We start from the raw sequence: 57,671 nt of genomic DNA on the forward strand, positions 1-57,671 counted from the left end.
GTCCCCGGGATTCACCGTTGTCACGGGTGAGACCGGTGCCGGCAAGACCATGGTCGTCACGGGGCTCGGCCTGCTCTTCGGGGGGCGCGCCGACCCGCAGCGGGTCCGCCCCGGGGCCGAGCGCGCGGTGGTCGAGGGCCGCCTCACCGTCCCCCGCGAGGGCAAGGTCGCCGAGCGGGTCGCCGAAGCAGGCGGCGAACTGGACGAGGACGTCCTCATCCTCACCCGCAGCGTCTCCGCCGAGGGCAGGTCCAAGGCGACGCTGGGCGGCCGGTCCGCGCCGGTGAGCGTCCTCGCCTACCTCGCCGACGACCTGGTCGCCGTCCACGGGCAGTCCGACCAGCAGCGGCTGCTGCGCCCGGAGCGGCAGCGGGCCGCGCTCGACCGCTACGCGGGGGAGGCGCTGACCAAGGCGTTCAACACCTACAGCGCGGCCTACCGGCGGCACCGCGAGGTCGCCGCCGAGCTGGCCGAGATCACCACCCGGGCGCGCGAACGCGCTCAGGAGGCCGACATGCTGCGGTTCGGCATGGAGGAGATCAACGCGGCCGAGCCGCTTGCGGGGGAGGACACCGACCTCCTCGCAGAGGAGACCAAGCTCGCGCACGCCGATTCCCTGCGCGTCGCCGCCACCACCGCCCACGAGGCGCTGACCGGCGACCCCGCGGCCGACATGCAGGCCGACGTGGTCGGCCTGCTCGCCGCCGCGCGCGGGGCGCTCACCGGCGTCCGCGAGCACGACCCCGCGCTCGCCGTGGTGGCCGACCGGCTCGACGAGGTGTCCTACTCCCTCGCCGACGCGGCGGCCGAACTCGCCTCCTACGGCGAGTCGGTCGAGGCCGACCCCGCCCGGCTGGCCGTGGTCCAGGAACGGCGGGCGCTCCTCACCCAGCTCGCCCGCAAGTACGGCGAATCCGTCGACGACGTGCTCGCCTGGGCCGAGGACGCCGCAAAGCGCCTCATCGAACTCGACGGCGACGACGAGCGGATCGACGCGCTGACCGACGAGGAGGAGCAGCTCCGGGCGGCCCTCACCGAGTCGGCCGACGCCCTCACCGCCATCCGCAACGACGCGGCCGAGACCTTCGGCACCGCCGTCACCGAGGAGCTGACCGCGCTGGCGATGCCGCACGCGCGGGTCAGCGTCCGGGTGACCACCGGCGAGGACTTCGGCCCGCACGGGCGCGACGACATCGAGCTGCTGCTCGCCGCGCACCCCAGCGCCCCGCCGCTGGCCCTGAACAAGGGGGCGTCGGGCGGTGAGCTGTCGCGGGTGATGCTCGCCATCGAGGTCGTCTTCGCGGGGGCCGACCCCGTGCCGACCTTCGTTTTCGACGAGGTCGACGCGGGGGTGGGCGGCAAGGCCGCCGTGGAGATCGGCCGCCGCCTGGCGCGGCTGGCGCGGCGCGCCCAGGTCGTGGTGGTCACGCACCTGCCGCAGGTCGCCGCGTTCGCCGACGCGCACCTGCTCGTGGAGAAGTCCAGCGACGGCATCGTCACCGAGAGCGGGGTGATCCGCCTGGACCAGGACGGCAGGGTCCGTGAGCTGTCGCGGATGCTCGCCGGGCTGGAGGACTCCGAACTGGGCCGGGCCCACGCGGAGGAACTCCTCACCATCGCCTCCGCCGAACACGCCCACGAGGGCTGACAGCGCGGGCCCGCCCGCCGACCCCCGGGCGGTCGGGTCGTTGCCGCCTCCTGCGGTCGCCCCGGCACCTCCGGCGACGGCTCACACGGGGCATGCGCCACCTCTGCCGATTCGAGGCGGGGGCGCCACTGCTCTCGGCCGCGCTTTCCGTCGAGGACGATGACGATCCGTCGCGGCGGGCGATCCGGGCGGATTCCCTCTGAGGGGGGAGGGTGGTCCATCCGCAGCGTGATTCGCTGCGGGGATCCGGAACGCGAGAGTCGGTGGCATGGACACCGACACGCGACAACCGAACACCGCCGGCACGGGCGCGCGCCCCGACGCCCCGGCGCCCGCCTGGGCGCGCCTCGCGGCACCGCTCGCGGCGTGCTGGGCTGCGATCTACGGCGCGGTGCGCCTGTACTGGGCGGCGACCGGCCTGCCGGATTTTCCGCCGATCGGCTCCGACCTGGTGTTCTTCGAGGGCGCGGGCGGCGTGGTGCTGTGCGGGTGCGCCGTGCTCATCGCCGGCGTTCTCAGCGCGCCGCGGCTGCCCCGCCGGGCGACCAGGGTGCTCATCCTCGCCGGTGTACCGATCGCGGCGACGCTGGTCGCGATGTGCGCGCTGCTGATGCTCGACATCGCGGGGCTCCTGTTCGGGCTGGGTGTCTCCACGGCCCTCCTCCCGATGGGCAGCCGGTTGGGCTGCCTCGCCGTCGCGCTGCTGCTCACAGCGGCCCTGGTCGCGGCGCACCGTCGGATCCGTCCTGTGTGCGCGTACTGCGGCCGGGCGCCGCACGCGGCGGAACCCGAACCCGGTGCCGTCCCCCGGTGGGCGTTCGCCGCCGCCTACCTCGCCGCCGCGAGTTTCGCGCTGCGCATCGCGGCGGAGGTCGCGGCGGTGTCCGGCGGGGCGCAGGGCCCTCTCACGGCGGGTGCGGGCGGCGACCTCGCGACCCTGGCGGCAGGGTCCGCGTTCCTCGCCGGGGCGGTGATGGCGGGGACGGTGCTGCCCCTCGCGCAGGTGCACCGCTGGGGCCGGGTGTGGCCGCGGTGGGTGCTCCCGCTGGCGGGGCGCGCGGTGCCGCGGTGGCTGGTCCTCGGACCGGGACTGGTGATCGGGATCGGGCTGGTCAGCTACTTCGGCTACGCGCAGGTCGAGATGGTGGCGGCCGCGATCACGGGAACCGGTGGGTTCGCGTCCTTCGGCGGCTACGGCACCGCGTTCTTCTGGACCGCGGTCCCCGCGTACCTGATGTGGGGCGCAGGGCTGAGCGTCGCGGCGGCGTCCTACGGGATCCGCACCCGCCCGCGGTGCGGCCACTGCGGGCGCGGTAAGCGCGGTATGCCCGAATCGACCGGTGATCACTCAGAGTGAACACGCCGATATGTTCGGTGATGCGCCGATCGCGCACGGTGCGCTGGCAGGATGCGCGGTATGAAGGTCGCAACCGCGCTACGAGCACGAATGCCCAGGCTGCGCCGCTCGAAAGAGGGCGGACCGCCCGGCGTGACCGCGCACGTCCGCGTCGACCGGCGCGGCCGGATCCACCCGCACCGGCTGCGGTCCGGCGACATCGCGGTCATCGACCGCCTGGACATCGACCTGCCGACCGCCGAGGTACTGCTGGACCGCGGCGTCGCCGCGGTCGTGAACGCCTCGGCGAGCATCAGCGGGCGCCACCCCACCCTCGGGGCGCAGCGCATCGTCGCGGCCGGAATCCCCCTCGTGGACGAGGTGGGGCCCGAAGTGTTCGCCCTGGTACGGGACGGTGAACGGCTGCGACTGCACGGCGGGGCCCTGTACCGCGACGAGGGGATCGTCTCCACCGGTGTCCAGCAGGACGCCGGCCGGGTCGCCGCGGCCCTCGCCGCGGCGCGCGACCGGCTGCCCGCGCAGCTGGCGGCATACGCCGCCGAAAGCGCCGACTACCTGCGCCGGGAGCACGGGCTGCTGCTGGACGGCGTCGGCCTGCCCGCCGTCGAGACCGCGATGGAGGGCCGGCCGGTCCTCGTCGTCGTACGCGGGCCCCGCCACCGCGACGACCTCGCCGCGCTGCGCGCCTACCTGCGCGACCAGCGCCCCGTCCTCGTGGGCGTCGACGGCGGCGCCGACACGCTCCGCGACGCCGGTTACCGCCCCGACCTCGTCGTCGGCGACCTCGGCCAGGTCTCCGACGACGCGCTCACCGACGGCGCGGAGCTGGTCGTGCGCGCCGACCGCGACAGCAGGCCGCGCGGCCTCCTGAGGGCCCGCGCACTCGGGCGCGACGCCGTGGTCTTCGCCACCAGCGGGAGCGGGGCGGACGCCGCGCTGCTGCTCGCCGACGCCGCGGGCGCGTCGCTCGTCGTCGTCGCCGGTGCGCACACGCGCCTGGAGGACCTGTTCGACAAGGGCCGCACCGCTGCGGCGGGCAGCCACCTGACCCGGCTCGGGCTCGGCACGACCGTGGTCGACGCGCGGTCCGTCGCCCTGCTGTACCGGCGCCGCATCTCCCCGTGGACCCTGCTCGCGCCGGTCGCGGCGGCCCTGGCCGTGATCGCGGTCGCCCTCGCTGTGACGCCGCAGGGCGGGGTGCCCATGGACCTGCTCGCGGAGCGGCTGGCCGCCGCCCGGTCGTGGCTGAGCGGATGAGGCGCATGGTCGACTTCCGCTATCACCTGGTGTCCATCGTCGCCGTGTTCCTCGCCCTGGCGGTGGGGGTGGCGCTGGGCGCCACGGTCCTCGGGACCCCGCTGCTGCACACGCTGCGCGCGGAGGACACCCCGGTACCGGCGGAGCCGGCGGCGGCCGACCGGGACGGCGACCTCGCCCGGCGCCTGCACAAGGGCGGTGAAGGGGTCGTCGACGCCTACGCGGCGGAGATGCTCGCCGGCCGGCTCGACGGCGCCAAGGTCGTCGTCGTGGAGGCGCCCAACGCGGACCCGGCCCAGCGCAAGGACGCGACAGCACGGATCGAGCAGGCCGGGGGGACGGTCGCCGGGCGGCTGCTGCTCGCCGGGAAGTTCACCGACCCCGAGGAGGCGTCGTTCGTCGGCGGGCTCGCCGACCGCGTCGCCCCCGAGGACTCGCGTGCCGAGGGCGGCCCGTACGAGAAGGCGGGGACCCAGCTCGCGAAGGCGCTCCTGGTTCCGGCGCCCGACAGCGCCGAAGCCGAGGAGGAGTCGGCCGCGCCCGGGAGCAAGGGCGCGGAGTCCGAGGGTTCCGCGCGTGCGTCGGGCGACGGGGGAGCGGCCGAAGGGCCGCGCGCGGACGAGGGAGACGAGGGAGCGGAGACCGGATCGTCCGCGCAGGAGCCCGATGGCGGCGACGGGGCCGCGGAACCGAGCGCGGAAGCGGGTGCGGAGTCCGGGGCGTCCCCGGGGGCGCCGGCGCCGCTCCCGGAGGTGGCGCCGCGGCCCGGCGCCCCGGCCGGCGGGTCCGGCGCCGCCGCCGTCCTCGCCGCCTACTCCGACGCCGGGCTGGTGACGGGCCGCGCGCCGGAGGGCAAGGCCGACGTCGCCCTCGTCATCGGACCGGCCGATCCGCTCCCGACAGCTGACGGCAACGCCTCGGTCCTGGCGCTGACCCGGGCCATGAGCACGCGGTCGGGCGGCGCGGTGCTGGCGGGTGACACCGCCTCGGCCGGGCCGGGCGGCCTGGTCGCGCAGGCGCGCGCGGGGGAGACCGGGTTCTCCACCGTGGACACCCTGGGCACCGTCTCGGGCGGGGTGGTGGGCGTCCTCGCGCTCGCCGACGCGCTGGAGCGGCGCAGCGGCCACTACGGGGTGGCCGACGGCGCCACCCGCCCGCTGCCGGACCCGGTGCCGGGTCCGCGCGACACCGAGGGGGACGAGGTGCGCCCCGAGCCCGACTGAACCGCCGCGGCCGGGGCAGTGGGGCGGGGGTCCGGTCCGGTCGGCGGAAGGGGGTGACGCGTCCCGAGTGAGTGGTTCCCCACACTCTGGTGAGGCAATACATCACTTCCAGCAATCCACATCAACGCGCATGGATGGCATGATGGACGGGGATCGCGCATGTGCCGCTTCACGCTGCGATGTGCGGACCCTGTAAAAACGTGAGGGGAGTATCCCTTTTCGCGGCGGTGCCGTCATCACGGTGCGCACACAGTGCGGACCCGGTGCCGCCGGCCTATCCGGTCCGGATGGGCGGGAGAGACCTCCGGTTCGTAATCCATGCCCCACTCGCCTGTGCTGGGTTTGGCAAGACCGGAGGAGAGTTCGTACATGGATGTTCCCCTGTGGGTGTGGCTCGCGACCATCGGAGCGATGATCGCCATCCTCGCGATCGACCTCGCGATCGTCGACCACCCGTGGAGTAAGAAGAGCGGCCCGAAAGAATTCGGGGTCAAGCAGGCCGGCTGGTGGGCGGCCTTCTATATCGGCATCGCCATCATCTTCGGATTCGGTGTCTGGTACTTCGGCGGGAGCACGGCGGCGGGCGAGTACTTCGCCGGGTTCGTCACCGAGAAGAGCCTCAGCGTCGACAACCTCTTCATCTTCTACCTGATCATCGGCAGTTTCGCGGTGCCGAAGAAGTACCAGCACGAGGTGCTGCTGGTCGGCATCGTCATCGCCCTGGTCATGCGCGGCATCTTCATCGCCATCGGCGCCCAGGCCATCAACGCCTGGAGCGAGGTCTTCTACCTGTTCGGCGCGTTCCTCATCTACACCGCGGTGAAGATCGTCTACGACCACGTCAAGCAGGACGACGGCGACCAGGACTTCACCGACTCCTTCGCGGTGCGCATGGTGAAGAAGGTGTGGCCGGTCACCGACGACTATCACGGCGCCCACCTGACGGTCGTGCAGAACGGCAAGCGCTACGTCACCCCGATGCTCATGGTCATCGTCGCCATCGGTGTCACCGACCTGGTGTTCGCCGTCGACTCCATCCCCGCGATCTTCGGCCTGACCCAGGACGCCTACATCGTCTTCACCGCCAACGCGTTCGCACTGCTGGGCCTGCGCCAGCTGTACTTCCTCCTCGCCGGCCTCATGGACAAACTCGCCTACATCAGCTGGGGCCTCGCGGTCATCATGGTGTTCATCGGCATCAAGATGCTCCTGCACGCCCTCCACGAGAACGGTGTGCACGTCCCCGAGGTGAGCATCGGGATGTCGTTGACCGTCATCATCGGCGTCATGGTCGTGACCATCGTCGCGAGCCTGCTGAAGGCGCGCTACGACGGCAAGAAGGCGGAGTCGGTCGACGCCGGGAAGTAGCCGCCCTCGAACGACTGTTCGGGTATAGTCGCATGCGCCCGCCGGGGGTACCGGCGGGCGCACTCCCCGTCGGGCCATGCACCTGAGCATGGAAGATTCCCGGCGCCGGAGTGGTTGGTGGTGAAGGAAGGTCGGACGCCGAGCGCGCCGCACACGTCTCTGAGCAGTCGGACGACGACGGCCCTTCCCCTGTGCGCCGAACCCGAAGGGGCTGGTTTTCACAAATGGCCGATCAACTGGTCATCCGGGGTGCCCGCGAGCACAACCTGAAGGACGTCTCACTCGATCTTCCGCGCGACGCGATGATCGTGTTCACCGGACTGTCCGGCTCGGGCAAGTCGTCGCTGGCGTTCGACACGATCTTCGCCGAGGGGCAGCGGCGCTACGTCGAGTCGCTGTCGGCGTACGCCCGCCAGTTCCTCGGCCAGATGGACAAGCCCGACGTCGACTTCATCGAGGGCCTGTCGCCGGCGGTCTCCATCGACCAGAAGTCCACGAGCAAGAACCCCCGATCCACCGTCGGCACCATCACCGAGGTGTACGACTATCTGCGGCTGCTGTGGGCGCGCATCGGGGTGCCGCACTGCCCCGAGTGCGGCAGGGAGATCGCGCGGCAGACCCCGCAGCAGATCGTCGACCGCGTCATGGAGTTCGCCGAGGGCACCCGGTTCCAGGTCCTCGCGCCCATCGTCCGCGGGCGCAAGGGCGAGTACGCGGAGCTGTTCAAGGACCTCCAGTCCAAGGGCTTCACCCGCGCCAGGGTCGACGGCGCCGCGGTCCGCCTCGACGACGTCCCGAAGCTCAAGAAGTACGAGAAGCACGACATCGCCGTGGTGGTCGACCGGCTCAGCGTCAAGGAGTCCTCGAAGAAGCGGCTGACCGACTCCGTCGAGACCGCCCTCGGCCTCGCCGCCGGCACCATCCTGCTCGACTTCGTCGACCTCCCCGAGGACGACCCCGAGCGCGAGAAGATCTACTCCGAGCACCTGTACTGCCCTTACGACGACCTGTCGTTCGAGGAGCTCGAACCCCGCTCGTTCTCCTTCAACTCGCCCTACGGCGCCTGCCCCGAGTGCGCGGGCCTGGGCACCCGCATGGAGGTCGACCCGGAGCTGCTGGTCCCCGACCCCGAGAAGTCCCTCGCCGACGGCGCCATCTCCCCCTGGTCGGGCGGGCACGCCAGCGAGTACTTCGGCCGCCTCATGCAGGCCGTTGGCGACGCCATCGGGTTCACCCTCGACACCCCGTGGGAGAAGCTGCCCAAGCAGGCGCGCACCGCGCTGCTTGAGGGCCACGACACCCAGGTCCACGTGCAGTACCGCAACCGGTACGGGCGCACCCGCTCCTACTACACCGACTTCGAGGGCGTCATCCCGTGGGTGAAGCGCCGCCACTCCGAGAGCGAGAGCGACACCAGCCGCGAGCGCCTCGAAGGGTTCATGCGCACGGTGCCGTGCGCGGCGTGCCACGGTCGGCGCCTCAAGCCGGTGATCCTCGCGGTCACCGTCGGCGGGCACTCCATCGCCGACGTTGCGGCGCTGCCGCTGAACGAGGCGGCGGTGTTCCTGCGCACGGTCGAGCTCAGCGACCGCGACCGCACCATCGCCGCGCAGGTCCTCAAGGAGATCTCGGCGCGGCTGGGCTTCCTGCTCGACGTCGGCCTCGACTACCTCAACCTGGAGCGGCCGACCGGATCGCTCTCCGGCGGCGAGGCGCAGCGCATCCGCCTCGCCACCCAGATCGGGTCGGGGCTGGTGGGCGTGCTGTACGTCCTCGACGAGCCGTCCATCGGGCTGCACCAGCGCGACAACTTCCGGCTGCTGGAGACCTTGGAGCGGCTGCGCACCATCGGCAACACCCTCATCGTGGTCGAGCACGACGAGGACACCATCCGGGCGGCCGACTGGGTCGTCGACATCGGCCCGGGCGCCGGCGAGCACGGCGGCGACGTCGTCGTGTCCGGCACCGTCGAGGACCTGCTGGCCAGCCCTGACTCCGCCACCGGCGCCTACCTCACGGGCCGCCGCGAGATCCCGCTGCCTGCGGTCCGCCGGCCCGCGACCAAGGGCCGCGAGCTGGTGGTGAAGGGCGCCACGGAGAACAACCTGCGCGGCATCGACGTCCCGTTCCCGCTGGGCGTGTTCACCGCCGTCACCGGGGTGTCGGGGTCGGGCAAGTCCACCCTCGTCAACGAGATCCTGTACAAGGCGCTCGCGAAGGAGTTGCACGGGGCGCGCACGGTGCCGGGCCGGCACGTGCGGGTCAACGGAATGGGCCAGGCCGACAAGGTCGTGCACGTCGACCAGAGCCCGATCGGCCGCACACCGCGCTCCAACCCCGCCACCTACACGGGCGTGTTCGACCACATCCGCAAGCTGTTCGCCGCGACCGCCGAGGCGAAGATGCGCGGTTACCAGCCCGGCCGGTTCTCCTTCAACATCAAGGGCGGACGCTGCGAGGCGTGTGCGGGCGACGGCACCCTCCGGATCGAGATGCAATTCCTGCCCGACGTCTACGTCCCCTGCGAGGTCTGCCACGGCGCCCGCTACAACCGGGAGACCCTCGACGTCCATTACAAGGGCAAGACCATCGCCGAGGTCCTGAACATGCCCATCGAGGAGGCGCTGGAGTTCTTCGAGCCGGTCACCGCCATCCGCCGGCACATGCAGACCCTCAACGACGTCGGCCTGGGCTACGTCCGCCTCGGCCAGCCCGCGACCACCCTGTCGGGCGGCGAGGCGCAGCGGGTGAAGCTCGCCTCGGAGTTGCAGCGGCGCTCCACCGGGCGCACCGTGTACGTCCTCGACGAGCCCACCACCGGCCTGCACTTCGAGGACATCCGCAAGCTGCTGGGGGTGCTGGGCCGCCTGGTCGACAGCGGCAACACCGTGATCGTCATCGAGCACAACCTCGACGTCATCAAGACCGCCGACCACGTCATCGACATGGGCCCCGAGGGCGGTGCGCGCGGCGGGACCGTCCTCGCCGCCGGCACCCCCGAAGAGATCGCCACCGCCGAGGGCAGCTACACCGGCGAGTTCCTCGCGAAGATCCTGTGAACACCCGGGGCCGGGTGCCAAGTGCGCCCGGTCTCGGTAGGGTCGGGGGCGATGAGCCATCCCCCGTTCCCGCCCCAGCAGCCAGCACCGCCGTCGAGAGAGCCCATGGACGACCGCAGTCAGCGCCCCGCCCCGCCGTTGGCACCGTGGGGGCCGCGTGCCGCCGCCCGCCTCGTCGACGTCGCGGTCGTCACCATCCCGGCGCTGATCGTGGCGCTGGTGTTCAGCCTGATCTGGATGGGCGCCCAGCTCACCCTGAACCTGGCATCGAACAGTTCCGGCGCGACGCAGGACAAGTTCGCCGTCATCTTCAGCGTCGCCCTGTACCTGTGCCTCACGGCGTACGACGTCGTCACGCTGACCAAGCTGCGCAAGACGTTCGGCAAACATCTGCTGAAGATCAGGGTCGCCTCGCTGGACAACCGCTCCTTCGAGCAGCCGATCCCGTTCAGCACCGTCCTGGTCAGAGCGGCAGTCTTCCACCTTTGGGTACTGTTCTTCTGGACGAACATCGTCCTTGTCGCCGGCCTTGCGATCGCCTCCCTCATCGCCTATGTTCTCTGGCCACTTTGGGACACGCCGTACCGGCAAGGGCTCCACGACAAGCTCGCGCGTACCGTAGTCGTGCGCACGGGCTAACCTGGGCGCATCGGCACACGGCCCGGATCCCGAATTTGGTGCCCCCGCCGGGTCAGTGGAATGCTGAGCAGCCTTCAATCCAGACGATCGAACACACCCCGAGGTGCAAGCCCACATGAGTTACCCACCGCCGCCTGAACAGCCGCCGCACGGCGGGGGTCCTTACCAGCCCCAGCAGCCCGGCTACGGCTCGGGCCCGCAGCAGCCCCCCTACGGCGGCCAACCGGGCTACGGCCCGCAGCAGCCGCCGCCCCCGCAGCCCCAGCAACCGGGGTACGGTTCCGGCCCGCAGCAGCCCTACCCCGGCGGCCAGCCGGGCTACGGCCCGCAGCAGCCGCCGCCCCCGCAGCCCCAGCAGCCGTACGGCGGCCAGCCCGGCTACGCCCCGCAGCAGCAGCCCTATGGCGGCCAGCCGGGCTACGGCCCGGGCGGGTACGGCCAGCCGCAGCGTCCCGCCGCAGGGTGGGGCGGGCGGTTCGGTGCCCGCGTCATCGACGGCTTCATCGTCGGCATCCCCGGCGGCATCGTCATCGCCATCCTGTCCGCGGCCATGATGCCCACCGACATCATGTCGCCGAGCTACGCCGAGGACGTCGCCGCGGCCAGCGCCATGTCCATGGGCATCGGCTACCTGATCCTCGCCGTCATCGGCATCGTCTACGAAGGGCTCATGCTCTCCAGCAAGGGCCAGACCCTGGGCAAGATGGCCGTGAGCGCGGTCGTCACCCCGCTGGGCGGCGCCGGGTACGGCGCCGGCCTGCCGGGCGGTACCGCCTACACCCGCGCCGCCGCCTGGTGGGGCGCCTACGCCCTCATGGGTGTGCTCGCGTTCATCGGCGGTGCGGGCCTGGCCGGCATCGCCGGCATCTACGTCCTCCTCAACGGCCTCTGGCCGCTGTGGGACAGCCAGAACCAGTCGCTGAACGACAAGATCGCCAAGACCCTGGTCGTGTCGTCCCGCTAGTTCCACCGGTACAGCACACGCGAGGGCGGTCCCCGGTTCACGGGGGCCGCCCTCGCTCTGTGTCCTGCGCATCCGCGGATCACCGGCCCCGCCGAGGGGCCGCCCGCACCCAGTACTACAGTCTGTCGTAGTACGTAGGGCGGGCCGAGCGGAACGGGGAAGCGAGCACGATGCGGGAGCCGACGGGAACCGGGGTCACCCGGCGCAGGGTGCTGGGAGCGGCGGGGGCCGCGGGCGCCGCGGCAGTGGGGGCCGCCGCGTGCGCGACCCCCGAGGAGGACCGGCCCACGCCGCACGACAAGCTGCACGGCACGGTGGTGGCGCAGACCGGCGACGTGCCCGAGGGCGGCGGCACGGTCATCGTCAAGAGCAAGCTGGTCCTCACCCAGCCCGCGAAGGGCGACTACAAGGCGTTCAGCGCGGTGTGCGCGCACGCCGGGTGCACGATCCAGGAGGTCAAGGAGAACATCCACTGCCTGTGCCACGGCAGCGAGTTCGACCTGGCGACCGGCGACGTGCTGGAGGGCCCCGCGAACAAGCCGCTGGAGCCCTTGGACGTCACCGTGGAGGGCACCGACATCACCCTGGTCTGAACGGGTGCGCCGGTGCCGTCTCAGCCTTCGTCGGAGGGGGTCTCGCCCCGGTCGGTGTGGTGCGCGCCGCCCGACTCCTTCCGCGCGCCGACCGGCAGCGGCGGCGTGCCGCGGCGGAACGCGGACTCGGGCCAGATGCCGGCGTAGCCCGCTGAGGAGTCGTCGGGCACGGTGAACTCGGTGCGGTTGCGCGGCAGCGCCTCGGGGAACTGCTCGGCGAGGTAGCCGATCATGTGCTCGCGGAGATCGCAGCAGAGGTCCCAGCGGGCGTCGGAGTCGGCGACGGTCACGACCGCGCGGAGTTCGATGAGCCCGCTTTCGAGGACCTCGGTCGCCTGGAGCGACCACCGGCGGCCGTCCCACAGGGGGTGGTTGGTGACGTAGGCGCCGACCTCTTCGCGGATCTTGTCGATGGGGACCTCCCAGTCGACCCGCAGCATCACCGCGCCGGTGATCGAGGTGCCCTGCTTGGTCCAGTTCTCGAACGCGTTGTTGGTGAAGTGGGAGACCGGGACGACGAAGCGCCGCTCGTCCCACAGCCGCAGCGTGACGTTGGTGAGGGTGAGCTCCTCGACGCGGCCCCACTCCTCGTTGAACACCACGATGTCGTTGATGCGCAGGGTGTCGCTGAACGCGAGTTGCAGGCCGGCGAACAGGTTGCCCAGCGTGGACTGCGCGGCGACACCGGCGATGATGCCGATGAGGCCGGCGGAGGTGAGGATCCCGGCGCCCAGCGGGGCGAAGGCGTCGAAGGTGAACAGGATCGCCGCGGCCGAGAGGATCACGATGATGGACGAGATGACCCTGCGCAGCAGCTTCACCTGGGTCTGCAAGCGGCGCGAACGGCGGTCGGCGTCGGCGCTCTGGAGCGCGAGCCGGTCGAGGACGGTGTCGGTGACCGCGAACGCGGCCGCCAGCGCGAGCCAGGTGATCGACGCGATGAGCGCGATCGTCATCGTGTGCTGGAAGGTCGACCAGCCGATGGGGGCGTCGCCGGTGAACCCCTTGGAGTCGGGGATGGCGATGTTCACCCCGACCACGGCCGCGGCGAAGTACGCGGCGTAGGTGCAGCGGTTGACCAGAGGACCGGCCATGCGCCACACCTTCGACAACTGGTGGGTGAGCAGCCAGTGCATCACCGTGACCAGGAGCACGGAGATCGCGACGGCGACGCCGAGCGCGATCCAATGTTCCAACTTCACGGCTGTGAGCCCCCTCAAAGGTAGAGAAACCGCCCGGTATCGGACCCAACCTAGAGCATCCAGATACCAAACCGTGACATAACCGAGGTGACTTAGCGCATCGCCGAACGGGGCGTCCATGCTCCACGGTAGAACGCCGCGCGGCGTAGTGAACAGTACCCGGTCGGCCACTGCTCCCGTGGCGTCGCGCAGGATGTCCGAACCGGCGCCAGAATGGTGGGTATGACAGCGCAACCCAAGCTGCGGCCCAAGCCCGGGTCGATCCCGACCGACCCCGGTGTGTACCGCTTCCGCGACTCCCACGGGCGCGTCATCTACGTCGGCAAGGCCAAGAACCTGCGCGCCCGGCTCTCGTCCTACTTCCAGGACTTCGCGGGGCTGCACCCCCGCACCCAGTCGATGGTCGCCACGGCCGCCGACGTCGACTGGACCGTGGTGGGCACCGAGGTCGAGGCGCTCCAACTGGAGTACTCCTGGATCAAGCAGTACGACCCCCGGTTCAACGTCAAGTACCGCGACGACAAGAGCTACCCCTACCTCGCCATCACCTTCAACGAGGAGTTCCCCCGGGTCCAGGTCATGCGCGGCGCCAAGCGCAAGGGCGTGCGCTACTTCGGCCCGTACTCCCACGTGTGGGCCATCCGCGAGACCGTCGACCTGCTCCTGCGCGTGTTCCCGGTGCGCACCTGCTCCGCTGGGGTGTTCAAGCGCGCCAAGTCCAGCGGGCGGCCGTGCCTGCTCGGCTACATCGACAAGTGCGCGGCGCCGTGCGTCGGCAAGGTCACCCCCGCTGAGCACCGGGCGCTCGCCGAGGACTTCAGCTCCTTCATGGCCGGCGACACCAACCGCTATGTGCGCGGCATCGAGCAGCAGATGCGCGCCGCGGCGGGCGAGCAGGACTACGAGCGCGCGGCCCGGCTGCGCGACGACATCCAGGCGCTGCGCACCGCACTGGAGAAGCAGTCCGTGGTGCTGGGCGAGTCCACCGACTGCGACGTCATCGCCTTCGCCGAGGACCCTCTCGAAGCGGCGGTCCAGGTGTTCTACGTGCGCGGCGGGCGCATCCGGGGCCAGCGCGGCTGGGTCGTCGACAAGGTCGAGGACGTCGGCACCGGCCGCCTCGTCGAGCAGTTCATCGCCCAGACCTACGGCGCCATCGGCCCCGGCGACGCGGCCGACGCCGCCGACGGAGCGGCGGCGGCCATCCCCCGGGAGGTGCTCGTCTCGGAGCTGCCCGCCGACCCCGGCGCCGTCGACGCCTGGCTGGCCGAGCACCGCGGCGGCCCGGTGTCGCTGCGGGTGCCCAAGCGCGGCGACAAGAAGTCGCTGCTGGAGACCGTGGCGAAGAACGCGGCCCAGGCGCTGGCGCGGCACAAGACCCAGCGGGCCGGCGACCTCACGACCCGCAGCAAGGCCCTCGGCGAGGTCCAGGAGGCGCTGGGGCTGGCCGAGGCGCCGCTGCGCATCGAGTGCTACGACGTCGCCAACCTCCAGGGCACCCACGTCGTGGCGTCCATGGTGGTGTTCGAGGACGGCATGGCGCGCAAGTCGGAGTACCGCCGCTTCAGCATCAGGGGCAGCGGCGCGGGCGGCGCGGAGCAGAACGACGTCGCCGCGATGCACGAGGTCATCAAGCGGCGGTTCACCCGCTACCTTGAGGAGAGCGAGAAGTCGGGCGAAGCCATCGGCGGCCCCGCCGGCGAGTCCGACGGCGAGGCGGGCCCCGAACCGGCGAAGTTCGCCTACCCGCCCAACCTCGTGGTGGTCGACGGCGGCCGCCCGCAGGTCGACGCGGCGCAGCGGGCGCTCGACGAACTGGGCGTCACCGACATCGCCGTGTGCGGTCTCGCGAAACGACTGGAGGAGGTATGGCTGCCGGGCGACGACGACCCGGTCATCCTCGCCCGCGCGGGCGAGGGGCTGTACCTGCTCCAGCGGGTGCGCGACGAAGCGCACCGCTTCGCCAACACCTACCACCGGCAGATGCGGGCGAAGGCGCTCACCGGCAGCGCGCTCGACGACGTGCCCGGTCTCGGACCGGCCCGGCGCAACGCGCTGCTCAAGCACTTCGGCTCCGTGCGCAGGCTGGCGGCCGCGACCGTGGCCGAGATCGGGGAGGTCCCCGGTATCGGTGCGCGCACGGCGGCGACCATCCAGTCGATGCTGAACGGCGACCGCGATACTGGGAGCCAGGGCCCTGACCAGGGCGGGGCCCAACAATCCAATGGGGGATGAGCACGTGCCGAACACCCTGAGCGGAGCACTTCCGCCGGAGATCGTCATCGTCACGGGGATGTCCGGCGCCGGCCGCAGCACGGCGGCGCGGGCGCTGGAGGACCTCGACTGGTTCGTGGTCGACAACCTCCCGCCCGGCCTGCTGCCCACCATGATCGACCTCGCCGGCCGCACCAAGGGCGCCGTGCCGAAGGTCGCCGCGGTGGTCGACGTCCGCAGCATGGCGTTCACCGAGGACCTGCTGTCCACGGTCGAGGCGCTGCGCACCCGCGGCATCGCCGCCCGCGTGGTGTTCCTCGAGGCCGGCGACGAAACGCTAGTGCGCCGCTTCGAGGGCGTCCGCCGCCCGCACCCGTTGCAGGGCGACGGCCGCCTCACCGACGGCATCGCCCGCGAACGCGAGACCCTGCGCACCGTGCGCGACGAGGCCGACCTCGTCATCGACACCTCGCAGCTCAACGTCCACCAGCTCAAGGCGAAGGTCATCGGGTTCTTCGGCGAGGGCGAGAAGACCCACCTGCGGGCGAACGTCGTGTCGTTCGGGTTCAAGCACGGCCTGCCCGTCGACGCCGACCTCGTGGTCGACTGCCGGTTCCTGCCCAACCCGCACTGGGTGCCGGAGCTGCGCCCCATGAACGGCCGCGACGCAGCGGTGCGCGACTACGTCCTCGCGCAGAAGGGCGCCAAGGAGCTGCTCGACGCCTACACCGAGGTGCTGCGCCTGCTCATCGACGGCTACCAGCGCGAAGGCAAGCACTATCTGACGCTGGCCGTGGGCTGCACCGGCGGGAAGCACCGCAGCGTCGCCATGTCGGAGCAGTTCGGCGAGCGGCTGCGCGACGAAGGGCTCGACGTGCACGTCGTGCACCGCGATGTGGGACGGGAGTAGCCGCTTGCCGGAGCATCCGGACGACGGCGGCGACGCCGGCTCCCCGCCGCGCGTGGTCGCCCTGGGCGGCGGGCACGGGCTGCACGCCTCCCTGTCGGCGCTGCGCCGGGTCACCACCGACCTCACCGCCGTGGTCACGGTCGCCGACGACGGCGGCTCCAGCGGGCGGCTGCGCCGGGAACTGGGCGTGCTGCCTCCGGGCGACCTCCGCATGGCGCTGGCGGCCCTGTGCGGCGACGACGAGTGGGGGCACACCTGGAGCGAGGTGGTGCAGCACCGGTTCCGCTCAGAGGGCGACCTGCACGGCCACGCGGTCGGCAACCTCCTCATCGTCGCCCTGTGGGAGCTGCTGGGCGACTCCGTCGCCGGCCTCGACTGGGTGGGCCAGCTGCTCGGCGCGCACGGCCGGGTGCTGCCGATGTCGTCGATCCCCTTGGACATCGTCGCCGAGGTCGAGGGCGCCGACCCCGCCCGGCCGACCGATGTCACCACGGTGCGCGGCCAGGTGGCGTGCGCGAGCACGAACGGCCGGGTCCGCTCGGTGTCGCTTGTCCCGGCGTCCCCGCCGGCGTCGCCGCCGGCCGTCAAGGCGGTGCGCGAGGCCGACTGGGTGGTGTTCGGGCCGGGGTCGTGGTTCACCAGCGTGCTCCCGCACCTGATGGTGCCCGAGCTCGCCGGGGCGCTCGTCGCCACCCGGGCGAAGCGGCTGGTCGCGCTGAACCTGTCGCCGCAGCGCGGCGAGACCGACGGCTTCGCCCCGCACACCTACCTGGAGGTGCTCGCCGCGCACGCGCCCGCGCTGCGCATCGACGTGGTGCTCGCCGACGCCGCCATGGTCGACGAGCCGCAGGCGCTGCGCGACGCCGCGGCGAAGCTCGGCGGCCGGCTGGTGCTGGCGGAGATCGCGGCCGGCGACGGCAGCCCGCGGCACGATCCGCACCGGCTCGCCGCGGCGTTCGACGGCGTCTTCGGGGCGTCGCGGCCCGGGGCCGCCGCGCACCCGCCGCCGCCGGGCCGCCGCGCGGCCCGGCACGAATAAGCGTTTGTCGCGAAATGCGACTCGCCGTTTCCACCTGGGGTTTTGGACACGCGTCCCAGAGTCTGGCATTGCCGCGCGCGCCGAGTAGTCTGCGTCCTGACAAGCATCCGTGCCCACGCGGCACCGCGCGAACACCTGCGTTCCAGGGGGAGGACCACATCCATGGCGATGACCGGCGTGGTGAAGGACGAGTTGAGCCGGCTGACCGTTCTCAAGCCATGCTGCCGCAAGGCTGAGGTGTCCACGATCCTGCGGTTCACGGGTGGCCTGCACCTGGTGAGCGGCCGGATCGTCATCGAGGCCGAGCTCGACACCGGTGCGGCGGCGCGGCGGCTGCGCAAGGACATCTCGGAGGTGTTCGGGCACGAGTCCGAGGTCGTGGTCCTGGCGCCCAGCGGCCTGCGCAAGGGCAACCGCTACGTGGTGCGGATCATCAAGGACGGCGAGAGCCTGGCCCGCCAGACCGGGCTGATCGACAACAACGGCCGCCCGGTGCGCGGCCTGCCGCGGCACGTGGTCGCCGGCGGCGCCTGCGACGCCGAGTCGGCGTGGCGCGGCGCGTTCATCGCGCACGGCTCCCTGACCGAGCCGGGGCGCTCCATGTCGCTGGAGGTCACCTGCCCCGGCCCCGAGGCCGCCCTGGCGCTGGTGGGGGCGGCGCGCCGCCTCAAGGTGCACGCCAAGGCGCGCGAGGTGCGCGGTGTCGACCGTGTCGTGGTCCGCGACGGCGACTCCATCGGCGCGCTGCTCACCCTCCTGGGGGCGCACCAGAGCGTGCTCGCCTGGGAGGAGCGCCGCATGCGCCGCGAGGTCCGCGCCACGGCGAACCGGCTGGCCAACTTCGACGACGCCAACCTGCGCCGCAGCGCCCGCGCCGCGGTGGCGGCCGGCGCCCGGGTCGAGCGGGCACTGGAGATCCTCGGCGAGGAGGCGCCCGAGCACCTGGTCGCCGCCGGGCAGCTCCGGCTCGCGCACAAGCAGGCGTCGCTGGAGGAGCTGGGGCAGCTGTCCGACCCGCCGCTCACCAAGGACGCCATCGCCGGGCGGATCCGGCGGCTGCTCGCCATGGCCGACAAGCGCGCCTCGGACCTGCACATGCCCGGCACCGACGCCAACCTCACGCCCGACATGCTCGTGCCCTGAACCGCGGCCGCGCCGCGCGGCGCGCCCGGTACCGCCGCGCGGCCGGAGCCGCCGGCACCGCGTAATGAATTGTGAAGCGGAAAACCCCCCGACCACGCTTTCACGATCTGCGGAAACACCTAGAAATCCGGTCGAAACATACGCTCTAATGGTCTATACCTCTGGTGCGCGGGGGGCGCGTGCGGCCCGTCGGCCGCTCCGGCCGACCCCGACTCCCTGCGGCCCACGCAGACACAGGGCGATAGGCTGAAGCCATCCCAGCGCACTGATACCGCGATCCGGCGCGTGCCGCGTCGGACCTCAGCGTCAACGACGCAATCGACACGTGAGGAGAATGGTTCGAGTGACCATCCGTGTAGGCGTGAACGGCTTCGGCCGGATCGGTCGCAACTTCTACCGGGCCGTCCAGGCGTCCGGCAGGAACGACATCGAGATCGTCGCGGTGAACGACCTCACCGATAACACCACGCTCGCGCACCTGCTCAAGTACGACACCGTGCTCGGCACCCTCGACGCCGAGGTCACCGCCGACGGCGACGGCATCACGGTCGGCGGCACCACCATCAAGACGCTCGCCGAGCGCAACCCCGCCGCCCTCCCGTGGCGCGACCTCGGGGTCGACGTCGTCATCGAGTCGACCGGCCACTTCACCAAGGCCGAGGACGCCCGCAAGCACATCGAGGCCGGCGCGAAGAAGGTCATCATCTCCGCCCCCGCGAAGGGCGAGGACCTCACCATCGTGCTGGGCGTGAACGACGACAAGTACGACCCCGCGTCGCACCACATCGTGTCCAACGCGTCGTGCACCACCAACTGCGTCGCACCGATGGCCAAGACGCTGCTCGACAACTTCGGCATCGTCAAGGGCCTCATGACCACGGTGCACGCCTACACCAACGACCAGGTCATCCTGGACTTCCCGCACTCGGACCTGCGCCGGGCCCGCGCGGCGGCGCAGAACATCATCCCCACCACCACCGGTGCGGCCAAGGCCACGGCGCTGGTGCTGCCGGAGCTCCAGGGCAAGCTCGACGGCATCGCCATGCGCGTCCCGGTCCCCGACGGCTCGGTGACCGACCTCGTGGTGGAGCTGGAGCGCGAGGTCACCAAGGACGAGGTCAACGCCGCGTTCAAGGCCGCAGCCGAGGGGCCGCTCAAGGGCCTGCTGAAGTACACCGAGGACCCCATCGTGTCGTCCGACATCGTGGGCACCACGCCGTCGTGCACCTTCGACGCCAGCCTGACCATGGCGTTCGGCAACACGGTCAAGATCATCGGCTGGTACGACAACGAGTTCGGCTACTCGAACCGCATCGTCGACCTGACCTCGCTGGTCGGCTCCAACCTGTAGGCGCTGAGGCGGTACCCGCGTTTGCGACCGGCGGTGGCGCCCCCAGCGGGGGCGCCACCGCGGTGTTTGCGGCACCGGCCCGCGCACCCGCTCCACCCGACATCGCTGCTGTGAGAGGACCCCCATGCGGACGATCGACGATCTCGACGTCGCCGGCAGGCGCGTGTTCGTCCGGGCCGACCTGAACGTGCCCCTCGACGGTGAGCGCATCACCGACGACGGCCGCATCCGGGCCGCCCTGCCCACCATCACCGCGCTGCGCGAACGCGGCGCCCGCGTCGTCGTCGGCGCCCACCTCGGCCGCCCCAAGGGCCGGGTCGCCCCGGAGTTCTCGCTGGGGCCGGTCGCCGCCCGGCTGGGCGAACTCCTGGGCGCCGACGTGCGCTTCGCCGCCGACACCGCGGGGGAGTCCGCGCGGGCCACCGCGGCGGCGCTCGCCGACGGCGAGGTCGCCGTACTGGAGAACCTCCGGTTCGAGCCCGGCGAGACCAGCAAGGACGACGCGGAGCGCGGCGAGTTCGCCGACCGCCTCGCCGCCCTCGCCGACCTCTACGTCGGCGACGGCTTCGGGGCGGTGCACCGCAAGCACGCCAGCGTGGTCGACCTGCCGCAGCGGCTGCCGCATGCGGTCGGCGGCCTGGTGCTCGCCGAGGTCGAGGTGCTGCACCGCCTCACCGGCGACCCGCGGCGCCCCTACGTCGTCGTGCTGGGCGGCGCGAAGGTCTCCGACAAGCTCGCCGTCATCGACAACCTGCTGGGCACCGCCGACCGCCTGATCATCGGCGGCGGCATGGTCTTCACCTTCCTCAAGGCCAAGGGCTACGAGGTGGGCCGCAGCATGCTGGAGGAGGACCAGGTCCCGGTCGTCGCCGAGTACATCGACCGCGCCGAGCGCGAAGGCGTCGAACTGGTGCTGCCCGTCGACATCGTCGCCGCCGACGCGTTCGCCGCCGACTCCCCGCACGCCGCGGTCGCCGCCGACGCGATCCCCGCCGACCGGCTGGGCCTCGACATCGGCCCGGAGTCCGGCGCGCTGTTCGCCGCGAAGCTCGCCGACGCCAAGACCGTCTTCTGGAACGGCCCCATGGGCGTCTTCGAGATGGCGGCGTTCGCCGGCGGCACCCGCGCGCTCGCGCAGGGGCTGATCGACTCCGACGCGTTCACCGTCGTGGGCGGCGGCGACTCCGCTGCGGCCGTGCGCGCGCTCGGCTTCGACGAGGCGGCGTTCGGCCACATCTCCACCGGCGGCGGCGCCAGCCTGGAGTACCTGGAGGGCAAGACCCTGCCCGGCATCCAGGCCCTGGCGGACTGACCCCGGCCCGCGGCACGCAGGCGCGGGCACCCCCGACCGCAATCCGACCCCGACCCGAGGACGTATCGACGACCATGGCCGACCGCAAACCGCTGATCGCGGGCAACTGGAAGCTGAACAACAACCACCTGGAGGCGATCAGCCTCGTCCAGAAGATCGCGTTCTCCCTCAAGGACGCCGACTTCGAGCGGGCCGAGGTGGTCGTGATCCCGTCGTTCACCAACCTGCGCAGCGTGCAGACCCTGATCGACGGCGACAAGCTGCGCATCGGCTACGGTGCGCAGGACATCTCGGCGCACGACAAGGGCGCCTACACCGGTGAGGTCTCCGGCGCCCAGCTCGCCAAGCTCGGCTGCACCTACGCGCTGGCGGGGCACTCCGAGCGCCGCGAGTACCACAACGAGGACGACGCCCTCGTCAATGCGAAGGTCCGCGCCGCGTTCGCCAGCGGCGTCACCCCGCTGCTGTGCCTGGGGGAGGGCCTGGAGGTCCGCAAGAGCGGCGGGCAGGTCGCCCACTCCGTGGCGCAGCTCGACGCGGCGCTGAAGGACGTCACCGAGGAGCAGGCCGGCCGGATCGTCGTCGCCTACGAACCGGTGTGGGCCATCGGCACAGGCGAGGTCGCCACCCCCGAGGACGCCCAGGAGGTGTGCGGTGCGCTGCGCGCCCGGATCGCCGAGCTGTACTCGCCCGAGACCGCCGAGCGCACCCGCATCCTCTACGGCGGCTCGGTGAAGGCCGACAACGTCGCGGGGATCATGGCCAAGGACGACATCGACGGCGCCCTGGTGGGCGGCGCGAGCCTGAAGGCCGACGAGTTCGCCAAGCTCGCCAGGCTGGGCGAGGACTAGTATCGCCGCGCGGCGCACGGTGGACGCCGGGCCCGGCGTCCACCGGTGTCGAGAGCACCAGGGGTGCGCCGCTACACTCTGCTGAGGTTCCGTACCGGAACCGGGTCCATCCCGTCGTCCGGCACGGTAAAATCCAGTAGAGTCCCCGGTCCCTTATCCGCGGGCGCCTTCGCTTCAGCCGAGCGGTACGGTCGCGGTCCCGGGGCCTTTCCCATCCTCAATTCCCCCTCACAGGGGTCGAGTTACAGGTGAGCACGTGATCCTCGGTCTGTCTATTGCGCTGATGGTCCTCAGCCTGCTGATCGTCATGCTGGTCCTGATGCACAAGGGCAAGGGCGGCGGTCTGTCCGACATGTTCGGCGGCGGCGTCAGCTCTTCGCTGGGCGGCTCATCGGTGGTGGAGCGCAACCTCGACCGGTTGACCATCATCACCGCCGTCCTGTGGTTCGTCCTCATCGTCGCCCTCGGCTTGCTGATCAACCGCGGCGGCATCTGAACGCAGCACCTGAGAAGCCCGCGCCTGCGCGGCCCGGACGCCGTCGCGTGTCCGCGCCCACCCCCGGCACCGCGCGGGGCACTCTTCTCGATTGACCGCAGAACAAGCCAGGTCGTCCCTGTTCGTTCGGGGGTATGTCCGCCAAGGAGATTTTCGTGGGTAGTGGCAGCGCCATCCGAGGCAGCCGTGTCGGTGCGGGTCCGATGGGCGAGGCAGAGCGCGGTGAGTCCGCTCCGCGCGTGCGCGTCGCGTTCTACTGCGCCAACAAGCACCAGGTCATGCCGAGCTTCGCGCATGAGGCCCTGGTCCCCGAAGAGTGGGACTGCCCCCGCTGCGGGTTCCCCGCCGGGCAGGACCCCGACGCCCCTCCGGCGCCGCCGCGCACGGAGCCGTACAAGACCCACCTGGCCTACGTGAAGGAGCGGCGCACGGTCGCCGACGGCCAGGCCATCCTGGACGAGGCCCTCGAGAAGCTGCGCGCCAACCGCGCCGCCGTCGAGGCCGCCATCAAGGCCAACGCGAACTAGGGAGTGTTTAGAAAGTGCTTTCGGGTCAGCGAGCGGCCGTCCAGGCGCCGCGTCGCAAGCCGATTCACGAAGTTCAGCCTGGTTGGCTGTTCGAGTGACATCGGTGCCGCGAGGCGGTGTCTGGTGGCCGCGAGCCCGAAATGACTTTTTAAACACGACCTAGCCGCGAACCAGTACGCCCGAGGCGCCCGCCGACCCGTCGGCGGGCGCCTCGCCGTGTCCGGCGGCGGGCCCGGCGGGGGCGCGCGGCCCCGCCGCACACGGATTAACGACGCCTGTTCAACAGGGGATACGCTCTCCGCGTGGCACCGGTAATGCGACCCCTACAGAATCAGCTCCGCCCCCTCACCGAGCTCGCCAGGAAGCTCGGATCCGGGGCGTTCCTCACGTGTGTGGACTCCACGGAGCCGCCCTTGACCGAGGGCGCCGCACCGGCCGCGGACGGCGGGGCGGGGCCCGACCCCGCCGAGGCGACCATCACGGGCATCACGCACGACTCCCGCGCCGTGCGCCCCGGCGACCTCTATGCCGCGCTGCCCGGCGCGCGCGTGCACGGCGCCGAGTTCGCCGCGCAGGCCGCCGACGCCGGGGCCGTCGCGATCCTCACCGACCCCGACGGCTACGACCGCGCCGCGGGCACCCGGCTGCCGGTGCTCACGGTGCCCGATCCGCGCTCGCGGCTCGGCGAGATCGCCGCGTGGGTCTACGGCGACCCCTCCGACGGCCTGCTGCTCATCGGCACCACCGGGACCGCCGGCAAGACCACCGTCAGCTACCTGGTCGAGGCGGGGCTGCGCGCCGCCGGCCTCACCACCGGCCTCATCGGGACCGTGGAGATGCGGGTCGCAGGCGAGCGCGTCGACGCCGCGCTCACCACGCCCGAGTCCACCGACCTGCACGGCCTGTTCGCCGTCATGCGCGAGCGGGGGGTGGGCGGCGCCGCGATGGAGGTGTCGAGCCACGCGCTCGCCATGGGCCGGGTCGCCGGGACCCGCTACGACGTCGCGGTGTTCACCAACCTCTCCCAGGACCACCTCGACTTCCACGCCGACCTGCGCGAGTACTTCGACACCAAGGCGATGCTGTTCACGCCCGAGTACTCCCGCATGGCCGTCGTCAACGCCGACGACCGCTTCGGCCGCGCCCTCATCGACATGGTGCAGGCGCGCGGCGAGGTGCCGGTGACCACGTTCTCCGCCGAGGGCGACCACGAGGCCGACTGGCGGGCCGACGACGTCCGGCTGGGCCCCGAGGGCAGCGCGTTCCGGGTGGTGGGCCCCGGCGGGGTCGAGGGCGAGGCGACCGTGCGGCTGCCCGGGCCGTTCAACGTCTCCAACGCGCTGGCGGCGATCGTCGGCCTCATCGAGGCCGGGATCCCCATGCACGAGGCGATCGCCGGAGTCGCCGAGTGCCCGGGCGTGCCCGGGCGCATGGAGCGCGTCGACGAAGGCCAGAACTTCACGGCGATCGTCGACTACTCCCACAAGCCGGGCGCCATCGAGGCGGTGCTGACCTCCGTCCGCGAGATCGCCACCGGGCAGGTGACCATGGTCGTGGGCTGCGGCGGCGACCGCGACCGCGCCAAGCGCCCGCTCATGGGCGAGGCCGCCGTGCGCCTGGCCGACACCGTCGTGTTCACCGACGACAACCCGCGCACCGAGGACCCCGTCACCATCCTCGCGGCGATGCTCGACGGGGTCGCCAAGGTCCCCGCCGACCAGCGCGCCCGGGTGACCGTCGAACCCGACCGCGCCGCGGCGATCGAACTCGCCGTCGACCGCGCACAGCCCGGCGACGTGCTCGTCGTCGCCGGAAAAGGCCACGAGACCGGCCAGTACGTCGGCGGCGAGGAACTACCGTTCGACGACCGCCGGGTTCTCGGCGACGCGCTGCGATGGCGGCTCGAACAGGGCTGACCCCCCGACCCGCCCGGCCCCGCGGCGCCGGTGCGGCGGCTCCGACCGGGTCGCCCGCACGCGGGCGCGGGGCCATGGCGGCCGCCCACACGCCCGGGGTACGGCGGCTGACGACTTGAGTCGGCCAAACATGTTCTAAGGTAGGTCCGGCAATTGCAGCCCGGCGCCGTGGTGTGAAGCCGCCGCCTCATGGTTCGCCTACAGCGCCGTCCCCCGCGAGGTCGGCTGTTCGCCCGCCGTGTGGTCGCCCCGTAGGTGCGGTGGGCCGGGCCCGACTTGAGGAGTGGATTTGATCGCGCTGTCGCTCGATCGGATCGCTGAGATCACCGAATCCCGCCTGAGCGGTCCGGCGCGCCCTGCCGATACCGTCACCGGCCCGGTCGTCGTCGACTCGCGCCAAGAGCTCTCCGGCGGGCTGTTCGTCGCGCTGAACGGCGAGCGCGCCGACGGCCACGACTTCGCCGCGGCGGCCGTCGAGGCGGGGGCGGTCGCCGTGCTCGGATCCCGCCCCGTCGACGGCGTCCCGGTGCTGGTCGTCGACGGCGGCGACCCCGCGGTGCTCGACGCGCTGGGCCGGCTCGCGGCGCACGTGCTCGGCGAGCTGCCCTCGGCCGACGTCATCGGCGTCACCGGGTCCGCCGGCAAGACGACCACCAAGGACCTGCTCGCGCAGGCGCTGCGGCGGCTCGGCCCCACGATCGCCCCGCCGGGCTCGTTCAACAACGAGATCGGCCATCCGCTGACCGTCCTGCGCGCCGACCCCGCGACCCGCTTCCTCGCGCTGGAGGTCTCGGCGCGCGGCATCGGCCACATCGCGCACCTGTGCCGCATCGCCCCGCCGCGCATCGGCGTGGTCCTCAACGTCGGCAGCGCCCACCTGGGCGAGTTCGGCAGCAAAGAGGCGATCGCCACGGCAAAGGGCGAACTGGTCGAGGCGCTGCCGCCGGCAGGGGAGGGCGGGGTGGCGGTCCTCAACGCCGACGACCCCGCTGTGCGCGCCATGGCCGCGCGCACCGCCGCGCGCGTCGTGACCTTCAGCGACGGCAGCGAGGACGCCGACGTCTACGCGCGCGAGGTCGACCTCGACGCCACCGGGCGGGTGCGGTTCCGGCTGCATGTGGGCGGCGCGAGCGCCCGGGTGCGGCTCGCCCTGGTCGGCGGGCACCAGCTCCACAACGCGCTCGCCGTCGCCGCGGTCGCCGCCGAACTCGGCATGGGCATCGACGACATCGCCGACCTGCTCGGCAGCGCCGGTGCGGTGAGCCGATGGCGCATGGAGGTCGGCGAGCGCGCCGACGGTGTCACCGTCGTCAACGACGCCTACAACGCCAACCCCGAGTCCATGGCGGCGGCACTGCGCACCCTGGTCGCCATGGCGGCCGGCCGGCGCCGCGTCGCCGTCCTCGGCGAGATGGCCGAACTGGGCGAGGGCCACCAGGAGGCCCACGAGGCGGTCGGCCGGCTCGTCGCCGAGAGCGGCACCGAACTCCTGGTCGTCGTCGGGGCCGAAGCCGGGCCCATCGGCGACGGCGCGCGGAACTCGCCGCACTGGACCGCAGAACGGGAGATCGTCGCCGTGCCCGACGCCGCGCACGCGGCCGAGGCGCTGCGCGACCGGCTGCTCCCCGGAGACGTCGTCATCGTGAAGGGATCGCGCGTGGTCGCGCTGGAGCAGGTCGCCGAGCAGCTCATGGCAGTGGAGGCCGTCCGATGACCGGGATCCTCGTCGCCGCGGCACTGGGCCTGATCGTGTCCATGGTGACCATGCCGATGGTCATCAAGCTGCTGTTCCGCTTCAAGTTCGGCCAGGAGGTCCGCGACGACGGCCCCGAGGGCCACAAGACCAAGCAGGGCACGCCCACCATGGGCGGCGTCGTCATCATCGTCGGCGCCGTCATCGGCTACTTCGGCGCGCACCTCGTGCTGCTGACCCGGCCCACGGTGTCCGGGCTGCTGGTCATGGGCCTGTTCGTGGGCATGGGCTTCGTCGGCTTCCTGGACGACTTCATCAAGATCTACCGCCGCCGCAGCCTCGGCCTGCGCAGCGGCGCCAAGGCCCTCGGCCAGGGCATCATCGGCATCGGGTTCGCCGTCGGCGTCACGATGTTCCCCAACGGCTACACCTACACCCCCGGGTCCACGCACCTGTCGTTCCTGCGGGACTTCGGGCCGGCGCTGATGCTGCCCGTGTTCGTGGTGTGGGCGCTGTTCTTGATCATCGGCTTCTCCAACGCCGTCAACCTCGCCGACGGCCTCGACGGCCTCGCGACCGGCGCCACCATCCTGTCGCTGGTCGCCTACGTCATCATCGGCAACTGGCAGCTGCGGCAGAGCTGCGTGAACGCGCTGGAGCCCAACTGCTACACCGTGCGCGACCCCCTCGACCTCGCGGTGGTCGCCGCGGCGGCGCTGGGCGGCTGCATCGGCTTCCTCTGGTACAACGCGCCGCCCGCCAAGATCTTCATGGGCGACACCGGGTCGCTGGCGCTGGGCGGCCTCATCGTCGGCCTCGCCATCACCACCCGCACCCAGTTGCTGCTCCTCGTCATCGGCGGGCTGTTCGTCCTCATCACCATGTCGGTGATGTTGCAGGTCGGCTCGTTCCGGCTCACGGGCAAACGGATCTTCCGCATGGCGCCGCTGCAACACCACTTCGAACTCAAGGGCTGGGCCGAGTCCACGATCGTCATCCGGTTCTGGATCATCCAGGGCCTGCTGGTCGGGGTCGGTATCGGGCTGTTCTACCTGGAATGGATGCCTCGCTGACCGATGGCGGATACACCGGTGAAATCTGAGCTGTTCGCGACCACCCTGGTGGGCCGCCCGGTGTGCGTCACCGGGCTGGGCGTGTCCGGGCCGCCCATGGCGCGGGCCCTGCACGGGCTCGGCGCCGCGGTGACCCTCGTCGACGGCCGCGACGACGCAGCGGCCGCGGCGGCGGCCGAGGCCCTGCGCGCCGAGGGCATCGCCGTGGAGCTGGGCGCCGACGCGCCGCCCGCGGGCACCGACCTCGTCGTCACCTCGCCCGGGTGGCGCCCCGACTCCCCGCTGCTGGTCGCCGCGCAGCAGGCCGGGGTGGAGGTCATCGGCGACGTCGAACTCGCCTGGCGGCTCAAGCCCGCCGACCAGGTGTGGCTCGCCGTCACCGGGACCAACGGCAAGACCACCACGGTGCGGATGCTGGAGGCGATGCTGCGCGCCGACGGCCGCGACGCCCTCGCCGTCGGCAACGTCGGCACCCCCGCCATCGACGCGGTCCGCCCGGCGCCGGGTGCCGCGGCGCCCGCGGTGCTCGCCGTGGAACTGTCGAGCTTCCAACTGCACTGGTCGTCCTCGCTGCGCCCGCACGCCGCCACCGTCCTCAACGTCGCCCCCGACCACCTCGACTGGCACGGCGGCCTGGACCCCTACGCCGAGGCGAAGGGGCGGGTGTTCGCGCGCGGCACCATCCGGGTGGTCAACACCGCGGACGAATGGTCGCGGCGCCTCGCCGACGGCGGCGACCCCGCGGCCCCGATGGTCGGCTGCACCCTCACCGCGCCGCGCCCCGGCGAACTGGGCGTGGTCGAGGGACTCCTCGTCGACCGCGCGTTCGTCGCCGACCCCGCGAACACGGCCGAGGAGCTGGCGGCCCTCGCCGACGTCCGCCCCGCCGCGCCGCACAACGTCGCCAACGCCCTCGCCGCCGCGGCGCTCGCCCGATCGGTGGGCGTGGCACCGGAGGCGGTGCGCGCCGGTCTCGCGGCGTTCGCTCCCGAGCCGCACCGCATCGCCCACGTCGCGACGGTGGGCGGCGTCGGCTACGTCGACGACTCCAAGGCGACGAACCCGCACGCCGCGGCGGCGTCGCTGTCGGCCTTCGACTCGGTGGTGTGGGTCGCCGGCGGGCTGCTCAAGGGCGCCGACGTCACCGACCTCGTGCGCACGGCGGCGCCGCGCCTGCGCGGCGCCGTGCTCCTCGGCCGCGACCGCGACCAGTTGCGCGCGGCGCTCGCCGAGCACGCCCCCGGCGTGCCGGTCGCCGACATCGAGGACACCGGCCCCGACGCGATGGCCGCTGTGGTCGCCGCAGCGGCGCGCCTCGCCGTGCCCGGCGACACCGTCCTACTCGCCCCGGCGGCGGCGTCCATGGACATGTTCACCAACTACAACGTCCGCGGCGACGCGTTCACCGAGGCGGTGCGCTGGCTCGACCGGTAGCGGGCGCCCCGCGGGTCCGCCAGAAAAAACCCCAACACGCGCGATATGTCCGCCGCCTGCGGGCGTCCAGCCAGCAAACTTGTGCGACGCCAGAGAAAACAGCGGTACGGGCGGAGGTGACCCATGGCGGCGGCGACGGCCCCGCCGGAGGCCGGTGCGGAACCAGGGCGCACGAGACGCGCCCGAGGACCGGCCCCGGACACCCCGGTGCGCGCATGAGGGACCTGAACCACCTGCTCAACCGGCCGCTGACCTCGTACTACCTGCTCGTGGGGAGCAGTTCGCTGCTCATCGCGCTGGGCCTGCTGATGGTCCTGTCGTCGTCCATGGTCGACTCCTACGCCGACACCGGTTCGGCGTTCACCCTGTTCCTCAGGCAGGTCGTCAGCGCGGCCGTGGGGCTGCCGATCATGGTCCTCGCCGCGCACCTGCCGGTCCGGGTCTTCCGGATGGTGGGCTACCCGATGATGCTCGCGTCCATCGCGCTGCTCGTCCTCACCGTCTTCCGCGGCACCGAACTGCTCGGCGCGACCCGCTGGCTGGAGATCGGCGGGCTCACCTTCCAGCCGTCCGAACCCGCGAAGCTCGCGTTCGCGCTGTGGGGTGCGAGCGTGCTCGCCCGCAAGGACGAACTGAAGGAGCTGGTCGAATGGCGCCAGCTGCTGTTCCCGCTGCTGCCCGGCTGCGCGATCCTCGTGCTGCTCGTCCTGCTCGGCACCGACCTCGGCACCACCATGGTGCTGATGACGATCTTCCTCGCGCTGCTGTGGGTGGTGGGCGCCCCCAGCAAACTGTTCATCGCGATGTTCGGCCTGGTGCTCAGCCTCGCGGGCATCATGATCGCCGTGGAGCCGTTCCGGCTGGTGCGGATCGTGTCCTTCATGGACCCCGAGGCCGACCCCTCCGACGCCGGCTACCAGCTCAAGCACGGCCTGTACGCGCTCGGCACCGGCCGCCTCTTCGGGGTCGGCATCGGCGGCAGCAGGGAGAAGTGGGGCTACCTGCCGCACGGTGAGAGCGACTTCATCTTCGCCATCCTCGGCGAGGAACTGGGCCTGCTCGGGTCGCTGCTGGTCGTGGGGCTGTTCGGGCTGCTGGGGTACGCCGGGCTGCGCATCGCCTCGCGCGCGAAGGACCCCTTCACCCGCCTCGCCGCGGTGTCGGTGACCGCGTGGATCGTGGTGCAGGCGCTGGTCAACATCGGGACCGTCATCGGGATGCTGCCCATCACCGGGATCCCGCTGCCGCTGGTGTCCGCGGGCGGGTCCTCCCTGATCCCGACCATGGCCGGCCTCGGCATCCTCCTCGCGCTGGCCCGCGCCGAACCGGACGCCCGCAAGGTATTGGACGCGCGCGGTCCCGGCCGCATCCAGAGGGCTCTAAGCTGGCTTGGCCTGGACCATGCCGAACCGCAGCGGAAAAGCGGTCCGGCCGAGCGGCCCAAAGGCGAAGCGCGTCCCACTGAGGCACAATCGAGGAGGAATCGGCGGCGATGAGGGTAGTCCTCGCCGGAGGCGGCACTGCCGGGCACATCGAGCCCGCTCTGGCCCTGGCCGACGCGCTGCGGCGCGTCGAACCCGACACCCGGATCCTGTGTCTGGGCACCGAGCGGGGACTGGAGACCCGGCTCGTCCCCCTCAGGGGGTACGAACTGGGCGAGATCCCCGCGGTTCCGCTCCCACGCAAACTCACACCGAAGCTGCTGAGCGTCCCCGGCAAGCTCGCCAACGCGATCAGCACGGCAGGCGACCACATCGAACGCATCGAGGCCGACGTCATGGTGGGCTTCGGCGGCTACGTCGCCACACCGGGCTACCTCGCCGCGCGCCGCCGCCGGGTGCCCATCGTGGTCCACGAGGCGAACCCGCTGCCCGGCCTCGCGAACCGGCTCGGCGCGCGCATGACCCCACATGTGTTCACCGGCCACCCGCACACCGAGATCCGCAACGGCCGGTTCATCGGCATCCCGCTGCGCGCGCAGATCTCCGGGCTCGACCGCCTCGCCCTCGGCGACAAGGCCCGCGCCCACTTCGGGCTCCGCCCCGACCTCCCCACCCTGCTGATCTTCGGCGGGTCCCAGGGGGCGCAGGCCGTCAACGAGGCGGCGTTCAACGCCGCGCCCGACTTCACCCGCGCCGGTGTGCAGGTGCTGCACGTCGTCGGCCCGAAGAACGCCGCGGAGCCCGAGGACCGCACCCGCGACGACATCCCCTACGTCGCCGTGCCCTACGTCGACCGCATGGACCTCGCCTACGCGGCCGCCGACGTCGCCATGTGCCGCGCCGGCGCCATGACGTGCGCGGAGCTCACCGCGGTGGGGCTGCCGGCCGCGTTCGTCCCGCTGCCCATCGGCAACGGCGAGCAGCGCCTCAACGCCGAGCCCGTCGTCGAGGCGGGCGGCGGGCTGCTGGTCGACAACTCCGCGCTGACCGCCCAGTGGATCCGCGAGCAGCTCATCCCGCTGCTCACCGACACCGACCGGGTGGTCGCCATGTCCGAGGCCGCCGCGACCATGGGCCGCCGCGACGCCGACTCCGCGCTCGCCCGCGAGGTGCTCGCCATCGCCCGCGGCGAACGCGGCGGCGACGCCCCCCTCGACCACGAGGAGGGCTGACCGGCATGAGCCTGGTGCAGAAGGCCGACATCGTCCCGGTCGACAAGCTGGGCAGCGTGCACTTCATCGGCATGGGCGGCGCCGGCATGTCCGGTATCGCCCGGGTACTGCTGCAACGCGGCGTCGAGGTCTCCGGCAGCGATGCCAAGGACTCCGACCTGCTGCGCGAACTCGAAGAACTCGGCGCGCGGGTGCACGTGGGCCACGCCGCCGCGAACGTCGGCGCGGCCGAGACCGTCGTCGTGTCCTCCGCCGTCCGCGACTCCAACCCCGAGCTCGCCGAGGCCCGCGCGCGCGGCCTCCGCGTCCTCCCGCGCGCCGCCGCACTGGGCGCGCTGCTCCAGGACCGCCGCGGGGTCGCCGTCGCGGGCACGCACGGCAAGACCACCACCACGTCCATGCTCGCCGTGGTCCTCCAAGCCCTGGGCGCCGAGCCGGGCTACGTCATCGGCGGCAAGCTCGTCACCACCGGTGTGGGCGCCGACGCCGGCGCCGGCGACGTCATCGTGGTCGAGGCCGACGAGAGCGACGGCTCGTTTTTGATGCTGGAGCCGCAGGTCGCCGTGGTCACCAACGTCGAGGCCGACCACCTCGACAACTACGGCGGGCTCGCCGAGATCCACGCCAACTTCGCCTCCTTCGTCGACCGCGTCGGCAGCACCCTGGTCGTGGGGATCGACGATCCCGGCGCCCGCGAGGTCGCGGCGACCGCCCGGTCGCGCGGCAAGGAGGTGCGCACCTACGGCGAGGCGGCCGAGGCCGACTACCGCGTTACCGACCTGCGCGCCGAAGGCTTCGCGAGCACCTTCACCCTGCACACCGCGGGGCGCGACCCCATCAGGGCCGCCATCGCGGTGCCGGGCCTGCACAACGCGCTCAACGCGGCCGCGGCCGTCGCGGTCGCCGACGTGCTGGGCCACGACCCCGAGGTCGCCGTCGAAGGGCTGGCGGAGTTCACCGGCGCGGCGCGGCGCTTCGAGCTCAAAGGCGAGGCGGCGGGGGTGCGGGTCTACGACAGCTATGCGCACCACCCCACCGAGCTCGCCGCCGACCTGCGGGCGTCCCGCGCCGCACTCGACAGCGCGGTACCCGACGGCGGCGCGCCGGGCCGGGTCGTGGCGCTGTTCCAACCGCACTTGTACAGTCGCACCCGCATCTTCGCCGCCGAGTTCGCCGAGGCGCTGACCCTCGCCGACGACGTCGTGGTGCTGGGCGTGTACGCCGCGCGCGAAGACCCCGAGCCCGGGGTCGGCGCGGAGCTCATCACGGACCGGATCGGGCACGGCAACGTCCGCCACCTCCCCGACCGCGCCGAGGCGGTGGCCCGCGTCGCCGCCGTCGCACGCCCCGGCGACATCGTGCTCACCATGGGCGCGGGCGACGTCACTGAACTCGGACCGAAGATCGTCGAGGCGTTGGAAGCCAGCACGGATTAGCCCGGCGGCGCTCTCGGTACCGGGCGGAAGGGGACGCGAGCCTGTGGAGACGCCCGTCGAGACCGCCGTCGAGACCGCCGTCGAGACGCCCGCCGCCGATCCCGCGGCGGCCCGGCCGCGCAGGTCCGACCCATGGAAGGTCGCGTTCGTCATCCTGCTGATCGTGGCGCTGCTGGCGGTGGTGACCTGGGTGCTGCTCGGTTCGCGGCTGCTCGTGGTGCGCGAGGTGCACGTCGGCGGCGGCGAGCGCATCGCGAAGGCGGAGGTCGTCAAGGCGGTCGGCGTGCCCACCGGCACGCCGCTCGCCACGGTCGACACCGGGGTGGCGCAGGAGCGCGTTGAGGAGCTGCGCCTGGTGGAGTCCGCCGAGGTCGCCCGCAGCTGGCCGGCGACCCTGCGGGTGACCATCATCGAGCGCACCCCGCAGCTCGCGGTCCGGGTCGGCTCCGGGTTCCAGCTCGTCGACCACGACGGTGTGCGGGTCGACGACGCCGAGGAGCGGCCCGAACCCATTCCGCAGGTCCTCATCAAGGGAGCGGTCGCGGGCAACAAGGCGATCGCCGATGCGGCGGCCATCACCGACGCACTGCCGTCGGGGCTGCGGGGCCGGGTGGAGTCCGTCGACGCGCGCGACCGCGCGGCGATCACCGTGGAGTTCGCCGACGGCGGCTCGGTCGTGTGGGGCGACGCGACCCGCCTTTCCGACAAGGCCAGGACCCTTGAGGTGCTGGTCGGCAAGCATCCCTCGAACGGGGAGCGGCGCTACGACGTCAGCGCCCCGGGGATGGCCGTCGTCAAATGAGCGCCGCCCGGCGCGGCGCGGACGGCACCGAAAAGATGCAGACGCGACGCGCCGGGCGCGCGCATCGCCTCCTCGTACGACTCGCCGTTAGGCTTAAAGCGCGAGGTTAGTTGCCCGGCGGAGGGGCGCCGTCCTACTGTCGGGGAGCACTACCTTTAGTTGACATAAGTAGGGACTCCCAATCGTCGGGGCGGGGAACGGCCGGAGTCCGAACCTTCCTGAACCCGCCGATGAACCCCAGTACCGCCGCCCGGCCGCAGAGCCGCTCGGCGGCGGAGGGGCAGCAAGAACCGGACAGCCGCCGTCCCGGGTCGCAGCGACCGGGACGGAAGGCCAGAAGCGAGCGGAAAGGCCCCTCGTCGTGGCAGCACCGCAGAACTACCTCGCGGTCATCAAGGTCGTCGGTATCGGCGGCGGCGGTGTGAACGCCGTTAATCGGATGATCGAAGAGGGACTCAAGGGCGTCGAGTTCATCGCCATCAACACCGACGCTCAGGCGCTGCTCATGAGCGATGCCGACGTCAAGCTCGATGTCGGCAGGGAACTCACCCGGGGCCTCGGCGCCGGGGCGAACCCCGACGTCGGCCGCAAGGCCGCCGAGGACCACCGGGAGGAGATCGAGGAAGTCCTCAAGGGCGCCGACATGGTGTTCGTCACCGCGGGGGAGGGCGGTGGCACCGGCACCGGGGGCGCGCCGGTGGTCGCCGACATCGCCCGTTCGCTGGGCGCGCTCACCATCGGCGTCGTCACGCGGCCGTTCGGGTTCGAGGGCAAGCGCCGCGCGACCCAGGCCGAGGCCGGCATCGCCATGCTGCGCGAAGAGGTCGACACCCTCATCGTCATCCCGAACGACCGGCTGCTGTCCATCTCCGACCGCCAGGTCAGCGTCCTCGACGCGTTCAAGGCGGCCGACCAGGTGCTGCTGTCCGGTGTTCAGGGCATCACCGACCTGATCACCACCCCGGGCCTGATCAACCTGGACTTCGCCGACGTGAAGTCGGTGATGTCGGGGGCGGGGTCGGCCCTCATGGGCATCGGCTCGGCGCGGGGCGACGACCGCGCCGTCGCGGCGGCGGAGATGGCGATCTCCTCGCCGCTGCTCGAAGCGAGTATCGACGGCGCCCACGGGGTGCTGCTGTCCATCCAGGGCGGTTCCGATCTCGGCCTGTTCGAGATCAACGAGGCGGCGCAGCTCGTCGCCAACTCGGCGGCGGCCGAGGCGAACATCATCTTCGGGGCGGTCATCGACGACGCCCTCGGCGACGAAGTGCGGGTCACCGTCATAGCCGCCGGCTTCGACGAGCAGCGCGGCGAGGTCCCCGGGCCGGCCGCGGCGACAGCGGTCACCGCGGCCGAACCGCCCAGAACCGCGCCGACCCCGGTGCAGCCGCGCCCGGAGCGCCCGCGGCCGGCGCCCGAGGCCGCCGCGCCCGCACCCGTGCCCGCGCCCGAGCCGGTGGCGGCACCCGAGCCCGCGCCGGTGGAGCGCGAGACCGTCCGCGAGGAGCCCCGCCCCGAGGCCGCGGCCCCGGTCGCGGCCGCCGCGGAGCACGAGGAGGTCCAGCCCGAGCCGGAGCCCGAGCCCGAGCCGGTCGCGCCGGAGACCGCGGCCGCCGAGCCCGAGCCCGAGCCGGTGCAGGAGGAGCAGCACGACTCCTACCAGCCGCGCAACATCCACGCGGTGGGTGAGACCGGCTACAGCTCGGTGCGCCGCACCGGCACCGACAATTCATTCACCCGGTCGAGTGAGATCTCCGCGCCGCGCCGCCGGGTCATCTTCGACGACCCCGACGACCTGGACGTCCCCGACTTCCTGAAGTGAGCAACCGGTCGTAGGAGCCGGCCCCGGAGCGTTCCGGGGCCGGCTCCTTTGCGGTGCCCGGGGCCGCACGGCCGCCCCGGGGGTCGGGGCGGCCGCGAACGGGCGGGATAATGGGCGGCGTGATCGAACTCGCCCCCGGCTTCCACGCCGGTTTCACCGAACGCGCCGCCCGCAACCAGGCGTACGGCGTCGGCGACGCGGCGGCCCTGGTCGACGCCAACCGCGCGGAGGCCGCCGCCCGGTTCGGGTTCGGCGCCGAGCGCATCGCCTGGATGAACCAGGTCCACGGCGCCGACGTCGCGGTGGTCGCCGGGCCCGGCCTCGCCGGGTCGGTCGACGCGATGGTCAGCACCAGCCCCGACGTCGTCCTCGCCGCGCTCGCGGCCGACTGCCTGCCGCTGGTCGCCGCGGCACCCGCGGCGGGCGTCATCGCCGCGGCGCACTCGGGGCGGGCGGGCACCGCCGCCGGGGTCGCCACCGCCATGGTGCGGTCGATGGCGGCGCTGGGCGCCGCGCCCGACGGCATCGTGGTGGCGCTCGGCCCCGCCATCTGCGGTTCCTGCTACGAGGTGCCGTCGGCGATGCGCGACGAGGTCGCGGCGGCGGTGCCCGAGGCGGCGTCGCTGACCCGGTGGGGCAGTACCGGCGTCGACATGCGCGCCGCGGTCGCCGCGCAACTCCGCGCGGCCGGAGTCGGCCAGGTCATCGACGACGCACGGTGCACGCTGGAGGACCCGGAGCTGTTCTCGCACCGACGCGACGCGCCGACGGGCCGCATGGCCGGATACGTCTGGCGGGCCTGACCGATGCCCGACACCAGCGCCGACCGCGCCGCCGCCGTCGAGAGCAGGCTCATGGAGGTCCGCGAACGCATCGCGAACGCCTGCGCCAAGGCCGGCCGCGCCCCCGACGAGGTCTCCCTGATCGCCGTCACCAAGACCTACCCGGCGTCCGATGTGCGGATCCTGAGCCGGTTCGGTGTGACCGACGTCGGCGAGAACCGCGACCAGGAGGCCGCCCCGAAGGCCGACGAATGCCGTGATCTACCTCTCACCTGGCATTTCGTCGGGCAGTTGCAGACCAACAAGGCGCGGTCGGTCGTCCGCTACGCCGACGTCGTCCATTCGGTCGACCGGGTGCGGCTGGCGCGGTCGCTGGGCGCCCGCGCCAGAGCGGAGGAGCGCGCGGTGCGCTGCCTCGTCCAGGTCGACCTCGACCCCGGGGCGATCGAGGGTGCGGTGGGGCCGCGCGGCGGCGCGGATCCCCGCGACGTCGAGGAGATCGCGGCCGCGATCGACGCCGAGGACGGCCTCTCGGTCGGCGGTGTCATGGCGGTCGCGCCGCTCGGCGGCGACCCCGGCGCGGCGTTCGCCCGGCTGAACTCGATAGCAGTGTCGCTGCGGGCTCGCTACCATCAGGCGTCGATGGTGTCCGCGGGCATGAGTGGCGACCTCGAATCCGCTGTCGAGAACGGTGCGACACACCTCCGGATCGGTACGGCGTTGCTCGGCGATCGGGGCCCGATCGTGGGGTAATGTCCCCACATGGACCTAGGCGCCCACGGACTTCTTCCGCCTGATGGGCGGGTAACGAGGGCGAACACCGGCGAGTCAGCAGCGGTGCCGCACCACAGGGACGACGGAGGGCAAGAGATGGCCGGCGCTATGCGCAAGATGGCGGTCTACCTCGGCCTCGTGGAGGACGACCGCTACGATCACCGCTATGCGGACGAATACGAGGACTTCGAGGACTTCGACGACGGCGCCGTCGACCGGCGCGAGCGCGACATCGAGCCGCGGGGCGACGCGAGGGACCCGGTGACGGATTCCGACGACTACGGAGTGTCGACCGTCGATCGGCGCGGAGTCGGCCAGACCGCCACCGCAATGGCCGACCTCGCCCGCATCACGACGCTTCATCCGCGCACCTACAACGAAGCCCGTACCATCGGAGAGCACTTCCGCGAGGGCATCCCGGTGATCATGAACCTCACCGAGATGGTCGACAGCGACGCCAAGCGCCTCGTCGACTTCGCGGCGGGGCTCATCTTCGGGCTGCATGGGAGCATTGAGCGGGTGACCAACAAGGTCTTCCTGCTGTCCCCGGCTAATGTAGAGGTGACCGCTGAAGACAAGGCACGGATCGCTGAGCGAGGGTTCTTCAATCAGAGTTAGACCATCACACGCGACCAGGGATAGGGCCGGGGGAGACCTGTGAACATCGTGCAGAACGTACTGGTCTTCGTTCTGTATGCCTTCATGCTTGTGCTCATCGGGCGGTTGGTGTTCGAGATCGTCCAGTCCTTCGCAAGGTCATGGAGCCCCAGTGGGTTCGTACTGGTCCTGGCCGAGACCACATACACGGTGACCGATCCGCCGCTGCGGTTCCTGCGGCGCTTCATCAAGCCGGTGCGGCTGGGTAGTATCGCGCTCGACCTGAGCTTCATGGCCCTGTTCCTCATCGTATGGATCCTGATCCAGGTCGCGATCTTGATCCCCATTTGAACACCGGCCGCAATGTCGGAAAGTGTTGGTTCCCGTTCCGATATGTGGTCTTGGTCATGATGTGGATTGCCGTAAGGTCACGATCAGGTAGCGTCCCTACGGACGGAGTCCAAGCGCGCCAAGGAGACGAACATGCCGCTTACACCCGCTGATGTGCGGAATAAGCAGTTCAGTACGACCCGGCTCCGGCCGGGGTATGACGAGGAAGAGGTCGACGCCTTCCTCGATGAGGTCGAGTCCGAACTCGACCGCCTCATCCAGGAGAACGAGGAGCTGCGCGGCAAGCTCGCCGAGGTCCTGCGCGGCAAGGTGCCCAACGCCGGCATGCAGGACTTCCAGCAGCAGCAGCAACAGCAGCAGCCGGAGCCCGTCAAGGAGCCCGAGCCGCAGCGCCCGGAGCCGGTGAAGCCGCCGGAGCCGGTCCCCGCCATGGCGAACATGGGCCTCCCCGGCGCCGAGGAGAACATGGACACCGCCGCGCGGGTCCTCGCTCTCGCTCAGCAGACCGCCGACCAGGCCATCTCCGACGCCCGCCGCGAGGCCGACGAGACCCTCGGCCGCGCCCGGCACGAGGCCGACGACATCCTCGGCAAGGCACGCCGCCAGGCCGAGCAGATCGTCAACGAGGCCCGCGCCCGCTCCGAGAACCTCGACCGCGACGCCCAGGAGCGGCACCGCCAGGTCATGGGCTCCCTCGTGCAGCAGCGCGAGGAGCTGGAGCACGAGGTCGCCGGGCTCAAGGACTTCGAGCGCGAGTACCGCAGCCGGCTGAAGGACTACTTCGAGCGGCAGCTGCGCGAGCTGACCGAAGAGGGCAACCAGCCGGCCCCGGCACCGAGCACGACCGGTGGCGGCTTCCCGACCATGGCACCCACCGGTGGAGCCCCGTCGTTGCAGCACGCCGGGCCCGCCAACGGAGCACCGCCGAACACCAACCCGTTCGGCCAGCCCGAGCCCGCCCAGCACGGCGGACACTACGGCGACGCCCCGCACGACCGGCGCTGAACCGGTCACGGCAGCCCGCTGCCGACCACCGCTCACACAACTGATCCATGAGTGAAGGCACTCTTTCCAGTGTTCATCCTTTGCCTGGTCCTCCTCGTCACGGCGCTCGTCGTGATCGTGGCGGCGCTGGCACTCGCCGAATTGACCCTGGTCTACATCGCCATCGGCATCGCGGCGGTTTCCGCGGTACTGCTGGTGGTCGACGCGGTCAGAAACAGGGAGACCCTGTTCGGGTCCGGCGAGCGGGCAGGGCTCGATCGGCGCGCCGAGCGCCTGCCGAGCGAAGCGGGCACGACGAAAGAGCAGGCCGCCGAGGCAGAGGCGCAGCGGACGGACGGTTTGGGGAAGGCGTCCGTCCCCGCCTCGGCACTCGCCGGATCAGCGACCGCGGTACCGTCGGCGGCCCCATGGGGCTCAGCGCGGGGTAGCGGCAGTTCACCGGCGCCCGCACCGGAGGACCCTCCGGTGCGGGTCTCGTCGTACGCCGAGCAGGCCCCATGGCGGGTCCCGTCCCCGGCGGCCCCGACCGGACACCCGGCGCCCGACGGCGGAGGCGCGCAGCCCCCACCGGACGCCCGGCCCGCCGAGACCACCCGGAGCGGCGACGCCGCCCAGTGGGACGCGGCGACGTCGCAGAGCGACACGACACAGCAGAGCGCGTCCGCCCCGTACGGGTGGGCGCCGTCGGCGGCCCCCGGGCAGGGGGCCACCGCCGCCCCGGGCGCCCCATCCGCCCCGGAAAGCCCGGAACCCCCACCGGCACCAGAGACCCCACACGCAACGGAGACCGCGCACGCACCGGAGGTCGCGGCGGCCGCCAGCGAGGCCGCGCCCTTCGACCACGGCGACGCATCCATCGACTACGGTGACCGCGCCGCCGACCCCGCACGCACGGACATATGGGCCGACGGGGATGCGCACACGCAGCACGCCGACGCTGAGGAGCCCTCGGCCGCCGTCGGCGACGCACCCGCCGCGGATCCCGTGACCGACGACGCGGACGACGACGCGGAGTTCGGCGGTGTCGTCTATGAGGCCGACGCCGACCAGAGCGACGTCGGGTGGGACGCGCCCGCAGCCGCCGACTACGAGCCTGAGCCGTTCACGTACCGGATCCCGGACCCCCAGGCCCAGCCCGCCGCGGCCGATTACAGCAGCCCATGGCACGAGACCCCCACGGGCTCGGCCAGCTACCCGCACGAAGCGGGTTCCGCGGAGTACACGCATGAAGCGGGTTCCGCCGCGTACCCGCACGAAGCGGATGCCGCCGACCACTCGTCGGAATGGGAGCCGGCCGAGGACGATCTCGCCGCGGCGACCGTGTCCGATGCTGAGAGCGGACCGGCCGAGTACGTCGTCCCCGCGAGCGAGCCCGCGGCCGAATGGGAGCCCGAACCGGCCGACGCATACGCGCCGGTCCTCGGCAGCGACGAGCAGCAGGCACCCGACCCGGCCGAATCGGGCGAGGACGCCGATCCGGCCGAGGACGCGCCGGTCGAGGACGTGGCGCCGGTCGACGCCGAGGACGCCGCGGGCCGCGTGGCCGACATCGTCGAGTCGCCGGAGCCCGCGGCCGTTCGCGACACGTCCGACCCCGCGCCGGACGAGCCTGCCGACCACCTCGGCGAGACCGCCGCCGGTGACGACGCGCCGCCGCCGGAGCCCTCTGCCCCCGAGGACGACGCGGAGTCCCCGGAGCCTGGCGAGGCCGAGGCCGGCCTCCGTGAGCACGACGACGCGGAGCCCTCCGAGGACCCGTCCGAGGCACCCGAACCGGCCGACCCGGTTGCCGGACCCGGCGCCGCCGAACCCGCCGACTCTTCCGACGGCTCGAAGGACGCCGAAGCGGCGGAGCCGGGACCCGACTCCGACACCACCCTCGCGTTCGACCGCGACACGATCACCCCGAAACCCGACCCCGACGCCTGAGCGGCGCGCAAGGCCATTGGCGTAACGGGAACGAAGGCGTGCTCACCGGCTTGGCGACCTGGGCGTTAGAAGGGCTGCCGATGCGCGGCACCGCGTAGAGCGGGCGCGGGCATCTGGTGGCGAGGGCGTCGTTGGCCCCGGGAGACAGGAGCCAGGCTGCCTTGCCAAGGTCCGCTGTTGGGAAGGGCGCTCTCGGCACCCACTCCCGAACCAGGCCAAGACCAAGACCCGCCCGCAAAGTCAACGGCATTGGCCAGACGTGATCCGTCACGGACGGTAGCGCTGTGCCCGGGGTCTGGTGCCCCGACTGGAGCGTGGTGCTTCGTGCCGCCGGGTGCTTCGCATCCGCGACGGCAGCCCACCCCCTCGACCACTGCCCCTCAGGGCGAGGCCCTGTCGGACCCGCGACCAGCGGCGCGGGCGTGTTGCCCCTGGTCCCGCGCCCTAGCACCGTGGCGCCCACCCCGGCATTGGGGTCCCGCGACGCAGCCCGGGGGTCCGGGCTGCGTCGCGGGGAGACCCGGTCAGAGTTTGCGGAGCCAGAAGGTCACGCCGAACTCTGGGGAGGCGACCGAGTGGGCCTCGCCGTCCGGTTCGCCGTTGACGACCTCGCCCGCCAGCACCTCGGCGCCGATCCAGGCCGCGTGTTCCGCGACCGCCTGCCCGGTGGTGGGGTCCTCGGCCCGCCACCACAGGCTGATCCGGTCGGAGATGTCGAGGCCGCTGGACTTGCGCAGGTCCTGGACGAGGCGGATGACCTCGCGCGCGAGCCCGGCCCGCTGGAGCTCCGGTGTGACGTCCAGGTCGAGCGCCACCGTCTCGCCGTTCTCCGACGCCACCGCCCAGCCTTCGCGCGGCTGCTCGGTGATCAGCAGTTCGTCGGCGCTGACGTCGACGGCTTCGCCCTCGACCGGCACGTGCGCCCAGCCGGTGGCGCGGACCCGGTCCACGAGTTCCTTGGCGTCCTGGGCGCCGATGGCCGCGGCGACCAGCGGCGTGCGCTTGCCGAACCGCTTGCCGAGCGCGCGGAAGTTCGGCTTGACCGCGTAGTCGACGAGGTCGCCGCCGACCACCGACAGCGGGTCGAGGCGCTGGACGTTCAGTTCCTCGGTGATCTGGTCGCGGAGCTGCTCGGCGAGCGCGTCGAAGCCCTTGGCGCCGACGAGGACCCGCGCCAGCGGCTGGCGGGTGCGGCGCCCGGAGTCCACCCGGGCCGCGCGGCCCAGCTCCACCAGGCGGCGGGTGAGGGCCATCTGCGCGGAGAGGTCGGTGTCGACGAGGTCCTCGCGGGCCTCGGGCCACGGTGCGAGGTGCACCGACTCGGGCGCGTCGGGGCGGCGCAGGGCGGCCCACACGTGGTCGGCGAGGAACGGCACCAAGGGCGCCATCAGCAGGGTCAGCGTCTCCAGGCACTCGAACAGCGTGGCGAACGCCGACGCGCCGGCCGGGGCCGCCGCACCCGCCCAGAAACGGCGGCGGGACCGGCGCACGTACCAGTTGGACAGGTCGTCGACGAAGGAGGTCAGCAGCCGCCCGGCGGCGGCGGTGTCGAAGTCCTCCATCGCGGCGTCGACATCGCGGACGAGCCGGTTCAGCTCCGAGAGCATCCACCGGTCGAGCAGCGGGCGGTCCTGCGGGGCGGGCGCCTCGGCGAGCCGGGAGTGGTCCCAGGTATCCCCGGCGTTGGCGTAGAGGGTGAAGAAGGAGACCGTGTTGTAGTAGGTCAGCAGGACCTTGCGGACGATCTCCTCCAGCGCGGCATGGCCCACCCGCCGCGGCGCCCAGGGCGACCCGCTGGCGGCCATGAACCAGCGCAGCGCGTCGGCTCCGTGCCGGTCCATGATCTCCATGGGTTCCAGGATGTTGCCGAGGTGCTTGCTCATCTTGCGGCCGTCCTCGGCGAGGATGTGGCCGAGGCACAGCACGTTGCGGTAGGAGTTCTCGCCGAACACCAGGGTGCTGACCGCCATGAGCGAGTAGAACCAGCCGCGGGTCTGGTCGATGGCCTCGCAGATGTAGTCGCCGGGGAAGTTCGCGCGGAACACGGCGTCGTTGCGGTGCGGGGCGCCCCACTGCGCGAACGGCATGGACCCGGAGTCGAACCAGGCGTCGATCACCTCGGGCACGCGTCGGGCGACCCGCTGCTCCAGGGGGAGTGCGGGGTCGGCGTCGGGGTCGGGGATGACGATGTCGTCCACGTAGGGCCGGTGCGGGTCGAGGGCCGAGAGGTCCTGGCCGCTCAGTTCGCTCAGTTCGGCGAGTGATCCCACGCAGATGCGGCGGCCGTCGGGGAACTCCCAGATGGGCAGCGGGGTGCCCCAGTACCGGCTGCGCGACAGCGACCAGTCGATGTTGTTGCGCAGCCACTCGCCGTAGCGCCCGTGCTTGATGTTCTCGGGGTACCAGTTGGTGCGCTCGTTCTGGGCGAGGAGTTCGTCCTTTGCGGCGGTGGTGCGGATGTACCAGGACGGCAGCGCGTAGTAGAGCAGCGCGGTGTGGCAGCGCCAGCAGTGGGGGTAGCTGTGCTCGTAGTCGAGGTGCCGGAACAGCAGCCCGCGGTCCTTGAGGTCGGCGACGAGGGTGGCGTCGGCCGTCTTGAAGAACACGCCGCCGACGAGGTCGAGCCCCGCCTCGAAGGTGCCGTCGGCGCGGACCGGCTTGACCACGGGCAGCCCGTAGGAGCGGGCCACGGCCATGTCGTCGGCGCCGAAGGCGGGGGACTGGTGGACCAGCCCGGTGCCGTCGTCGACGGTGACGTAGTCGGCGAGCACCACGTAGTGGGCGGGTTCTGGGAAGTCGACCAGCTCGAAGGGGCGCTGGTAGGTCCAGCGTTCCATTTCGGCGCCCTCGAAGCGCTCGCCGGTGGGCTCCCATCCGTCGCCGAGGGCCGCGGACAGCAGCGGCTCGGCGACGACGACCCGCTCGGTGCCGTCGGTGGCGACGACGTAGGCGACGTCGGGGTGCACCGCGACGGCGGTGTTGGACACCAGCGTCCACGGTGTGGTGGTCCACACCAGCAGGGACGTCGGCCGCCCGGCGTCGGCGAGTGGGCCGGAGGTGACGGGGAACCGGACGTAGACGGAGGGGTCGGTGACGGTCTCGTAGCCCTGCGCCAGCTCGTGGTCGGACAGCGTGGTGCCGCAACGGGGGCAGTAGGGGCTGATCCGGTAGTCCTGGACGAGGAGGCCCTTGTCCCAGATGGTCTTCAGTGCCCACCACACGGACTCCACGTACTCGGGGTCCATGGTGCGGTAGGCCTCGTCCATGTTCACCCAGTAGCCCATGCGCTCGGTCATGGCGGTGAACGCGTCGACGTTGCGCTGCACCGATTCGCGGCAGCGCCGGTTGAACTCGGCGACGCCGAACTCCTCGATGTCGCGCTTGCCCGACAGGCCGAGCTCCTTCTCGACCGCGACCTCGACGGGCAGCCCGTGGCAGTCCCACCCGGCCTTGCGCTCGACGTGGTAGCCCTTCATGGTCTTGAAGCGGGGGAAGACGTCCTTGAACACGCGCGCTTCGATGTGGTGCACGCCGGGCTCGCCGTTGGCAGTGGGCGGACCCTCGAAGAACACCCAGTTGGGGCCGCCGCGGGTCTGTTCGAGGGAGCGCTCGAAGACCTTCTGCTCCTCCCAGCGCCGCAGGACGTCGTGCTCGACGGCGGGGAGGTCGATCTGGGCGGGCAGTGCGGGGAACGGCTGGGGGTGCTGCTGCGACACCACGGGTACCTTCTTCCATCAGGATCGAACACACCTGACGGAGGGACGAGGTGAGACCCCGCGGTACCACCCTCCTTGGGCTGGGCCGACGCCGGCTCCGCCCCGCTTCGTTCCTGCCGCTGCCGGGTCTACTGGGCCGGTGAAGGCCGTTCTTCCGGCGGCTCGGGGGTGATGTTCCCAAGCGGTCGCGGCACCGGGCTCGCACCGTCCCCGGATCGCTCATGGCCGCGGGGGCCCGCTGGGACCCGTCCCCGTCATCGCCTTTGCTGGTGCCGAGGATATCCCACCGGGCCCCTCGCCATGCCATGATTCTGCCGCGGCCCGGGACACGGGAGGCCGGGAGTGAGGAGGGTGCGGCGAATGACGGCTGAGGCCGACCGGTCGGGTGTGGTGCTCGTGACGCTGCCCGACCGCGATGACGCGGAGGAGCTGGCCGAGCAGCTGGCCGACCAGGGGTACGAGCCGTGCGTCGTGCACCGCGACATGCTGTCCGGCGAGGACGACGCCGACGACGCCGACTGGGTGATCGAGGTGCGCACCGGCCCGCACGGCGGCCCGGCGACGTTCGACGAACCGCACCTCGCCCTGCTCGCCGAGGATTACGGCGGGTTCGCCGCGGCCGAATGAGCCGCGCACCGGCTCGTTCCACCCCGCCCGCCACCCCGCATCGGTGCGGGGCGCGTCCGGCGGTGTTTCGGTGTCATTGCCGTTTTCCGCCGTGGTTGGTTGCCTTGCCCGTTGCGGGCGCTTAAGCTTCCCGGCATTGCGCGGCAGCTCTTATCGTGAGGGCGGGTGCGCTGTCAAGAGGAGATCATTCTCAACCGGGCGGTCGGGGGGCGGCCCGGTGTGCAGACCAGGGGGCGGGAATGGCGATGACCACCGAGACGCAGGCGCCGGTCCTGAACGGGGAGGACCCGTGGACCGCGGCCGAGTTCGCCGAGGTCCGCGACGGCCTTCAAGAGGAGGTCGACCGGTTGCGGGCCGACATCAGCGCCGCGGAGTCCGAGCTCGCCGAGCGGATGTCGGACTCCACCGAAGGGGCCGGCGACGACCCCGCGGACACCGGGGCGAAGGCCTACCAGCGCGAGCACGACCTCGCGCTGGCCTACAATACTCGTGACCTGCTCGCGCAGAGCGAGCGGGCGATCGAGCGCATGGAGGCGGGCACCTACGGGGTCTGCGAATCCTGCGGCAACGCAATCGGGAAGGCGCGCCTCCAGGTGTTCCCGCGCGCCACCCGGTGCGTGAAGTGCAAGCAGCGCCAAGAGCGCCGCTGACCTGCGGCGCGGGTGGGCCGGACCTACCGGTGTGTTCTGTGGACGGAGACATTGCGAGAACAGCATCCCGGGGCCGATGACGCCCCCCAGTCCACCGGATCGACGTCCCGGCCCGCCGCGCCGAAACCGCGGCGCGCCCTGCTGCTCGCGGCCGTCGCCGCGGTCGTGGTCCTCGCCGACCTCGCCACCAAGACCATCGCCCTGTCGCGGTTCTCCGCGCACGAACCCATCGCCGTGCTCGGCGAGTTCCTCCAGTTCACGCTCTGGTTCAACTCGGGCGCCGCGTTCTCCATGGGTACCGGCATGACGTGGGTCTTCTCCCTCATCAAGCTGGCCGTGATCGGCTACATCGCGTTCCTCGCCCGGCGGCTGCGCAGCACGGGGTGGGCCGTTGCCCTCGGCATGATCCTCGGCGGCGCGGCCGGGAACGTCATCGACCGGATCTTCCGGCCGCCGTACCTGCTCAACGGCGAGGTCATCGACTGGATCCAGCTGCCGAACTGGCCGGTGTTCAACCTGGCCGACTCCAGCATCGTGTGCGCCGGCGTGCTCGCCGTGCTGCTGGCGTTCCGCGGGATCAACATCGACGGCACGCGGGAAGGCGACGACGCCGACCCCGCTGAGGCGTCCGACGGCGCCGGCGGGGAGAGCCGCCAGTGAGCGACCACCGCAGCCTCCCCGTCCCCGACGGGCTCGAAGGCGACCGGCTCGACGCCGCCATCGCGCGCCTGTTCGGCCTGTCGCGCACGCGCGCCGCCGAACTCATCGCCGCGGGCGACGTGCTGGTCGACGGCGACCCGGCGGGCAAGTCCGACCGGGTCCACGGCGGGGCCTGGCTGGAGGTCGTCCTCCCGCCGCCGCCGAGCGCGCCCACCCCGCGGCCCGAGCCGGTCCCCGGGCTGCGCATCGTGCACGAGGACGCCGACATCATCGTGGTCGACAAGCCGGTGGGCGTCGTCGCGCACCCCACCGGGGGCTGGACCGGCCCGAGCGTCCTCGAAGGGCTCCTCGCGTCGGGTGTGCAGCTCACCACCAGCGGTGCGGCCGAGCGCCAGGGGATCGTGCACCGGTTGGACGCCAACACCACCGGCCTCATGGTCCTCGCCAAGAGCGAGACCGCCTACACCGTCCTGAAGCGCGCGTTCAAGGAGCGCACGGTCGACAAGCGGTACCACACCCTGGTCCAGGGGCACCCCGACCCGCTGCGCGGCACGGTCGACGCCCCGATCGACCGGCATCCCGCGGGCGACGGCCGCTGGGCGGTCGTCGCGGGCGGCAGGCCGTCGGTCACCCACTACGACACCCTGGAGGCGTTCCGGGCCGCCAGCCTGCTGGAGATCAGGCTGGAGACCGGGCGCACCCACCAGATCCGGGTGCACATGGCGGCGCTGCGGCACCCCTGCGTCGGCGACCACCTCTACGGGGCCGACCCCACGATCGCCGAGCGACTGGGCGTGTCCCGGCAGTGGCTGCACGCGGTCCGGCTCGGGTTCGAGCACCCCACCGAGCACCGCCCGGTGGAGTTCGCCAGCGACTACCCCGACGACCTCGCCAAGGCGGTCGACCAGTTGCGCGAGGACTGACCAGCCGCGGCCGCGCCCTACCGGCGGGCGCGGCGCGGGCGGTACTGGGCGAGGGCGGCCCCGGCGATGATGACCAGGGCGCCCACCGGCTGGTTCCAGGCGAGGTCCTCGCCGAGGAGCAGCACCCCCGCGGCGATCGCGACGACGGGGACGAGGTAGGTGACCGTGGCGGCGACGGTCGCGCCGGCCTCGCGGACGATGGCGTACTGGAGGACGTAGGCCAGGCCGGTGCCGAGCGCGCCGAGCGCCACCACCGACCCGATCACGGGCAGCGGCACGGCCCCCGGAGCGTCGGTGAACAGGGCCGCCGCCACCGCGATCTGCACGCTTCCCGCAAGGAGCTGCGCCGTCGACAGCTCCAGCGGGGTGTGGCCGCTGCCCGCGACGAACCGCCGCAGGTAGGGCGTTCCGATCCCGTAGCAGAGCGCCGCGGCGACGGCGAGGAGCATCCCGGTGCTGCCTGCACCGGCGAACCCGGTCCACACCCCGAACACGACCAGCACCCCGACGAAGCCGAGCAGGAGACCAGTGAGACGGGCCCGGGTGGGCCTTTCGTCGGTGAGCAGCACCAGCGAGAACACCAGGGCGAACAGCGGCGTCGCCGCGTTGCAGATCCCCGACAGCGCCGAGGGGATGAGCTGCCCGGCGTGGCCGAACAGCGTGAACGGGACCACGTTCAGGAAGAACGACGTGACCGAGAGGTGCAGCCAGATCCGGGGTTCGCGGGGCAGGCGTCCGCCGCGCAGCAGCAGGACCCCGGCGAGCGGCAGCAGGCCGGTCAGCATCCGGCCCAGCGTGATCTGGATCGGGTCGAGCGCCTGCGCCGCGACGCCGATGAACACGAAGCTCGTCCCCCAGACCAGGGCGAGCAGCAGGAACTTCGGGCGCCAGCCGATGGCGGGGCGCGCGGCCGTGGCGGCGGGCGCGCCCGCCGGGGTCCGCGCGGGGGAGATGCTCATGGCCTAAGGGATACCGCCGAACCACCCCTAAGGTCTACTTCAATCTGCTTAAGCGCTGAGTTAGCATTGCTTATATGTTGAGCATGGATCGGATGCGCGTCCTGCACGCGATCGCGGTGAACGGTTCCCTGAACGGCGCCGCCGAGGCGCTGCACGTCACCAACTCCGCGGTGTCGCAGCAGCTCGCCAAGTTGGAACGCGAGGTCGGGCAGGCACTGGTCGAGCGCAACGGCCGCGGGGTCCGGCTCACCGACGCGGCGCACATCCTGGTCGAGCACACCGGGCAGATCCTGTCGCTGGTGCATCGGGCAGAGGCCGACCTGGAGGCCCACCGCGACCAGGTGCTCGGGTCGCTGCGGCTGTCGTCGATCGCCACGGCGGCGCGCGGCCTGGCGGCTCCCGCGCTCGTCGCCCTGCGCGAGGCCCACCCCGGCCTGCGCGTCCAGTTGATCGAGCACGAGCCCGACCACAGCGTCCCCGCCGTCGCGCGCGGCGAGACCGACATGGCCATCGTCGTGGACTGGGCCGAGTCCATGATCCCCCTTCCCAAGGGCATGATGCGGGTCCCGCTCATGGTCGACACCGCCGACGTGGCGCTGCCGGCCGACCACCCGCTCGCGCACCGCGGCCTGGTCGACATCGACGAGATCGTCGGCGAACCGTGGATCAGTTGGAACGGCGGCTCCATCTGCGACAACTGGCTGCACGGCATGCTGCGGGCGCGCGGCGTCGAGCCCGATGTCGCGCACCAAGCGGAGGAGCACCAGACTAAGCTCGCGATGATCGCCGCCGGGCTGGGCATCGCGGTGATGCCCCGGCTGGGCCGCGGCCCCGTTCCCGAGGGCGTGCGGCTCGTGCCGGTGCAGCCCGCGCTGGTGCGCCAGGTCTATGTGTTCTGGCGCGAGGACGCCGCCCGCCGCCCCGCCATCACGGCGACCGTCCGCGCGCTGAAGGAGGCGGCGGCCCGGCTGGGCTGAGCCCCGACCGCGCCGCGGCGGCCCCCGGTGTCCGGGGCCACGGCGCCGCCTGCTGGAATGAACGCCATGAGAACGCTGGTCAAGGTCGCGTCGTTCGCCGGGCGCTGGTTCGGGCTGCTGATCCTGCTGAGCGCGGGCGTCGGCCTGCTCGTCCCGGAGCAGGCGGCGCTGCTGTCGCCGTGGGTGAGCGTGCTGCTCGGGGTCATCATGTTCGGCATGGGGCTCACCCTGCGCCCGGTCGACTTCGCGGTGGTCCTCACCCGGCCGCAGGCGGTGATCGCCGGGGTGATCGCCCAGTTCGTGATCATGCCGCTCGCCGGGTTCGGAATCGGGGTCGCGCTGCAACTCCCGCCGCTGCTGCTGGTCGGGATGGTCCTGGTCGGCGCGGCGCCGGGCGGGACGGCGTCCAACGTCATCGTGTACCTGGCGCGCGGCGACGTGGCGCTGTCGGTCGCGATGACCTCGATCTCCACCCTGCTCGCCCCGTTCCTCACCCCGCTGCTGGTGCTGTGGCTGGCCGGGTCCACCCTGCCCGTCGACGCGGGCGGTCTGCTGGTCTCCATCCTCCAGGTGGTACTCGTCCCCGTCCTGCTCGGGCTGCTGGTGCGGTGGCTGTTCGGCACCGTGGTGGAACAGGTGCTGCCGGTGCTGCCGCTGGTCTCGGTCGGCGGCATCATGGTCGTGGTCTTCGCCGTTGTCGGCGCGAACGCCGACGCGCTGCTCGCCACCGGCGCCGTCCTGGTGCTCGCCGTCGTCCTGCACAACACCGCCGGACTCGCCCTCGGGTACGCGGGCGCGTGGGCCCTGCGCATGCCGGAGTCCGTGCGGCGCGCCGTGTCGGTTGAGGTGGGGATGCAGAACTCCGGGCTCGCGGCGGCGCTGGCGACCGCCCACTTCGCCCCGCTCGCCGCACTGCCCGCAGCGCTGTTCTCGGTCTGGCACAACCTGTCGGGCGCCCTGGTGGCGAGCTACTGGGCGCGCACGGCCCCCGCCGCCCAGGCGGCGGACGCCGGGAGCCGCCCGGACTGACGCGGCCGCGCCGGGCGCGGCCCCGCTGCTCAGCCGTGCCCGCCGTGTTCGCCGAGCAGCGCCGACAGGGTGCTGCCAGGGCTGATGACGTCGGGGTCGGTGCGGACGTCGATGAGGGTCGGGCCCTCGGCGGCCGCCGCCTTGGCGAGCGCGGCCGCCAGCTCGGCGACCGTCGTGGCGGTCGCCCCGTTCGCGCCCAGCGCGCGGGCGTAGCCCGCGAGGTCCAGCGGCCCGCTGATGTCGATCGCCGCGGTGCGGCCCAGTTCCCGCGCCTGGTGCATGGCGATGGTGCCGTACATCCCGTTCTGGAAGACCACAACGGTGATCGCCGCGCCCGCCCGCACCGCCGTCTCCAGTTCGCTGCCTGTCATGAGAGCCCCGCCGTCGCCGGCGACGGCGACCACCGTCCGGTGCGGCGCGGCCAGCTTGGCGCCGATCGCGGCGGGGATCGCGTAGCCCATGGCGCCGCTTGTGGGCGCGATCTGGGTGCGGGGGTGCCGGAAGAGCCAGCCCCGGTGCAGGAACGCCGCGAAGTTCCCGGCGTCGTTGGTGATGACGGAGTCCTCGGGCAGCGTGGCGCGCATGCACTCCACCACCTGCCACGGGTGCAGCCCCGGCCCCTGGTGCGCCGCCGCCTCGGCGGGTACCCGGGTGGTGTCGGCCCACGCCGCGTGCGCCGGCGACCAGTCGCGGTCCGGCCGCCCGGACTCGTGCCCGGGCTCGGATTCGGCCAGCGCGCGGAGCGCCTGCCCGGCGTCGGCCTGCGCCCCCAGCCAGACCCCGGCGACCGCGCCGAGCTGGTCGGGGGAGATGTCGATCTGCGCAACGGACGCCGCACCGCCGGGCAGCCGGTAGGTCTGCGTCGTTGTCTCGCTGAGCCGGCAGCCCACAACGAGGACGGCGTCGGCCTCCTCCAGCGCGCGCAGGACCGGCGGCGGGCAGCCGAGCCCCAGGTGGCCCAGATAGAGCGGGTGGTCGTTGGGGAACACGTCCTGGCGCCGCCACGAGGCGTACACCCCGGCCTGGAACCGCTCGGCGGCCCGGACGAGGGGTTCCCGCGCGCCGCGGGCGCCGCCGCCCGCGATGATGACCGGCCGCCGCGCGCCGTCGAGCCACGCGGCGACACGGTCGCGCTGCTCGTCGCCGAGCGGCGGCGCGGGCAGCGCCGCCAGCCCCGGGAGGGCCGCCGGCGGCGGGACCCGCTGCCCGAACAGGTCGCCGGGGACCGCGATCGCGACCGGGCCGGGCCGCCCGGTGGTGGCCGTCCGGACCGCCTGCGCCGTGACCTCGGCGAGCCGGTCGGCGCGGGTCACCGTCGTGGCCCACTTGGTGATGGGCGCGTAGAAGGCGGTGAGGTCGACCTCCTGGAACGCCTCGCGCCCCAGGTAGTCGGTCTCGACCTGGCCGAGGAACACGATCATCGGCGTGGAGTCCTGCGTCGCCGTGTGCACGCCCACCGCGAGGTTGGCGGCGCCGGGCCCGCGGGTCGCGGCGGCGACCGCGGGGACCCCCGTGGACTTCGCGTCGGCCTCCGCCATGAACGCCGCGCCGCCCTCGTGCCGGGTCGAGACCAGCCGGATGCGGTCGTGGCGGTGCATCGCGTCGGCCAGTTCGAGGAAGCTCTCGCCCGGCACGGTGTAGCAGCGGCGGATGCCTGCGGCGGCGAGGACGTCGACGACCTCCTCGGCGGCGGTGCGCCAGTCGCGGGTGTCGGTCACAGGCGGGCTCCTCAGCGTCGGCGGCGGTGCGTGCGGGTCAGCCTATGCCGAGCGCCCTGAGGACGCCCGCCGTCGCCGCCGCGACCGCGATGACCACCAGGAACGGGGCGCGCAGCAGCAGGGCCGCCAGGGCGGCGGCGACCCCGCCGAGCCGGGCCGGGTCCAGGTCGATCGCCTGGCCGTCTGCCGCCGACTGGACGGCGATGAGCGCCGCGAGCAGCGCGACCGGCACCGTCATGGCGAACCGGGAGATCCACGGGTGGTCCAGCATCCGGCGCGGCGCGGCGAGCCCGGCGAACTTCAGCAGGTAGCAGCCGACCCCGGTGGCGATGACGGCCATCCACGTCATCATGTACCCGCTCATGCGCGCACCCCCGAACCGGAGGTCGGCGCCGCGCCGCCGGTGCCGTCGGCCCCGTCGCCGTCCTCGTCCCCGGCAGCGGGGGCCGGGGGCCCGGCGGGGCGGGTGACGCCGATCAGCGCGGCGACCGCGGCCAGCATCACCGGGACCCCGGGCGGCAGCAGCGGGGTGAGGCCGAGCGCGATCGCCGCACCCAGCAGGGCCACGGCGAGCGTGCTCCGGCCCTCCTTCAGACGCGGCCACAGCAGGGCGAGGAAGATCGCGGGGCCCACCGCGTCCAGGCCGAGCGCGTTGGGGTCGCCGATGTGCCCGACAGCGACCGCGCCGATGAGCGTCGTGGCGTTCCACAGCACGTACAGCGTCCCGAACGTGACCGCGAACGCGGTCCGCGCGTCGCGGCGGCCGGACTGCGCCAGGGTGACCGCCGTGGTCTCGTCGATGACGCCGTGGGCCGCGAGCGCGCGGCTCCCGCCGCGCCAGCCGAGCACATCGGCCAGGCGCAGGCCGTAGAGGGTGTTGCGGCCGCCGAGGAGGAGCGCGCCGACCGCCCCGGCGAGGACGTTGCCGCCGCCGGCGACCACCCCGACAAGGGCGAACTGGGAGGCGCCGGTGAACGCGACCAGGCTCAGCACAACGGACTGGCCCACCGACAGCCCGGCGGTGACCGCCGCCGTGCCGAAGGCGATCCCGGACACGCCCACGGCGAGCCCCACACCGAGCCCGTCGCGCACGGGTGCGGACATAGGCGGAAATGATCTCTTCACAGTGCAGGACGCTATCCGCCGCCGACCGGCGCCGCCTTGAACGTTCTTGCAGCCCGCGCCGTGCCGGGGGTGAGTGCCGAGAGCGCCCTCGTCCACAGTGGACCTGGGCAAGGCTGCCGGAAAGCCTGCGTCGGCCGTCGCTGCTGCGCAGGCTTTCCGGCAGCCTGGCTCCGGTCTCCTGGAGTTGAGGACGCTCTTGCCCTGGACGTCTGCGGGCCAGAGGGGCGCGCTCTTGTCCTGGACGTCTGCGGGCCAGAGGGGCGCGCTCTTGTCCTGGGTGTCTGCGGACCAGACCGGGACGTTCTCTAGCCGCTGACGCCCCGCTGGTAGGCGCCGGGTGGGACGCCCTTGTGGCGCTTGAAGTGCCGCGTCAGGTGCGCCTGGTCGGCGAAGCCCACCTGCGCGGCGACGTCGGCGGGCCCGACCCCCGCGCGCAGCAGCTGCTGCGCGCGGTGCACCCGGACCTGGTTGAGGTAGGCGTGCGGCGGCAGCCCGTACGCGGCGGCGAACGCGCGGTTCAGCGCGTACGGCGACGCGCCGACGAGGCGCGCCAGCTCCTCCAGCCGGGGCGGGTCGACGATGCGCTCGTGCAGCAGGTCGCGCGCCGCCGCGACGGCGAGCGGCGCGGCGGTGCGCTCGGCGCCCTGCACCGGCGTCCCGGCGTAGCGGCGGACGATGTGTTCCATCGCGTGCCTGAGCAGCGCGGACGCGCTGAGTTGGTCGCCCGCTCCGGCCGCCCGGTGGGCCGCGCGCACCCGGCGGGCCCCCTCGGCGTCGTCGGCGGTGGTGACGGCGAAGCCGGGCGGCCCGCCGCCGCCGAGGTCGCGCGCGACCGACTCCATCATCGCGATGTCGGGGTAGAGCACCCGGTAGGTCCACCCTTCGGGGACGCCGGCGTGCCCGGTGTGCACCTCCTCGGGGTCGAGCAGCGCGAGCCCGCCCGGGCCCACGCGGATGGTCTCGCCCCGGAACGCGTACTCCTCGATCCCGGCCTCGATGAGCCCGATGGTGTAGGTGGGGTGCGTGTGGCGGCCGAACGCGTGCCGGACGAACGTGGCGTCCAGCATCTCCACCTCAGGGACGCCGGGGTGCCGCCAGTAGTGCGCGTGTTCTCGGCCGACCAGTGCCATGATCTCCAGAGTACGAGGTCAGCGCGGGCGGCGCGGCCGGGGGAGGAGGGCGGGCGGGGGAGTGCCGTGCGCCGTACGGAGCGCGGCGGTGCCGGGCTGATCCCCGCGGCCGTGCCGCGGTGCGGAGCGCGGTCCCCGGCACCGGCCGCGGTGGCGCTGTGTAGATCCCTGCGATGGTTTGGTGGTGCGCCGTGGGGTTGCGCTGTGGGGGCCTCGGCACAGGGCGCGGGGGCACCATTCGGGAACCGCACGGCTTAAGGTCGCAGTCATGCTGAACGTCTCCCTGGCCACCGGAAACGCCGACCTCTTCCCCGCCTTCGCGATCCGCGGTGCGGTGTTCATCGCCGAGCAGGCGGTGCCCGCCGAGATGGAGAGCGACACCGACGACCTCACCGCCGATCACTTCCTCGCGCGGCTCGACGGCGCGCCCGTGGGCACCGGTCGCCTCGTCGTGCATGGCGCGGAGGCGCACCTCGGCCGCCTCGCGGTGCTGCCCCAGGCGCGCGGTGCGCGGGTGGGTGTGGCGCTGGTGGCGGCGATCGAGCGGCGCGCGGCCGAGCGGGGCCTCTCAGCGGTCGACCTCAACGCGCAGTCCGACGCCATCGGGTTCTACGAGAAGCTCGGCTACGCGGCGTTCGGCCCGGAGTTCATGGACGCGGGGATCCCGCACCAGGCGATGCGCAAGGTACTGCCGCAAGCGGCCGAGGAATGAGCGACCGCCGGGCCGCGGGGTCTTGGGGCCGCCGGTTCAAGGGCGCGGAGTCTGGAGCCGCCGGGTCTCGGGCCGCGGGTTTTCGGAGCGTCGGGTTTCGGAGTGTGGGGTTCGGGGCCAGAGCGTCCCTGTCCGTAGAGGACAAGGGCCAGGCTGCGAGGCGGCTGCGCAGCAGCGACCGCCGAAACACCCCCTGAACTGGGCCGCTCGGACCGGCACCCCAAGGGCGTCACCGCGCCACCGCTCTACCCCTGCACCGCCGCGGTGGTCGGAATCACGAAATAGGGCTCCTCGCGGGGCCGTTGCACCAGTGGTGCCCGTGCGGCGCGTGGATCGCGCGCACCCCCGTGGGCACCGGGGCGGCTGTCGACCCGGAACTACTACCGAGTAATATTCGGTTTCGGTGCCGGGTGACGCACACCGGCCCCACAGCCGACGAGAGAGCAGAGAAAGAGGCCATGACGGTCGACGCGCAGCCGGTCGCGGAACTCCCCGACCCCCGGGACTTCGGATTCACGGTGGTACACCGCGAGGAGCTGTCCGACGAACTCCTCGCCCTTGTCGAGGACGCCCGTGCCCTCAACGACGCCGTCGCGCACACCGACGTCGCCCCGGAGGCGCTCGCCCAGGCGCGTGCCGCCATCGCCGCCGCCACCGAGACGCTGAACGGCGCGCGCCGCCCCACCGGCGCCATGGTCGCCGGGCGCGACTCCCGCGGCCGCCCCGAGTACGGCACCATCGCCAACATCGTCGCCGGCCCCGTCAACCCCGCGGCGCCGCCCCTCGAACTGGCGCACACCGACGACGGCGTGCGCGGCGAGGTCACCCTCAACGGCAGCTACGAAGGCCCGCCGGGGCTCGTCCACGGCGGCTGGGTCGCCGCGCTCCTCGACCAGGCGCTGGGCAGCGCGGCGTCGGCAGCGGGCATGCCGGGGCTGACCGCCCACCTCGACGTCGACTACCGCAACCCCACGCCGCTGCACAACCCGCTCACCGTCACCGCCAGGGTCACCGGCACCGAGCGCCGCAAGGTCTTCGTCTCGGCGGAGATCCGGCACAATGGCGAACTGACCGCCGAGGGCACCGCGATCATGGTCCAACTCATGCTCCCGTCCTGAACCGCCGCACCCTCCCCGCCCCGCCGGCCGCGGCAGCGGACCGGCGCAGCCGACACCGTGAGCAGGCGAGCATGACCGACGACAGCGCCGACCCGCGGTCGGCCCCCGAGGGTGGCGCGCCCGCCGAGCGCAGCGCTCCCGCACGGGCACGGCCGCCCGCCTCCGGCGGCCTCGCCGAACCGGTGTTCGCCAAGGCGGCGGCCGAACCGTCGGCGGCCGTCCTCGCCAGGAAGGGGCCGGACGGCTGGTACGACGTCACGGCGGCCGAGTTCGCCGCCGAGGTCTCGGCGCTCGCGCGCGGGATCGCCGCCGCCGGGATCGAGCCGGGCGACCGGGTGGGGCTGCTCGCCGAGAACGCCTACGAGTGGACCCTCTTCGACTACGCCGTGTGGTCCGCCGGGGCGATCGGGGTGCCGATCTACCCGTCGTCGTCCGACGGCCAGACCACCTGGATCCTCTCCGACTCCGGTGCGCGCGCCTGCGTGGTCGACACCGCCGAGCGCGCGGCGCAGCTCGCGTCCCTGCGCGGGTCGCTGCCCGAGCTGCGCCACGTGTGGTGCGTCGCCGACGGCGCGGTCGGCGAACTGGTGGACCGCGGCGCGGACGCCGCCCCCGACGAGATCGAGCGCCGCCGCGCGGCGGTCGCGCCGTCCGACACCGCGACCATCGTCTACACCTCCGGCACCACCGGCGCGCCCAAGGGCTGCGTCCTCACCCACGCCAACTTCTTCGCCGAGGTCGACAACATCATCGCCGACCTGCCGGACCTGTTCCACCCCGACTCCCACGGCGAGGGGCCGCGCACGCTGCTGTTCCTCCCGCTGGCGCACGTGTTCGGGCGCATGGTGCAGGTGTGCGCGCTGCACGCCGGGGTGCTCCTCGGCCACACCCCGAGCGTGCGCAGCCTCCTCGCCGACCTCGCGGCTTTCCAGCCGACGTTCCTGCT

Annotated in this window: 49 protein-coding genes (2 of these 49 running past the window's edge); 42 read left to right on the forward strand and 7 right to left on the reverse strand. The window is 72.6% G+C overall.

What is annotated here, in order from left to right; translation table 11 throughout:
- From recN to CLV63_RS23985, 9 genes are all read left to right on the forward strand, one after another.
- Positions 1-1,648, forward strand: the 3' portion of a protein-coding gene (recN, locus tag CLV63_RS23945) for a DNA repair protein RecN (RefSeq protein ID WP_106585446.1). 59 nt of this gene lie to the left of the window's left edge; the window shows 1,648 of its 1,707 coding nt (coding positions 60-1,707); its start codon lies beyond the left edge, outside the window; its stop codon occupies positions 1,646-1,648.
- A 268-nt stretch (positions 1,649-1,916) separates the two neighbouring features.
- Positions 1,917-3,005 (forward strand): hypothetical protein, encoded by a 1,089-nt coding sequence (locus tag CLV63_RS23950; protein WP_106585447.1) that lies wholly within the window; start codon positions 1,917-1,919, stop codon positions 3,003-3,005.
- 90 nt (positions 3,006-3,095) lie between these two features.
- Positions 3,096-4,262: a putative cytokinetic ring protein SteA gene (gene steA / locus CLV63_RS23955; RefSeq protein WP_245929015.1), complete on the forward strand. Its 1,167-nt coding sequence runs from the start codon at positions 3,096-3,098 to the stop codon at positions 4,260-4,262.
- 5 nt (positions 4,263-4,267) lie between these two features.
- Positions 4,268-5,485: a copper transporter gene (locus CLV63_RS23960; protein WP_170134309.1), complete on the forward strand. Its 1,218-nt coding sequence runs from the start codon at positions 4,268-4,270 to the stop codon at positions 5,483-5,485.
- 369 nt (positions 5,486-5,854) lie between these two features.
- The gene (locus CLV63_RS23965) at positions 5,855-6,853 is read left to right on the forward strand and encodes a TerC family protein (RefSeq protein WP_106585450.1); all 999 of its coding nucleotides are present in this window, start codon (positions 5,855-5,857) and stop codon (positions 6,851-6,853) included.
- Positions 6,854-7,077: 224 nt separating this feature from the next.
- Positions 7,078-9,912, forward strand: a complete 2,835-nt coding sequence (gene uvrA / locus CLV63_RS23970) for an excinuclease ABC subunit UvrA (RefSeq protein WP_106585451.1) — start codon at positions 7,078-7,080, stop codon at positions 9,910-9,912.
- 105 nt (positions 9,913-10,017) lie between these two features.
- The gene (locus CLV63_RS23975) at positions 10,018-10,551 is read left to right on the forward strand and encodes an RDD family protein (RefSeq protein WP_170134310.1); all 534 of its coding nucleotides are present in this window, start codon (positions 10,018-10,020) and stop codon (positions 10,549-10,551) included.
- Between the two features lie 115 nt (positions 10,552-10,666).
- Complete coding sequence (locus CLV63_RS23980) at positions 10,667-11,515, forward strand: RDD family protein (protein ID WP_106585453.1); 849 nt, start codon at positions 10,667-10,669, stop codon at positions 11,513-11,515.
- A gap of 170 nt (positions 11,516-11,685) precedes the next feature.
- The gene (locus tag CLV63_RS23985) at positions 11,686-12,108 is read left to right on the forward strand and encodes a Rieske (2Fe-2S) protein (RefSeq protein ID WP_106585454.1); all 423 of its coding nucleotides are present in this window, start codon (positions 11,686-11,688) and stop codon (positions 12,106-12,108) included.
- Between the two features lie 20 nt (positions 12,109-12,128).
- On the opposite strand, the gene CLV63_RS23990 is transcribed toward CLV63_RS23985, so the two are convergent.
- Positions 12,129-13,310 carry a mechanosensitive ion channel family protein gene (locus tag CLV63_RS23990; RefSeq protein ID WP_106585455.1) on the reverse strand — a complete coding sequence of 394 codons (1,182 nt, stop codon included), beginning with the start codon at positions 13,308-13,310 and terminating at the stop codon, positions 12,129-12,131.
- Positions 13,311-13,532: 222 nt separating this feature from the next.
- Between CLV63_RS23990 and uvrC the strand changes: the two genes are divergently transcribed.
- The 24 genes from uvrC (at position 13,533) to CLV63_RS24110 (ending at position 41,381) form a co-directional block, all read left to right on the forward strand.
- Positions 13,533-15,545 (forward strand): excinuclease ABC subunit UvrC, encoded by a 2,013-nt coding sequence (gene uvrC / locus CLV63_RS23995; RefSeq protein WP_106585456.1) that lies wholly within the window; start codon positions 13,533-13,535, stop codon positions 15,543-15,545.
- Positions 15,535-16,434 (forward strand): RNase adapter RapZ, encoded by a 900-nt coding sequence (rapZ, locus tag CLV63_RS24000; protein ID WP_106585457.1) that lies wholly within the window; start codon positions 15,535-15,537, stop codon positions 16,432-16,434. The genes uvrC and rapZ overlap by 11 nt, the downstream gene beginning before the upstream one ends.
- A gap of 52 nt (positions 16,435-16,486) precedes the next feature.
- Positions 16,487-17,473 carry a gluconeogenesis factor YvcK family protein gene (locus CLV63_RS24005; RefSeq protein ID WP_106585536.1) on the forward strand — a complete coding sequence of 329 codons (987 nt, stop codon included), beginning with the start codon at positions 16,487-16,489 and terminating at the stop codon, positions 17,471-17,473.
- A gap of 162 nt (positions 17,474-17,635) precedes the next feature.
- Positions 17,636-18,616, forward strand: a complete 981-nt coding sequence (gene whiA, locus CLV63_RS24010; RefSeq protein ID WP_106585458.1) for a DNA-binding protein WhiA — start codon at positions 17,636-17,638, stop codon at positions 18,614-18,616.
- Positions 18,617-18,959: 343 nt separating this feature from the next.
- Positions 18,960-19,967 carry a type I glyceraldehyde-3-phosphate dehydrogenase gene (gap, locus tag CLV63_RS24015; protein WP_106585459.1) on the forward strand — a complete coding sequence of 336 codons (1,008 nt, stop codon included), beginning with the start codon at positions 18,960-18,962 and terminating at the stop codon, positions 19,965-19,967.
- A gap of 124 nt (positions 19,968-20,091) precedes the next feature.
- Entirely contained in the window at positions 20,092-21,279 is a 1,188-nt protein-coding gene (locus CLV63_RS24020; RefSeq protein ID WP_106585460.1) for a phosphoglycerate kinase, read from the forward strand.
- A gap of 74 nt (positions 21,280-21,353) precedes the next feature.
- Positions 21,354-22,130, forward strand: coding sequence for a triose-phosphate isomerase (gene tpiA / locus CLV63_RS24025; RefSeq protein ID WP_106585461.1), 777 nt, complete (start codon positions 21,354-21,356; stop codon positions 22,128-22,130).
- 256 nt (positions 22,131-22,386) lie between these two features.
- The gene (secG, locus tag CLV63_RS24030; protein WP_106585462.1) at positions 22,387-22,626 is read left to right on the forward strand and encodes a preprotein translocase subunit SecG; all 240 of its coding nucleotides are present in this window, start codon (positions 22,387-22,389) and stop codon (positions 22,624-22,626) included.
- A gap of 155 nt (positions 22,627-22,781) precedes the next feature.
- A complete protein-coding gene (locus CLV63_RS24035) occupies positions 22,782-23,153 on the forward strand; it encodes an RNA polymerase-binding protein RbpA (RefSeq protein WP_106585463.1) in 372 nt (123 codons plus the stop codon).
- A gap of 314 nt (positions 23,154-23,467) precedes the next feature.
- Positions 23,468-25,069, forward strand: coding sequence for a UDP-N-acetylmuramoyl-L-alanyl-D-glutamate--2,6-diaminopimelate ligase (locus CLV63_RS24040; RefSeq protein ID WP_106585464.1), 1,602 nt, complete (start codon positions 23,468-23,470; stop codon positions 25,067-25,069).
- Positions 25,070-25,358: 289 nt separating this feature from the next.
- Entirely contained in the window at positions 25,359-26,783 is a 1,425-nt protein-coding gene (locus CLV63_RS24045; RefSeq protein WP_106585465.1) for a UDP-N-acetylmuramoyl-tripeptide--D-alanyl-D-alanine ligase, read from the forward strand.
- Positions 26,780-27,835: a phospho-N-acetylmuramoyl-pentapeptide-transferase gene (gene mraY, locus CLV63_RS24050; protein ID WP_106585466.1), complete on the forward strand. Its 1,056-nt coding sequence runs from the start codon at positions 26,780-26,782 to the stop codon at positions 27,833-27,835. The genes CLV63_RS24045 and mraY overlap by 4 nt, the downstream gene beginning before the upstream one ends.
- An 18-nt stretch (positions 27,836-27,853) precedes the next feature.
- Positions 27,854-29,269 carry a UDP-N-acetylmuramoyl-L-alanine--D-glutamate ligase gene (murD, locus tag CLV63_RS24055; RefSeq protein ID WP_394339804.1) on the forward strand — a complete coding sequence of 472 codons (1,416 nt, stop codon included), beginning with the start codon at positions 27,854-27,856 and terminating at the stop codon, positions 29,267-29,269.
- Between the two features lie 215 nt (positions 29,270-29,484).
- Positions 29,485-30,765: a putative lipid II flippase FtsW gene (gene ftsW / locus CLV63_RS24060; protein WP_106585468.1), complete on the forward strand. Its 1,281-nt coding sequence runs from the start codon at positions 29,485-29,487 to the stop codon at positions 30,763-30,765.
- Positions 30,762-31,883 (forward strand): undecaprenyldiphospho-muramoylpentapeptide beta-N-acetylglucosaminyltransferase, encoded by a 1,122-nt coding sequence (murG, locus tag CLV63_RS24065; protein WP_106585469.1) that lies wholly within the window; start codon positions 30,762-30,764, stop codon positions 31,881-31,883. The genes ftsW and murG overlap by 4 nt, the downstream gene beginning before the upstream one ends.
- Before the next feature lie 5 nt (positions 31,884-31,888).
- The gene (gene murC / locus CLV63_RS24070) at positions 31,889-33,319 is read left to right on the forward strand and encodes a UDP-N-acetylmuramate--L-alanine ligase (protein WP_106585470.1); all 1,431 of its coding nucleotides are present in this window, start codon (positions 31,889-31,891) and stop codon (positions 33,317-33,319) included.
- A 43-nt stretch (positions 33,320-33,362) separates the two neighbouring features.
- Positions 33,363-34,121 (forward strand): cell division protein FtsQ/DivIB, encoded by a 759-nt coding sequence (locus CLV63_RS24075; RefSeq protein WP_106585471.1) that lies wholly within the window; start codon positions 33,363-33,365, stop codon positions 34,119-34,121.
- Positions 34,122-34,482: 361 nt separating this feature from the next.
- The gene (gene ftsZ / locus CLV63_RS24080) at positions 34,483-35,943 is read left to right on the forward strand and encodes a cell division protein FtsZ (protein WP_106585472.1); all 1,461 of its coding nucleotides are present in this window, start codon (positions 34,483-34,485) and stop codon (positions 35,941-35,943) included.
- A 110-nt stretch (positions 35,944-36,053) separates the two neighbouring features.
- A complete protein-coding gene (gene pgeF / locus CLV63_RS24085; RefSeq protein WP_106585473.1) occupies positions 36,054-36,746 on the forward strand; it encodes a peptidoglycan editing factor PgeF in 693 nt (230 codons plus the stop codon).
- Between the two features lie 3 nt (positions 36,747-36,749).
- Positions 36,750-37,478, forward strand: coding sequence for a YggS family pyridoxal phosphate-dependent enzyme (locus tag CLV63_RS24090; RefSeq protein ID WP_106585474.1), 729 nt, complete (start codon positions 36,750-36,752; stop codon positions 37,476-37,478).
- Positions 37,479-37,595: 117 nt separating this feature from the next.
- Entirely contained in the window at positions 37,596-38,117 is a 522-nt protein-coding gene (locus tag CLV63_RS24095) for a cell division protein SepF (protein WP_106585475.1), read from the forward strand.
- Positions 38,118-38,156: 39 nt separating this feature from the next.
- Positions 38,157-38,447, forward strand: a complete 291-nt coding sequence (locus CLV63_RS24100) for a YggT family protein (protein WP_106585476.1) — start codon at positions 38,157-38,159, stop codon at positions 38,445-38,447.
- A gap of 132 nt (positions 38,448-38,579) precedes the next feature.
- On the forward strand, positions 38,580-39,452 hold the full coding sequence (locus CLV63_RS24105) for a DivIVA domain-containing protein (RefSeq protein ID WP_106585477.1): 873 nt from the start codon (positions 38,580-38,582) through the stop codon (positions 39,450-39,452).
- A 69-nt stretch (positions 39,453-39,521) separates the two neighbouring features.
- Positions 39,522-41,381: a hypothetical protein gene (locus tag CLV63_RS24110; RefSeq protein ID WP_106585478.1), complete on the forward strand. Its 1,860-nt coding sequence runs from the start codon at positions 39,522-39,524 to the stop codon at positions 41,379-41,381.
- A 524-nt stretch (positions 41,382-41,905) separates the two neighbouring features.
- On the opposite strand, the gene ileS is transcribed toward CLV63_RS24110, so the two are convergent.
- Positions 41,906-45,097 carry an isoleucine--tRNA ligase gene (ileS, locus tag CLV63_RS24115; protein ID WP_106585537.1) on the reverse strand — a complete coding sequence of 1,064 codons (3,192 nt, stop codon included), beginning with the start codon at positions 45,095-45,097 and terminating at the stop codon, positions 41,906-41,908.
- Between the two features lie 360 nt (positions 45,098-45,457).
- Between ileS and CLV63_RS24120 the strand changes: the two genes are divergently transcribed.
- The 4 genes from CLV63_RS24120 (at position 45,458) to CLV63_RS24135 (ending at position 47,957) form a co-directional block, all read left to right on the forward strand.
- Complete coding sequence (locus tag CLV63_RS24120) at positions 45,458-45,724, forward strand: hypothetical protein (protein ID WP_106585479.1); 267 nt, start codon at positions 45,458-45,460, stop codon at positions 45,722-45,724.
- A gap of 239 nt (positions 45,725-45,963) precedes the next feature.
- Positions 45,964-46,374 (forward strand): TraR/DksA family transcriptional regulator, encoded by a 411-nt coding sequence (locus CLV63_RS24125; protein WP_106585480.1) that lies wholly within the window; start codon positions 45,964-45,966, stop codon positions 46,372-46,374.
- 51 nt (positions 46,375-46,425) lie between these two features.
- The gene (gene lspA / locus CLV63_RS24130) at positions 46,426-47,034 is read left to right on the forward strand and encodes a signal peptidase II (protein ID WP_245929016.1); all 609 of its coding nucleotides are present in this window, start codon (positions 46,426-46,428) and stop codon (positions 47,032-47,034) included.
- Positions 47,031-47,957 (forward strand): RluA family pseudouridine synthase, encoded by a 927-nt coding sequence (locus tag CLV63_RS24135; RefSeq protein ID WP_106585481.1) that lies wholly within the window; start codon positions 47,031-47,033, stop codon positions 47,955-47,957. The genes lspA and CLV63_RS24135 overlap by 4 nt, the downstream gene beginning before the upstream one ends.
- Positions 47,958-47,974: 17 nt before the next feature.
- Here CLV63_RS24135 and CLV63_RS24140 read toward each other — a convergent pair whose 3' ends face one another.
- Positions 47,975-48,916 (reverse strand): DMT family transporter, encoded by a 942-nt coding sequence (locus tag CLV63_RS24140; RefSeq protein WP_106585482.1) that lies wholly within the window; start codon positions 48,914-48,916, stop codon positions 47,975-47,977.
- A 74-nt stretch (positions 48,917-48,990) separates the two neighbouring features.
- Here CLV63_RS24140 and CLV63_RS24145 point away from each other — a divergent pair, with 74 nt between their 5' ends.
- A complete protein-coding gene (locus CLV63_RS24145; RefSeq protein WP_106585483.1) occupies positions 48,991-49,893 on the forward strand; it encodes a LysR family transcriptional regulator in 903 nt (300 codons plus the stop codon).
- A 66-nt stretch (positions 49,894-49,959) separates the two neighbouring features.
- Entirely contained in the window at positions 49,960-50,922 is a 963-nt protein-coding gene (locus CLV63_RS24150) for a bile acid:sodium symporter family protein (RefSeq protein ID WP_106585484.1), read from the forward strand.
- A 29-nt stretch (positions 50,923-50,951) separates the two neighbouring features.
- Here the strand turns inward: CLV63_RS24150 and CLV63_RS24155 are convergent, their stop codons facing one another.
- The 4 genes from CLV63_RS24155 to CLV63_RS24175 form a co-directional block, all read right to left on the reverse strand.
- Positions 50,952-52,640: a thiamine pyrophosphate-dependent enzyme gene (locus CLV63_RS24155; RefSeq protein ID WP_245929017.1), complete on the reverse strand. Its 1,689-nt coding sequence runs from the start codon at positions 52,638-52,640 to the stop codon at positions 50,952-50,954.
- A gap of 37 nt (positions 52,641-52,677) precedes the next feature.
- Entirely contained in the window at positions 52,678-52,992 is a 315-nt protein-coding gene (locus CLV63_RS24160) for an AzlD domain-containing protein (RefSeq protein ID WP_106585486.1), read from the reverse strand.
- 8 nt (positions 52,993-53,000) lie between these two features.
- Entirely contained in the window at positions 53,001-53,744 is a 744-nt protein-coding gene (locus tag CLV63_RS24165) for an AzlC family ABC transporter permease (RefSeq protein ID WP_106585487.1), read from the reverse strand.
- Positions 53,745-54,070: 326 nt separating this feature from the next.
- Positions 54,071-54,895 (reverse strand): helix-turn-helix transcriptional regulator, encoded by an 825-nt coding sequence (locus CLV63_RS24175; RefSeq protein WP_106585489.1) that lies wholly within the window; start codon positions 54,893-54,895, stop codon positions 54,071-54,073.
- Positions 54,896-55,163: 268 nt separating this feature from the next.
- On the opposite strand from CLV63_RS24175, the gene CLV63_RS24180 reads away from it, so the two are divergent.
- The 3 genes from CLV63_RS24180 to CLV63_RS24190 all read left to right on the forward strand — a co-directional run.
- Positions 55,164-55,607, forward strand: coding sequence for a GNAT family N-acetyltransferase (locus tag CLV63_RS24180; RefSeq protein WP_106585490.1), 444 nt, complete (start codon positions 55,164-55,166; stop codon positions 55,605-55,607).
- Positions 55,608-56,065: 458 nt separating this feature from the next.
- Entirely contained in the window at positions 56,066-56,725 is a 660-nt protein-coding gene (locus CLV63_RS24185) for a PaaI family thioesterase (RefSeq protein WP_106585491.1), read from the forward strand.
- Between the two features lie 71 nt (positions 56,726-56,796).
- Positions 56,797-57,671: the 5' end (the start) of an AMP-dependent synthetase/ligase gene (locus tag CLV63_RS24190; protein WP_106585492.1), read on the forward strand. Its footprint extends 928 nt past the window's final position; only the first 875 of its 1,803 coding nucleotides appear in the window; its start codon is at positions 56,797-56,799; the stop codon falls past the right edge of the window.

It is taken from the genome of Murinocardiopsis flavida (genome assembly GCF_003014485.1).
Taxonomy (GTDB): domain Bacteria; phylum Actinomycetota; class Actinomycetes; order Streptosporangiales; family Streptosporangiaceae; genus Murinocardiopsis; species Murinocardiopsis flavida.

What these genes read in the sequence shown, in the direction of transcription:
- CLV63_RS23950 (WP_106585447.1), top strand. Translation starts at nt 1,917, where the DNA reads ATGGACACCGACACGCGACAACCGAACACCGCCGGCACGGGCGCGCGC.
- steA (WP_245929015.1), top strand. Translation starts at nt 3,096, where the DNA reads ATGCCCAGGCTGCGCCGCTCGAAAGAGGGCGGACCGCCCGGCGTGACC.
- CLV63_RS23960 (WP_170134309.1), top strand. Translation starts at nt 4,268, where the DNA reads ATGGTCGACTTCCGCTATCACCTGGTGTCCATCGTCGCCGTGTTCCTC.
- CLV63_RS23965 (WP_106585450.1), top strand. Translation starts at nt 5,855, where the DNA reads ATGGATGTTCCCCTGTGGGTGTGGCTCGCGACCATCGGAGCGATGATC.
- uvrA (WP_106585451.1), top strand. Translation starts at nt 7,078, where the DNA reads ATGGCCGATCAACTGGTCATCCGGGGTGCCCGCGAGCACAACCTGAAG.
- CLV63_RS23975 (WP_170134310.1), top strand. Translation starts at nt 10,018, where the DNA reads ATGGACGACCGCAGTCAGCGCCCCGCCCCGCCGTTGGCACCGTGGGGG.
- CLV63_RS23980 (WP_106585453.1), top strand. Translation starts at nt 10,667, where the DNA reads ATGAGTTACCCACCGCCGCCTGAACAGCCGCCGCACGGCGGGGGTCCT.
- CLV63_RS23985 (WP_106585454.1), top strand. Translation starts at nt 11,686, where the DNA reads ATGCGGGAGCCGACGGGAACCGGGGTCACCCGGCGCAGGGTGCTGGGA.
- uvrC (WP_106585456.1), top strand. Translation starts at nt 13,533, where the DNA reads ATGACAGCGCAACCCAAGCTGCGGCCCAAGCCCGGGTCGATCCCGACC.
- rapZ (WP_106585457.1), top strand. Translation starts at nt 15,535, where the DNA reads ATGGGGGATGAGCACGTGCCGAACACCCTGAGCGGAGCACTTCCGCCG.
- whiA (WP_106585458.1), top strand. Translation starts at nt 17,636, where the DNA reads ATGGCGATGACCGGCGTGGTGAAGGACGAGTTGAGCCGGCTGACCGTT.
- CLV63_RS24020 (WP_106585460.1), top strand. Translation starts at nt 20,092, where the DNA reads ATGCGGACGATCGACGATCTCGACGTCGCCGGCAGGCGCGTGTTCGTC.
- tpiA (WP_106585461.1), top strand. Translation starts at nt 21,354, where the DNA reads ATGGCCGACCGCAAACCGCTGATCGCGGGCAACTGGAAGCTGAACAAC.
- CLV63_RS24040 (WP_106585464.1), top strand. Translation starts at nt 23,468, where the DNA reads ATGCGACCCCTACAGAATCAGCTCCGCCCCCTCACCGAGCTCGCCAGG.
- mraY (WP_106585466.1), top strand. Translation starts at nt 26,780, where the DNA reads ATGACCGGGATCCTCGTCGCCGCGGCACTGGGCCTGATCGTGTCCATG.
- ftsW (WP_106585468.1), top strand. Translation starts at nt 29,485, where the DNA reads ATGAGGGACCTGAACCACCTGCTCAACCGGCCGCTGACCTCGTACTAC.
- murG (WP_106585469.1), top strand. Translation starts at nt 30,762, where the DNA reads ATGAGGGTAGTCCTCGCCGGAGGCGGCACTGCCGGGCACATCGAGCCC.
- murC (WP_106585470.1), top strand. Translation starts at nt 31,889, where the DNA reads ATGAGCCTGGTGCAGAAGGCCGACATCGTCCCGGTCGACAAGCTGGGC.
- pgeF (WP_106585473.1), top strand. Translation starts at nt 36,054, where the DNA reads ATGGGCGGCGTGATCGAACTCGCCCCCGGCTTCCACGCCGGTTTCACC.
- CLV63_RS24090 (WP_106585474.1), top strand. Translation starts at nt 36,750, where the DNA reads ATGCCCGACACCAGCGCCGACCGCGCCGCCGCCGTCGAGAGCAGGCTC.
- CLV63_RS24095 (WP_106585475.1), top strand. Translation starts at nt 37,596, where the DNA reads ATGGCCGGCGCTATGCGCAAGATGGCGGTCTACCTCGGCCTCGTGGAG.
- CLV63_RS24105 (WP_106585477.1), top strand. Translation starts at nt 38,580, where the DNA reads ATGCCGCTTACACCCGCTGATGTGCGGAATAAGCAGTTCAGTACGACC.
- CLV63_RS24120 (WP_106585479.1), top strand. Translation starts at nt 45,458, where the DNA reads ATGACGGCTGAGGCCGACCGGTCGGGTGTGGTGCTCGTGACGCTGCCC.
- CLV63_RS24125 (WP_106585480.1), top strand. Translation starts at nt 45,964, where the DNA reads ATGGCGATGACCACCGAGACGCAGGCGCCGGTCCTGAACGGGGAGGAC.
- CLV63_RS24140 (WP_106585482.1), bottom strand. Translation starts at nt 48,916, where the DNA reads ATGAGCATCTCCCCCGCGCGGACCCCGGCGGGCGCGCCCGCCGCCACG.
- CLV63_RS24145 (WP_106585483.1), top strand. Translation starts at nt 48,991, where the DNA reads ATGTTGAGCATGGATCGGATGCGCGTCCTGCACGCGATCGCGGTGAAC.
- CLV63_RS24150 (WP_106585484.1), top strand. Translation starts at nt 49,960, where the DNA reads ATGAGAACGCTGGTCAAGGTCGCGTCGTTCGCCGGGCGCTGGTTCGGG.
- CLV63_RS24160 (WP_106585486.1), bottom strand. Translation starts at nt 52,992, where the DNA reads ATGATGACGTGGATGGCCGTCATCGCCACCGGGGTCGGCTGCTACCTG.
- CLV63_RS24165 (WP_106585487.1), bottom strand. Translation starts at nt 53,744, where the DNA reads ATGTCCGCACCCGTGCGCGACGGGCTCGGTGTGGGGCTCGCCGTGGGC.
- CLV63_RS24175 (WP_106585489.1), bottom strand. Translation starts at nt 54,895, where the DNA reads ATGGCACTGGTCGGCCGAGAACACGCGCACTACTGGCGGCACCCCGGC.
- CLV63_RS24180 (WP_106585490.1), top strand. Translation starts at nt 55,164, where the DNA reads ATGCTGAACGTCTCCCTGGCCACCGGAAACGCCGACCTCTTCCCCGCC.
- CLV63_RS24185 (WP_106585491.1), top strand. Translation starts at nt 56,066, where the DNA reads ATGACGGTCGACGCGCAGCCGGTCGCGGAACTCCCCGACCCCCGGGAC.